51 protein-coding genes (2 of these 51 only partly in view) are annotated in these 55,361 nt (G+C 69.3%); 27 read left to right on the top strand and 24 right to left on the bottom strand.

Going from position 1 to position 55,361, the window contains the following annotated elements; genetic code table 11:
- From VPA02S_RS25600 to VPA02S_RS25555, 10 genes are all read left to right on the top strand, one after another.
- Positions 1-1,057, top strand: the 3' portion of a protein-coding gene (locus tag VPA02S_RS25600; protein ID WP_062366408.1) for an ABC transporter ATP-binding protein. It extends 62 nt beyond the left edge of the window; 1,057 of the gene's 1,119 nt are visible here — the last part of the coding sequence; its start codon lies beyond the left edge, outside the window; the stop codon is at positions 1,055-1,057.
- 88 nt (positions 1,058-1,145) lie between these two features.
- A complete protein-coding gene (locus VPA02S_RS25595; RefSeq protein ID WP_012748630.1) occupies positions 1,146-2,414 on the top strand; it encodes an ABC transporter substrate-binding protein in 1,269 nt (422 codons plus the stop codon).
- Between the two features lie 4 nt (positions 2,415-2,418).
- Positions 2,419-3,336 carry an ABC transporter permease gene (locus VPA02S_RS25590; protein WP_018906359.1) on the top strand — a complete coding sequence of 306 codons (918 nt, stop codon included), beginning with the start codon at positions 2,419-2,421 and terminating at the stop codon, positions 3,334-3,336.
- Positions 3,337-3,659: 323 nt separating this feature from the next.
- Positions 3,660-4,550, top strand: a complete 891-nt coding sequence (locus VPA02S_RS25585; RefSeq protein ID WP_062366406.1) for an ABC transporter permease — start codon at positions 3,660-3,662, stop codon at positions 4,548-4,550.
- A 111-nt stretch (positions 4,551-4,661) separates the two neighbouring features.
- A complete protein-coding gene (locus VPA02S_RS25580) occupies positions 4,662-5,792 on the top strand; it encodes a sterol desaturase family protein (RefSeq protein ID WP_012748633.1) in 1,131 nt (376 codons plus the stop codon).
- Positions 5,792-6,580, top strand: coding sequence for a YaeF family permuted papain-like enzyme (locus VPA02S_RS25575; protein ID WP_062366404.1), 789 nt, complete (start codon positions 5,792-5,794; stop codon positions 6,578-6,580). The genes VPA02S_RS25580 and VPA02S_RS25575 overlap by 1 nt, the downstream gene beginning before the upstream one ends.
- Positions 6,581-6,585: 5 nt before the next feature.
- Positions 6,586-7,818, top strand: a complete 1,233-nt coding sequence (locus VPA02S_RS25570) for a BaiN/RdsA family NAD(P)/FAD-dependent oxidoreductase (RefSeq protein ID WP_062366403.1) — start codon at positions 6,586-6,588, stop codon at positions 7,816-7,818.
- Between the two features lie 150 nt (positions 7,819-7,968).
- A complete protein-coding gene (gene rpsU, locus VPA02S_RS25565; protein WP_007833691.1) occupies positions 7,969-8,181 on the top strand; it encodes a 30S ribosomal protein S21 in 213 nt (70 codons plus the stop codon).
- 107 nt (positions 8,182-8,288) lie between these two features.
- Entirely contained in the window at positions 8,289-8,741 is a 453-nt protein-coding gene (locus VPA02S_RS25560) for a GatB/YqeY domain-containing protein (protein ID WP_018906356.1), read from the top strand.
- A complete protein-coding gene (locus VPA02S_RS25555) occupies positions 8,741-9,214 on the top strand; it encodes an NUDIX domain-containing protein (protein WP_062366401.1) in 474 nt (157 codons plus the stop codon). Before VPA02S_RS25560 ends, VPA02S_RS25555 begins: the two co-directional genes overlap by 1 nt.
- 24 nt (positions 9,215-9,238) lie before the next feature.
- Here the strand turns inward: VPA02S_RS25555 and VPA02S_RS25550 are convergent, their stop codons facing one another.
- Positions 9,239-10,006 carry a sulfite exporter TauE/SafE family protein gene (locus tag VPA02S_RS25550; RefSeq protein ID WP_174545095.1) on the bottom strand — a complete coding sequence of 256 codons (768 nt, stop codon included), beginning with the start codon at positions 10,004-10,006 and terminating at the stop codon, positions 9,239-9,241.
- A 102-nt stretch (positions 10,007-10,108) separates the two neighbouring features.
- Between VPA02S_RS25550 and VPA02S_RS25545 the strand changes: the two genes are divergently transcribed.
- Positions 10,109-11,014 carry a LysR family transcriptional regulator gene (locus tag VPA02S_RS25545; RefSeq protein WP_062366398.1) on the top strand — a complete coding sequence of 302 codons (906 nt, stop codon included), beginning with the start codon at positions 10,109-10,111 and terminating at the stop codon, positions 11,012-11,014.
- Positions 11,015-11,038: 24 nt separating this feature from the next.
- On the opposite strand, the gene VPA02S_RS25540 is transcribed toward VPA02S_RS25545, so the two are convergent.
- Positions 11,039-11,581, bottom strand: coding sequence for a nucleoside 2-deoxyribosyltransferase (locus VPA02S_RS25540; protein ID WP_062366424.1), 543 nt, complete (start codon positions 11,579-11,581; stop codon positions 11,039-11,041).
- Positions 11,582-11,651: 70 nt separating this feature from the next.
- Here VPA02S_RS25540 and VPA02S_RS25535 point away from each other — a divergent pair, with 70 nt between their 5' ends.
- Entirely contained in the window at positions 11,652-11,927 is a 276-nt protein-coding gene (locus tag VPA02S_RS25535; protein ID WP_012748641.1) for a DUF4242 domain-containing protein, read from the top strand.
- 3 nt (positions 11,928-11,930) lie between these two features.
- Here the strand turns inward: VPA02S_RS25535 and VPA02S_RS25530 are convergent, their stop codons facing one another.
- From VPA02S_RS25530 to VPA02S_RS25505, 6 genes are all read right to left on the bottom strand, one after another.
- A complete protein-coding gene (locus tag VPA02S_RS25530; RefSeq protein ID WP_018906353.1) occupies positions 11,931-12,401 on the bottom strand; it encodes a cupin domain-containing protein in 471 nt (156 codons plus the stop codon).
- 70 nt (positions 12,402-12,471) lie between these two features.
- Positions 12,472-12,831: a group I truncated hemoglobin gene (locus VPA02S_RS25525; RefSeq protein ID WP_062366395.1), complete on the bottom strand. Its 360-nt coding sequence runs from the start codon at positions 12,829-12,831 to the stop codon at positions 12,472-12,474.
- A 119-nt stretch (positions 12,832-12,950) separates the two neighbouring features.
- Positions 12,951-16,019 carry a helix-turn-helix transcriptional regulator gene (locus tag VPA02S_RS25520; protein ID WP_062366393.1) on the bottom strand — a complete coding sequence of 1,023 codons (3,069 nt, stop codon included), beginning with the start codon at positions 16,017-16,019 and terminating at the stop codon, positions 12,951-12,953.
- 78 nt (positions 16,020-16,097) lie between these two features.
- Positions 16,098-16,661, bottom strand: coding sequence for a GAF domain-containing protein (locus VPA02S_RS25515; protein ID WP_244883753.1), 564 nt, complete (start codon positions 16,659-16,661; stop codon positions 16,098-16,100).
- Positions 16,654-17,619: a Bug family tripartite tricarboxylate transporter substrate binding protein gene (locus VPA02S_RS25510; RefSeq protein ID WP_062366389.1), complete on the bottom strand. Its 966-nt coding sequence runs from the start codon at positions 17,617-17,619 to the stop codon at positions 16,654-16,656. Before VPA02S_RS25510 ends, VPA02S_RS25515 begins: the two co-directional genes overlap by 8 nt.
- 52 nt (positions 17,620-17,671) lie before the next feature.
- The gene (locus VPA02S_RS25505) at positions 17,672-19,507 is read right to left on the bottom strand and encodes a gamma-glutamyltransferase family protein (protein WP_062366387.1); all 1,836 of its coding nucleotides are present in this window, start codon (positions 19,505-19,507) and stop codon (positions 17,672-17,674) included.
- Between the two features lie 94 nt (positions 19,508-19,601).
- On the opposite strand from VPA02S_RS25505, the gene VPA02S_RS25500 reads away from it, so the two are divergent.
- The gene (locus VPA02S_RS25500) at positions 19,602-20,537 is read left to right on the top strand and encodes a LysR family transcriptional regulator (RefSeq protein WP_062366385.1); all 936 of its coding nucleotides are present in this window, start codon (positions 19,602-19,604) and stop codon (positions 20,535-20,537) included.
- Here VPA02S_RS25500 and VPA02S_RS25495 read toward each other — a convergent pair.
- On the bottom strand, positions 20,534-21,478 hold the full coding sequence (locus VPA02S_RS25495; RefSeq protein WP_374987742.1) for an AraC family transcriptional regulator: 945 nt from the start codon (positions 21,476-21,478) through the stop codon (positions 20,534-20,536). The two genes, VPA02S_RS25500 and VPA02S_RS25495, sit on opposite strands and share 4 nt — an antisense overlap.
- 174 nt (positions 21,479-21,652) lie before the next feature.
- On the opposite strand from VPA02S_RS25495, the gene VPA02S_RS25490 reads away from it, so the two are divergent.
- Positions 21,653-22,447 carry a fumarylacetoacetate hydrolase family protein gene (locus tag VPA02S_RS25490; RefSeq protein WP_062366381.1) on the top strand — a complete coding sequence of 265 codons (795 nt, stop codon included), beginning with the start codon at positions 21,653-21,655 and terminating at the stop codon, positions 22,445-22,447.
- A 16-nt stretch (positions 22,448-22,463) separates the two neighbouring features.
- Here the strand turns inward: VPA02S_RS25490 and pmbA are convergent, their stop codons facing one another.
- Entirely contained in the window at positions 22,464-23,834 is a 1,371-nt protein-coding gene (pmbA, locus tag VPA02S_RS25485; protein WP_062366379.1) for a metalloprotease PmbA, read from the bottom strand.
- Positions 23,835-23,939: 105 nt separating this feature from the next.
- On the opposite strand from pmbA, the gene yjgA reads away from it, so the two are divergent.
- The gene (yjgA, locus tag VPA02S_RS25480; protein ID WP_062366377.1) at positions 23,940-24,596 is read left to right on the top strand and encodes a ribosome biogenesis factor YjgA; all 657 of its coding nucleotides are present in this window, start codon (positions 23,940-23,942) and stop codon (positions 24,594-24,596) included.
- Between the two features lie 121 nt (positions 24,597-24,717).
- Entirely contained in the window at positions 24,718-25,302 is a 585-nt protein-coding gene (mog, locus tag VPA02S_RS25475) for a molybdopterin adenylyltransferase (protein WP_062366375.1), read from the top strand.
- Here mog and VPA02S_RS25470 read toward each other — a convergent pair.
- From VPA02S_RS25470 to czcI, 4 genes are all read right to left on the bottom strand, one after another.
- Positions 25,292-28,480 carry a CusA/CzcA family heavy metal efflux RND transporter gene (locus VPA02S_RS25470; RefSeq protein ID WP_062366372.1) on the bottom strand — a complete coding sequence of 1,063 codons (3,189 nt, stop codon included), beginning with the start codon at positions 28,478-28,480 and terminating at the stop codon, positions 25,292-25,294. The two genes, mog and VPA02S_RS25470, sit on opposite strands and share 11 nt — an antisense overlap.
- A gap of 9 nt (positions 28,481-28,489) precedes the next feature.
- A complete protein-coding gene (locus tag VPA02S_RS25465; protein WP_062366370.1) occupies positions 28,490-29,791 on the bottom strand; it encodes an efflux RND transporter periplasmic adaptor subunit in 1,302 nt (433 codons plus the stop codon).
- Between the two features lie 17 nt (positions 29,792-29,808).
- Positions 29,809-31,137 (bottom strand): TolC family protein, encoded by a 1,329-nt coding sequence (locus VPA02S_RS25460; RefSeq protein WP_062366368.1) that lies wholly within the window; start codon positions 31,135-31,137, stop codon positions 29,809-29,811.
- Positions 31,138-31,240: 103 nt separating this feature from the next.
- Complete coding sequence (czcI, locus tag VPA02S_RS25455) at positions 31,241-31,615, bottom strand: cation efflux protein, CzcI family (protein WP_018906339.1); 375 nt, start codon at positions 31,613-31,615, stop codon at positions 31,241-31,243.
- Positions 31,616-31,777: 162 nt separating this feature from the next.
- Here czcI and VPA02S_RS25450 point away from each other — a divergent pair, with 162 nt between their 5' ends.
- Together VPA02S_RS25450 and VPA02S_RS25445 are read left to right on the top strand one after the other, a co-directional pair.
- Positions 31,778-32,455, top strand: coding sequence for a heavy metal response regulator transcription factor (locus tag VPA02S_RS25450; protein ID WP_062366367.1), 678 nt, complete (start codon positions 31,778-31,780; stop codon positions 32,453-32,455).
- A complete protein-coding gene (locus VPA02S_RS25445; RefSeq protein ID WP_062366365.1) occupies positions 32,452-33,783 on the top strand; it encodes a heavy metal sensor histidine kinase in 1,332 nt (443 codons plus the stop codon). Before VPA02S_RS25450 ends, VPA02S_RS25445 begins: the two co-directional genes overlap by 4 nt.
- A gap of 7 nt (positions 33,784-33,790) precedes the next feature.
- Here the strand turns inward: VPA02S_RS25445 and VPA02S_RS25440 are convergent, their stop codons facing one another.
- Together VPA02S_RS25440 and VPA02S_RS25435 are read right to left on the bottom strand one after the other, a co-directional pair.
- The gene (locus VPA02S_RS25440) at positions 33,791-35,053 is read right to left on the bottom strand and encodes a cation:proton antiporter (RefSeq protein ID WP_062366363.1); all 1,263 of its coding nucleotides are present in this window, start codon (positions 35,051-35,053) and stop codon (positions 33,791-33,793) included.
- Positions 35,054-35,138: 85 nt separating this feature from the next.
- Entirely contained in the window at positions 35,139-37,418 is a 2,280-nt protein-coding gene (locus tag VPA02S_RS25435) for a heavy metal translocating P-type ATPase (RefSeq protein WP_062366361.1), read from the bottom strand.
- 73 nt (positions 37,419-37,491) lie between these two features.
- Here VPA02S_RS25435 and cadR point away from each other — a divergent pair, with 73 nt between their 5' ends.
- Positions 37,492-37,965, top strand: a complete 474-nt coding sequence (gene cadR / locus VPA02S_RS25430) for a Cd(II)/Pb(II)-responsive transcriptional regulator (RefSeq protein WP_062366360.1) — start codon at positions 37,492-37,494, stop codon at positions 37,963-37,965.
- 163 nt (positions 37,966-38,128) lie between these two features.
- Here cadR and cysE read toward each other — a convergent pair whose 3' ends face one another.
- Positions 38,129-38,899, bottom strand: a complete 771-nt coding sequence (gene cysE, locus VPA02S_RS25425) for a serine O-acetyltransferase (protein ID WP_062366358.1) — start codon at positions 38,897-38,899, stop codon at positions 38,129-38,131.
- 80 nt (positions 38,900-38,979) lie between these two features.
- Positions 38,980-39,711, bottom strand: a complete 732-nt coding sequence (locus VPA02S_RS25420; RefSeq protein ID WP_062366356.1) for an RNA methyltransferase — start codon at positions 39,709-39,711, stop codon at positions 38,980-38,982.
- 121 nt (positions 39,712-39,832) lie between these two features.
- Between VPA02S_RS25420 and VPA02S_RS25415 the strand changes: the two genes are divergently transcribed.
- The 3 genes from VPA02S_RS25415 to VPA02S_RS25405 are packed head-to-tail and all read left to right on the top strand — an operon-like array spanning position 39,833 to position 44,195.
- A complete protein-coding gene (locus VPA02S_RS25415) occupies positions 39,833-40,894 on the top strand; it encodes an inositol monophosphatase family protein (protein ID WP_062366354.1) in 1,062 nt (353 codons plus the stop codon).
- Positions 40,894-43,134 carry an FUSC family protein gene (locus VPA02S_RS25410; protein WP_062366352.1) on the top strand — a complete coding sequence of 747 codons (2,241 nt, stop codon included), beginning with the start codon at positions 40,894-40,896 and terminating at the stop codon, positions 43,132-43,134. The genes VPA02S_RS25415 and VPA02S_RS25410 overlap by 1 nt, the downstream gene beginning before the upstream one ends.
- On the top strand, positions 43,134-44,195 hold the full coding sequence (locus tag VPA02S_RS25405) for a mechanosensitive ion channel family protein (RefSeq protein ID WP_012748663.1): 1,062 nt from the start codon (positions 43,134-43,136) through the stop codon (positions 44,193-44,195). The genes VPA02S_RS25410 and VPA02S_RS25405 overlap by 1 nt, the downstream gene beginning before the upstream one ends.
- 19 nt (positions 44,196-44,214) lie before the next feature.
- On the opposite strand, the gene VPA02S_RS25400 is transcribed toward VPA02S_RS25405, so the two are convergent.
- Entirely contained in the window at positions 44,215-44,673 is a 459-nt protein-coding gene (locus VPA02S_RS25400; protein ID WP_062366350.1) for an Lrp/AsnC family transcriptional regulator, read from the bottom strand.
- Between the two features lie 107 nt (positions 44,674-44,780).
- Here VPA02S_RS25400 and VPA02S_RS25395 point away from each other — a divergent pair, with 107 nt between their 5' ends.
- Positions 44,781-45,404 carry a LysE/ArgO family amino acid transporter gene (locus VPA02S_RS25395; RefSeq protein WP_062366348.1) on the top strand — a complete coding sequence of 208 codons (624 nt, stop codon included), beginning with the start codon at positions 44,781-44,783 and terminating at the stop codon, positions 45,402-45,404.
- Here VPA02S_RS25395 and VPA02S_RS25390 read toward each other — a convergent pair.
- Both VPA02S_RS25390 and VPA02S_RS25385 read right to left on the bottom strand, forming a co-directional pair.
- On the bottom strand, positions 45,377-46,594 hold the full coding sequence (locus VPA02S_RS25390; protein ID WP_062366346.1) for a DUF418 domain-containing protein: 1,218 nt from the start codon (positions 46,592-46,594) through the stop codon (positions 45,377-45,379). The two genes, VPA02S_RS25395 and VPA02S_RS25390, sit on opposite strands and share 28 nt — an antisense overlap.
- A complete protein-coding gene (locus VPA02S_RS25385; RefSeq protein ID WP_062366345.1) occupies positions 46,591-47,559 on the bottom strand; it encodes a LysR substrate-binding domain-containing protein in 969 nt (322 codons plus the stop codon). The genes VPA02S_RS25390 and VPA02S_RS25385 overlap by 4 nt, the downstream gene beginning before the upstream one ends.
- Positions 47,560-47,685: 126 nt before the next feature.
- Between VPA02S_RS25385 and VPA02S_RS25380 the strand changes: the two genes are divergently transcribed.
- A complete protein-coding gene (locus tag VPA02S_RS25380) occupies positions 47,686-48,696 on the top strand; it encodes a Bug family tripartite tricarboxylate transporter substrate binding protein (RefSeq protein WP_062366343.1) in 1,011 nt (336 codons plus the stop codon).
- Here VPA02S_RS25380 and VPA02S_RS25375 read toward each other — a convergent pair.
- The gene (locus tag VPA02S_RS25375; RefSeq protein ID WP_062366341.1) at positions 48,668-49,192 is read right to left on the bottom strand and encodes a MarR family winged helix-turn-helix transcriptional regulator; all 525 of its coding nucleotides are present in this window, start codon (positions 49,190-49,192) and stop codon (positions 48,668-48,670) included. The two genes, VPA02S_RS25380 and VPA02S_RS25375, sit on opposite strands and share 29 nt — an antisense overlap.
- A 105-nt stretch (positions 49,193-49,297) precedes the next feature.
- Here VPA02S_RS25375 and VPA02S_RS25370 point away from each other — a divergent pair, with 105 nt between their 5' ends.
- From VPA02S_RS25370 to VPA02S_RS25360, 3 genes are read left to right on the top strand one after another with little or no spacing between them, the layout of a single operon-like run.
- Positions 49,298-50,302 carry a Bug family tripartite tricarboxylate transporter substrate binding protein gene (locus VPA02S_RS25370; RefSeq protein WP_062366339.1) on the top strand — a complete coding sequence of 335 codons (1,005 nt, stop codon included), beginning with the start codon at positions 49,298-49,300 and terminating at the stop codon, positions 50,300-50,302.
- Positions 50,303-50,338: 36 nt separating this feature from the next.
- A complete protein-coding gene (locus tag VPA02S_RS25365; RefSeq protein ID WP_062366337.1) occupies positions 50,339-51,331 on the top strand; it encodes a Bug family tripartite tricarboxylate transporter substrate binding protein in 993 nt (330 codons plus the stop codon).
- 14 nt (positions 51,332-51,345) lie between these two features.
- Complete coding sequence (locus VPA02S_RS25360) at positions 51,346-52,662, top strand: sulfatase family protein (RefSeq protein WP_062366335.1); 1,317 nt, start codon at positions 51,346-51,348, stop codon at positions 52,660-52,662.
- Between the two features lie 51 nt (positions 52,663-52,713).
- Here VPA02S_RS25360 and VPA02S_RS25355 read toward each other — a convergent pair whose 3' ends face one another.
- Both VPA02S_RS25355 and VPA02S_RS25350 read right to left on the bottom strand, forming a co-directional pair.
- Positions 52,714-53,343 carry a glycine-rich domain-containing protein gene (locus tag VPA02S_RS25355; protein WP_062366333.1) on the bottom strand — a complete coding sequence of 210 codons (630 nt, stop codon included), beginning with the start codon at positions 53,341-53,343 and terminating at the stop codon, positions 52,714-52,716.
- A gap of 72 nt (positions 53,344-53,415) precedes the next feature.
- On the bottom strand, positions 53,416-55,361 hold the 3' portion of the coding sequence (locus VPA02S_RS25350; protein ID WP_244883760.1) for a bifunctional diguanylate cyclase/phosphodiesterase. Its footprint extends 1,339 nt past the window's final position; the window shows 1,946 of its 3,285 coding nt (coding positions 1,340-3,285); the start codon falls outside the window, past its right edge; the stop codon is at positions 53,416-53,418.

The following is a 55,361-nucleotide window of genomic DNA, read 5'->3' as shown; positions in this document are numbered from 1 at the left end:
CTATGCCGCGGGCACGCCCGCCGCCGTCGACCAGATCGACCTGCGCATCGCGAGCGGCAGCTACTGCTGCCTGCTGGGCCCGTCGGGCTGCGGCAAGAGCACCACGCTGCGCATGATCGCGGGCCACGAGTCGGTCACGAGCGGCGACATCCTGCTGGACAACCGCAACATCACCAACCTGCCCGCGGCCGCGCGCGGCACCGCGATGATGTTCCAGAGCTTCGCGCTGTTCCCGCATCTTTCGGCGCTGGACAACGTGGCCTTCAGCCTCAAGATGAAAGGCGTCGGCAAGGCCGAGCGCCAGAAGCGCGCGCGCGAGCTGCTCGAGCGCGTGGCGATGGGGCACTTGGCCGAGCGCAAGCCCGGCGAGCTCTCCGGTGGCCAGCAGCAGCGCGTGGCGCTCGCGCGCGCGCTCATCACCGAGCCACGCGTGCTGCTGCTCGACGAGCCGCTGTCGGCGCTCGATCCGTTTTTGCGCATCCAGATGCGCGCCGAGCTGCGGCGCTGGCAGAAGGAACTGGGGCTGACCTTCGTGCACGTCACGCACTCGCAGGAAGAAGCGATGGCGCTGGCCGACACCATGGTGGTCATGAACCACGGCGTGATCGAGCAGGTCGGCTCGCCGCACCAGGTCTACGACCATCCGGCGAGCGAGTTCGTGGCGCGCTTCATGGGCGGCCACAACGTGTTCGACACGCCCGCCGGCCCGGTCGCCGTGCGCAACGACCACATGCGGATCGCCCGCGGCGATGCAGCCGGCGGCCTGCCCGCCACGGTCACCGACGTCGAATACCAGGGCACCTACGTGCTGCTCGGCCTCGCGCTGCAGGACGCCGCGCCCGGCCGCGGCAGCGTCTCGGTGCTGCTGGGCGAGGCCGCCTTTCTTGCAAGCCCCCATGCGCCGGGCGATGCGGTGCACCTGTCCTGGGCCGAGGCCGATGCGCGCGTGCTCGGCCCCGGCGCCAAGCCGCCTGCCGAGCACGCGCCGGCACCGGCCGCGAGCGGCAGCCGCCCCGCGCGCGACGACCTGGCCGCGCTCGCGAGCATGCCGCTGTGAGCGCGCGGCCGTTCTTGCATTGCCTGCATTTCCGTTCGTTTTTTTCCACGTTCCCTCCCCTGCTTTTTTCTTCCACGGAGACTCTTCCATGACCGACCCCATCGACTCGTCCGCCGGCCTCCAGCGTCGCACCCTGCTGCAAGGCACCGCCGGCATCCTGGCCACGGGCATCGCGCCCTTCGTGCATGCGCAGGAAAAGATCGTGCTGCGCTACCTGGGCACGGCGGTGAACCAGGACAAGGCCATCGCCGAGAAGTTCAAGGCCGACACCGGCATCGAGATCCAGTACGTGGCCGTGACCACCGACGACGTGACCAAACGCGCCGTCACCGCGCCCAACAGCTTCGACCTGATCGACACCGAGTTCTTCTCGCTCAAGAAGATCGTGCCCACCGGCAACCTGAAGGGCATCGACACCAAGCGCGTGAAGAACGCCGGCAAGATCACCTCGCTCTTCACCAAGGGCGAAGTGGGCGGCAAGAAGGTCGGCGACCAGGGCACGGCACCCATCAAGGTGATCTATCTCGAAGGCGAGAAGAGCAAGGCCTTTGCCAAGTCGCCCACGCAGTTCATGTCGCTGATCCCGACCACCTACAACGCCGACACGCTGGGCATCCGCCCCGACCTCATCAAGCGCCCCATCGGCTCCTGGGCCGAGCTGCTCAATCCGGAATTCAAGGGCAAGGCCGCGATCCTGAACATTCCGTCGATCGGCATCATGGACGCCGCGATGGTGGTGGAGGCCAAGGGCATCCACAAGTACGCCGACAAGGGCAACATGACCAAGGCCGAGATCGACCTCACGATCAAGACCCTGATCGAAGCCAAGAAGGCCGGCCAGTTCCGCGCGCTGTGGAAGGACTTCAACGAGTCGGTGAACCTGATGGCCTCGGGCGAGGTGGTGATCCAGTCGATGTGGTCGCCCGCGGTCACGGCCGTGCGCGGCAAGGGCATCGACTGCACGTTCCAGCCGCTCAAGGAAGGCTATCGCGCCTGGGCCTCGGGCTTCGGGCTGCCGGCCACGCTCTCGGGCAAGAAGCTCGACGGCGCCTATGAGTTCATCAACTGGTTCCTCGACGGCTGGGCCGGCGCCTACCTCAACCGCCAGGGCTACTACAGCGCCGTGCTCGACACCGCCAAGACCAAGATGGAAGCCTACGAGTGGGCCTACTGGATGGAAGGCAAGCCCGCGGCGCAGGACATCAAGAGCCCGCAGGGCGACGTGATCGCCAAGGCCGGCGCGGTGCGCGACGGCGGCAGCTACGAGCAGCGCATGGGCGGCATCGCCTGCTGGAACGCGGTGATGGACGAGAACGAATACATGGTCCGCAAGTGGAACGAGTTCGTCGCAGCCTGACCCCGTGAGCGCCCCCACCGCCAGCGCGCATGCGCCCAGCCCGTCCGTCCACGCCGTCAAGGCATGGTGGCAGGCGGCGCCGTTCGCGCTGGTGTTCCTGCTGTTCTTCCTGGTTCCGCTGGCGCTGGTCGCGATGGTCAGCCTGTGGAACTTCAACGAGTACGAGCTGATCCCCGCGGTCACGCTGCGCAACTACCTGAGCCTGTTCGAGGGCTGTTCGCATCTCACCGACAACGGCGACCTGTGCGTCACGCTCAACACCTACCTGAGCACCTTCAAGTTCTGCCTGCTGGTGTGGGGCATCACGCTGGTGGTCGGGTTTTCGGTGGCCTACTTCCTTGCGTTCCACGTGCGCTCGCCGGGCATGCAGACGGCGCTGTTCGTGCTGTGCACCGTGCCGTTCTGGACTTCCAACGTGATCCGCATGATCTCGTGGGTGCCGCTGCTGGGCCGCAACGGGCTGGTGAACCAGGCACTGATGGGCCTGGGCGTGGTCAACCAGCCGGTCGAGTGGCTGCTGTTCTCCAATTTCTCGGTGGTGCTCGCCTTCGTGCACCTCTACACGATGTTCATGATCGTGCCGATCTTCAACAGCATGATGCGCATCGACCGCTCGCTGCTCGAAGCCGCGAGCGATGCGGGCGCCTCGGGCTGGCAGACGCTCTGGAACGTGGTGGTGCCGCTGTCGCGCACCGGCATTCTGATCGGCTCGATCTTCGTCATCACGATCGTGATGGGCGACTTCGTCACCATCGGCGTGATGGGCGGGCAGCAGATCGCATCGATCGGCAAGATCATCCAGGTGCAGACCTCGTACCTGCAGTTTCCGCTGGCCGCGGCCAACGCGGTGATCCTGCTGGCGGTGGTGCTGATGATCATCTGGGGGTTGACGCGGCTGGTCGACATTCGCAAGGAGCTTTAGGGTGAACTTATTCGGGCTTCGTTGTTCAGGGCGCGCTCCCGCCGACGGGGTACCTTGCTCCGCGAATGTCCCCCGCGCTTCGCGCTCCTCCTTTATTTCGCTGCGCAAGGCACCCCATCGACGGGAGCGTTGGAAAGAGCCGTCGTTGATCAGCGGTAACCGGCGGCGTGCCCAAGTGCACAGAGCATCGGGTGCTCCCCGCAGCGAAATAAAGGAGGAGGCCGCAGGCCGGGGGACATTCGCGGAGGGGAGTACCCGGTGATCTGTGCACGCGCCCTGAACGACAGCGCCCTGAACAACAGCCCCCCGAAAGAAAAACACAGATGAGCCAACGCATCGGAGAACAACGCGCCCCCGGCTTCTGGCCCTTAGCGATCGTGTTCGCCCTCTTCGTGCTGTTCCTCTACGGCCCGATGATCACGATCTTCATCCTGAGCTTCCAGGGCCCCGAAGGCGGGCTGACCTTCCCTTTGCGCGGCGTCTCGCTGCACTGGTTCCACAAGCTGGCCGAGGGCCTGGGCACCGTCGACATCGGCGCGGCTTTCCGGCGCTCGCTGGCGCTGGGCGCCGTGGTCATGGGCTTCACCGTGGTGCTGTCGGTGCTCGCCGGGCTCGCGTTCCGCAAGAAGCTCGCGGGCAGCAACGCCCTCTTCTTCGTGACCGTGGCGAGCCTCATCATGCCGTCGATCATCATCTCGCTCGGCATCGGCCTGCAGTTCCGGCTGCTCGACACCGGCATCAAGAGCCTGCTCACGGCAATGGACGCCACCACGCTGCTCGAAGGCTACGGCACCGCGCTCGGCCTCTTCAGCTCCGCGCTCGGTGCTCACCTGACCTGGACCCTGCCCTTCGGCCTGCTCATCATGTTCGCGGTGTTCAACCGCTTCAACCCGACCTACGAGGAAGCCGCGCGCGACCTCGGCGCCACGCCGTGGCAGGCCTTCCGCTTCGTGGTGCTGCCGCTGATCGGGCCGTCGATCGTCGGCATCGGCATGTTCGGCTTCACGCTGTCGTGGGACGAGATCGCCCGCACCTCGCAAGCCATCGGCGACGTCAACACGCTGCCGCTCGAGCTGCAGGGCCTGACTTCGACCGTCACGACGCCTTCCATTTATGCGCTGGGCACGGTGACCACCGTCGTTTCGCTGCTGGTCATGGCCGTGGCGCTGGGCACGGCCGCGCTGCTGCGCCGGCGCGCGGTCCGGCCGCGCTGATACCGGAGACCGGCGGCCGCGTCTAGACCTTTTGGTCGACGTGAGCGTTTTCCTACAGCCGCCTAAAATCGCGCTCCAACAAAAGCGCAAGCAAAAGAGAGAGAGGCGGGCATGCTGGACATCGACAAACTCAACGAATTCACACAGAACCATGGCGAGCTGCAGCGCGGCCGCGGCCTCGTCACCGGAACCATCGCCCTGAGCCTGGGCATCCTGTGCTTCCTTGGCGTGCTGGCCTTCCACTTTCCGCAGTACCTCACGACGCCCGAGCTGCGCAAGAGCTACAACGTCGACGTGATGCGCTTCATCCTGCTGGCGGCCATGGTGGTCTCGGGCGGGCTGGCGCTGGTGAACATCATCTTCAACCGCTCGCGCTGGCTGTCCTCGGCCGCCTTCCTGCTGGTGGCTGCGGCCGCGCTGCTGGGCGGACACAAGGTGCCGGTGAACGACTTTGCCGACAACACGCCCTACATCGGCCTGGACTGGTTCATCCTCGACCTGCTGGGCTCCTCGCTGATCTTCATCTTCATCGAGAAGCTGTTTGCGCTGCGCAAGGACCAGCCGGTGTTCCGCGCCGAATGGCAGACCGACTTCCACCATTTCGTGGTCAACCACATGATCGTGGGCTTCGTGCTGCTGGCCACCAACCTGATGGTGCACAAGTTCTTCGGCTGGGCCGCCAACGACGGCGTGCGCGGCTGGGTGGGCAACCTGCCGTTCTGGGCCGGACTGCTGCTGATCGTCCTGGTGGCCGACCTCGTGCAGTACTGGACCCACCGCGCCTACCACGAGGTGCCGGTGCTGTGGCGCCTGCACGCGGTGCACCACAGCGTGAAGAGCATGGACTGGATGGCCGGCTCGCGCCAGCACATCCTCGAGCTGCTGATCACGCGCACGCTGGTGCTGGCGCCGATCTACGTGCTGGGCTTTTCCAAGGAAGTGATCGACGCGTACATCGTGGTGGTGGGCTTCCAGGCGGTGTTCAACCACTGCAACGTGAGCGTGCGGCTCGGGCCGCTGCGCTACATCATCGTCACGCCCAACTTCCACCACTGGCACCACAGCCAGGACGTGGAGGCGCTCGACAAGAACTATTCGGCGCACTACGCCTTTCTCGACTATCTCTTCGGCACCGCGGTGAAGAGCACCAAGCTCTGGCCCGAGAAATACGGCGTGCTCGGCGACTACGTGCCCAACGGCTTCTTCAAGCAGCTGAAGTTTCCTTTCGTCTGGAAGGGATGATGGCGCGGCGCCATCTCCGCGCGGCGGCGCTTGCCGCTTGCGCATCGCTGCTGCTGCTGTCGGCCTGCGCCACCCGCGTCGACCTGCCGTCCAAGGATGCGGGGCTGCGCCTGCGCGTGCAGAGCTCGGTCATCGCGCCCGGCAACGGCGGCGAGCTCATTGCCGCCGATGCGCTGCAGCCCGGCGACATCCTGCTGACCTCCATCGCCACGGTCAACTCTTTCGGCATCCGGCTGGGCACCTTCTCGCCCGTGAGCCATGCCGTGCTCTACCTGGGCGACGGCCTGATCGCCGAGGCGGTAGGCAGCGGCGTGCGCGCGCGCCCGCTGGCCGACGTGGTGGACGAGGAGCAGATGGTCGTGGCCTTCCGCGTGCCCGGGCTCGATGACTCGGGAGCCCGGAAACTGCGCACCTGGGCCAACTCGCAGGTGGGCATCCGCTACAACACCACCGGCGTGCTGCTGAATGCGCCCTTCGTGCTGAACCGGCGCCTGTGCGAGCTGCCGCTCATTCCCTCCGCCGTGAGCCACTACTGCATCAGCGGCATGGCCATGGTGCAGCTGGGCGCGAGCCGCGACGACCAGTTCTTCTGCTCGCAGTTCGTGCTCGAGGCCTACCGCCAGGCCGGCCTGCCGATCACCGACGCCGACCCGCGCTGGGTCAGCCCGGCCGACCTGCTGCACATGCGCGAGGGCGACGTGCCCTCGATTGCCGCCACGCAGCCGCTGCGCTACGTGGGCCACCTCAAGTACAACGCGCCGCCGCTGCTGGCGGCCGATGGACCCTGACCGGCTTGAGCGCTCCTTCTCATTTCGACGTGGTGGTGGTTGGCGCGGGCGCGGCCGGGCTGTTCTGCGCGGGCCTGGCCGGCCAGCGCGGGCTCAAGGTGCTGCTGGTCGACCACAGCGAAAAGATCGCGGAAAAAATCCGCATCTCGGGCGGCGGCCGCGCCAACTTCACCAACCGCGACCTCGACGTGCGCGCGCCGCAGCGCCACTTCATCGGCGGCAACCCGAATTTCTGCCGCTCGGCGCTGTCGCGCTATGCGCCGCAGCAGTTCATCGACCTGGTGCACAAGCACGGCATTGCGTATCACGAAAAGCACAAGGGCCAGCTGTTCTGCGACGGCTCCTCGCAGCAGATCATCGACATGCTGCTGGCGGAGTGCGAGGCCGGCGGCGTCACGCGCTGGCAGCCGTGCAAGCTCGGAAAGATCGTGTTCTCGGCCGCCGGCGACGGCACATCGGGCGCGGGCAGCTACCGGATCGATAGCACCAGGGGTCCCATCGAAACGCCCAGGCTGGTGGTCGCCACCGGCGGCCTGTCGATTCCGCAGATCGGCGCCAGCGACTTCGGCTACCGCCTGGCCGAGCAGTTCGGCCTGCGCGTCGTCACGCCGCGCCCGGCGCTGGTGCCGCTGACCTTCGGCGGCGACGCCTGGGCGCCGTATGCCGAACTGGCCGGGCTGGCGCTGCCGGTGCGCATCGAGACCGGCGCCAGGAAGGAAAAGATGGCCTTCCTCGAGGACCTGCTGTTCACCCACCGCGGCCTGTCAGGCCCGGCCGTGCTGCAGATTTCGAGCTACTGGAAGCCCGGCAGCCCGCTCACGCTCGACTTCGCACCCGGCGTGGACGTGGCCGAGGCCCTGGCCGAAGCCAAGCTGCGCTCGAAGAAACGCATCGCCAACGAGCTGGCCGCGCTCGTGCCCTCCCGGCTGGCCGATGCCTGGGTCGGGCAGGACCCGGCCCTGCAGCGGCCCATCAACGAGGCGGCCGACAAGGCCTTGGCCGCCCTGGCGGAGCGCATTGCCCGCTGGCAGATCATCCCCAGCGGCACCGAGGGCTACAAGAAGGCCGAAGTCACGGCCGGCGGCGTCGACACCCGCGACCTGTCCTCCCAGACCATGGAATCGAAGCAGCCGGGCCTGTATTTCATCGGCGAAGTGGTCGATGTGACGGGCTGGCTGGGCGGATACAACTTCCAGTGGGCCTGGGCCAGCGCGCACGCCTGCGCCACCTCCTTCTGAAAAGGCCGCGAGGCGCGCGAGGCCTCGCGGAGTGCTATACTCGCGGGCTAACTTCTGGCCTTCCCTCAACGGCCGCAAAAATTTTCAGTTGAGGAACCCCGGCTTGGGGCCTCGATCTCCCCAGGCCAAATTCAGTTCAACGATTCATCAATGACCACCATCCGCGTTAAAGAAAACGAGCCTTTCGACGTCGCCCTGCGCCGCTTCAAGCGCACCATCGAAAAGCTCGGCCTGCTGACCGACCTGCGTGCCCGCGAGTTCTACGAAAAGCCGACCGCCGAGCGCAAGCGCAAGAAGGCAGCCGCCGTCAAGCGCCACTACAAGCGCGTGCGCAGCATGCAGCTGCCCAAGAAGCTGTACTAAGCAACACCCGGGCCCGGCCGCCGACGAAAGTCGCCGCCAGCCCCGTTGCCCCAGCCGCGCCAGGGAAACCTGCCGCGGCTTTTGTTTTTTCCGAAAGGTTGTGCCGAATGACACTCAAAGAACAGATCACCGAAGACATGAAGACCGCCATGCGCGCCAAGGACTCGGAGCGCCTGGGCACCATCCGCCTGCTGCTGGCCGCGCTGAAGCAGAAGGAAGTCGACGAGCGCGTGGAGCTCGACGATGCCATGGTCGTTGCCATCGTCGACAAGATGGTCAAGCAGCGCAAGGACTCGATCGCCGCGTTCACCACCGGCGGCCGCGCCGACCTGGCCGACAAGGAATCGGCCGAGATCAAGGTGCTCGAGGTCTACCTGCCGCAGCGCATGGGCGCCGACGAAGTGGCCGCCGAAGTGAAGGCCATCGTGGCCGAACTGGGCGCCAAGGGCCCCGGCGACATGGGCAAGGTGATGGGCGCGGTCAAGACCCGCCTCGCGGGCAAGGCCGACATGGGCCAGGTGAGCGCTGCGGTCAAGGCCGCCCTCGCGAACAACGCCTGATGAACGACAGCAGCAGCGGCCGCACCAGCCCGATCCTGAAGGCCTGCGCCTGCCTGGTCGACGCCAGGGGCCGGCTGCTGGTGTTCCGCCACCCCGGCGACGGCAACATGCAGCTGCCCAAGGGCACCGTCGAGCCCGGCGAATCGCCCGAGGTGGCGGTGCGGCGCGAGCTGCTGGAGGAATCGGGCATCGACCACGTCGGCGAGCTGCAGCCGCTCGGCACCCTGCAGCGCGACTGCGAAGCCGGCACCGAGGGCAATACGCTGCGCCACCCCCAGCTGTGGCACCTGTTCCTGATGCGCGCCGACGGCCCGCTGCCCGAAACCTTCGACCACGTGGCCATGGGCAGCCCCGAGGAAGACGGCCTGGTGTTCCCGTTCAGCTGGCTGGCGGCCGGCGACGACATCAGCAGCTTCACCCTGCCCTACCGGCAGGCCATCGAGCGCGTTCGCGCGGCCCTGCTCGCAGCGTAGGGCTCGTCGCCAGGTGCTTCGGGTTCACGCCAGCGCGCGAACCACCATGTAGAGCCCCAGCAGCGCCAGCCCGGCCAGGAAACAGCGCCTGAACACCGCCACCGGCAGCCGCTTGCGCAGCCAGGTGCCGATCGCCATGCCGCCGAGGGCCGGCACCAGCATCGCGAGCGATCCCCCCACCGCCGCCATCGGATAGCCGCCGTTGCCCGCGAGCCCGATGGCGAGCACCACGGTCGAGGTGGTGAACGAGATGCCCATCGCCTGGATCAGCGCATCGCGCTGGAAGCCCAGGGCCTGCAGGTAAGGCACGGCCGGCACCACGAACACCCCGGTCACCGCCGTCACCAACCCGGTGGCGGCGCCCACCACCGGCCCGAGCCAGCGCTCATGCGCCGCGGGCACCTGCAGCTGCCGTCCCGTGAGGCCCCAGAGCGCGTAAGCCACCAGCGCCACGCCCAGCGCCACCGAGGCCCCTTCGCCCGCTGGCACGCCGAGCCACAGTGCGCCGCCCAGGGTGCCCGCCACGATGCCCGCCTGCATGCCGCCGATGCGGCGCAGCACCGGCCAGAAGCTCGCGCGCGGCCCGGTCTGCCAGAGGTTGGTGACGAGCGACGGCGCGATCAGCAGCGCCGCCGCGCGCACCGGCGGCATCCAGAGCGCAAGCAGCGCCATCGACACCGTCGGCAGCCCGAGCCCGATCACGCCCTTGACCACGCCGGCCAGCAGAAACACCAGGGTGGCCGCCGCCCAGTGGCCCGTTGCCAGTTCTGCAAGATCATTCGAAATCGTCATGGCGGCGCAGTCTGCCGGCCACGGCCGCGCCTGGAAATGCGGCATTCGCGCAGCCGGCCTCAGGCACAGGCTGAGGCTCCCGTGCTACCTTGCGGCCTCACCATGCGATTCGATCTCACCGACCTGCGGCTTTTCCTCCATGTGGTCGAGGCCGGCAGCCTCACGGCCGGCGCGGCACGCTCGCACATGACGCTCGCCTCGGCCAGCCAGCGCGTGCGCGGCATGGAAGACGCCCTCGGCAGCCCGCTGCTCACGCGCCATGCGCAGGGCGTGCGCCCGACCGAGGCCGGCCGCACGCTGCTGCACCATGCGCGCGTCGTGCTGCAGCAGATGGAGCGCCTGCGCGGCGAGCTCGGCGAGTACGGCCAGGGCCTCAAGGGCCATGTGCGGCTCATGTGCGGCACCTCGGCGCTGACCGAGCACCTGCCCGAGGTGCTGAGCCGTTTTCTCATGCAGCATCCGCGCATCTCGGTCGACCTCGAGGAGCGCCCCAGCCCCGACACCGTCGATGCGCTGCGCGGCGGCCGCTGCGACATCGGCATCGTCTCGGACGCCATCGACACCGAGGGCCTCGAATGCCATCCGTTCCGCCGCGATGACCTGGTGCTGGTGATGCCGCGCGGCCATGCGCTGGCCGGGCGCCGGCGCGTGATGCTGGCCGAGGTGATTGACAGCGAATTCGTCGGCCTGCCCGCCGACAGCGCGCTGCAGCTGCTGCTCACGCAGCACGCCCGCGCGCTCGGCAAGCACCTGGCGTACCGGGTGCGCGTGGGCAACTTCGAGGCCGTGTGCCGCATGGTGGTGCATGGCATCGGCGTGGGCATCGTGCCGCAGACGGCGGCCGAACGCTGCGCCCGCTCGATGAAGATCGCGCGCGCCGCGCTCGGCGACGCCTGGGCCGAGCGCACGCTGATGGCGTGCGTGCGCTCGTCGCAGGAACTGCCGCTCAATGCGCGGCGCATGCTCGAGCACCTGGTGGCACCGGTGGAACAGGTGGCGGCGAAGTAGCCGCGGCGCCCTTCCCCGGGCGGCTCAGCGCGCAGGCGCGGCGAGCAGTTCCGCCATCTTCTGCAGCGCCGCTTCCGGCGTCGGCGCGATGTGGATCGAGCAGGCCAGCATGAGGTTCAGCGGCTGCCCGAAGTCCTCCACCGCGATGCCGCTGCCGCTCTCGCGCAGCACCCCGGCCGCATCGGGCGCGCATTGCAGCGCCTCCCTGGCGCGGTCGGCATAGCTGCCCGCGGGCACGCCGTAGGCCACGACCGGGATCTGCAGCGCCACCGCGGCGCCCACCTCGAACACGGTGCCCGAATCAGGCTCCAGGCCGCGGAAGCACGCGAGGTTGGCCACCACGCCATCGGCGCCGCGAAGGCGCTGCATGTTGGCCTGGTAGATCTGCATTTCCGGCGCCTGTGCAGCCGGCTCCTCGTTGCCGTCGGCCGGCAGCAGGGCCGCCAGCCCGAGCGCGTCGCAGGCCGCCGCGAGCCGCACGAAGTGCTCCCTGGCGTCCGGGCGAAAGACGTCGGGGCCGGCAAGGTAGATCCGCGGGCGCGCCGGGTTGTCAGGGGATGTGTCCATGAAGGGCACATCTTAGGTTTTTGCGGCCCGCCGTACTACGATGGCACTTCCTCACGACGAAGGAGCCGCCATGCCTCTCTATCTGATCGAGCGCAATTTTGCGGATCAACTCGAGGTCTCGCCCGAGGCCGCGGCCGGCATCATCCGCGTCAACGACGACGTCGGCGTGCGCTGGCTGTATTCGTTCCTCAGCGCCGACAAGAAGAAGACGTACTGCCTGTACGAAGCCCCCGGCATCGAGCCGATCCGCGAGGCGGCACGGCGCAACGGACTGCCGGCCGATGTGGTGGTCGAGGTCGGCGAGCTGCGCCCGCCGCCGCTGCCGGCCGACCTCCTGTCGGCCTGAAGTTCATTTTGCCCGCGGGTCGTCCGCCGGATTGACGTAGGTCACGCCCCAGGGGCCGGTGCCGTGCAGCTGCACCACCGTTTCCTCGCTGGTCCAGGCGAAGTGCGGCGTCTTGGGCTGCAGGATCATCATGCCGCCCGCAACCACCGGCATCGACTTCTGCATGTCGAGCTTGTCGCCCAGGCCCATGTGGAAGGTGCCCGAGAGCACGGTCACCCGCTCGACGGCCGGATGCCAGTGCGACGGAATCCGGTAATTGGCCGGCACCTTGAGGCGCACCGTGAAAGGCACGGCCTCGCTCATCGGGCCTTCGATCACCGCGAGCTTCGCGCCGGGCGGCAGCGAGGGAACATCGGCCCATTTGAGGTCGGCGGGCGAGATCATCCGGTGATCGCCGGACTGGGCCCAGCTGGTGGCGATGCCCGCGATCAGGGCGGCGCCGATCGCCCAGGCGGCAAATGGCTGGCGTGTCATGGTGAGCTTCCTTTCCTTCCGTGTCACCGGCGAAGCGCCGCCGGAGCGCGAGCGAGAGCTGCGGCTGCGTCTACAGCCGCACCACGTCGCCCTTGAGCGAATAGAGGATCGCGACCACCTCGTTCTTCTCGGCCTGGTCGTAGCCGTTCTTGGTCATGGCCGCGACGATGTCGTCCATTGCGGCGACCAGCTCCTGCTCGCTGATGTTCATGCCCTTGTGGGCCGACACCAGGTCCTTGCCGGTGTAGCACTGCGGGCCGCCGCTGCCGGAGCAGAGGAACTCGACCACATGGCGCTCGACCTCGGCGCGGTTGCTGTTCGCAAAGCGCGAACGGATGAGCGGGTTGGTGTAGTGGTTCTCGACGACGTCGGTGACGAGCCGCTGGATGCGCTCCTCTCCACCAAGTCGTTCGTACAGGGTTGCAGGCATGGGGCGCACTCCTTCGGGTTGAGGGCCCGGCGGCGCCGAGCCCGAGACCCGAAGTTAGGCCTGGGCGCGCGGCCGCGCATCGCCCGAATTGACCATTTCGCGCCGGGCCACCCCGGCAATCAGGATGGCTCCAGGCCCTCGGCGACGCGGTGGCGGTGCGCCCAGGCCGCGGCTTCGGTGCGGCTGCGGCAGTCGGTCTTGGAGAGGATGTGGCGCACGTGGTGCGCCACCGTGTGCGGGCTGATGAACAGGCGCTCGGCGATCGCCTGGTTGCTGCAGCCGGCGCAGAGCAGCCGCAGCACGGCAAGCTCGCGCCGGCTCAGGCCCTCGGGGGACGCGGACGGCATCGCGCCGGCGCCTGCCAGTTCGCGCTGCAGCGCCTCGCAGCGCCGCGCCAGGCTGGCCATGCCCAGTTCGCGGCCGAGCGCGAGTGCCGCATCGAGCTGCGTGCCCGCGGCCGCTGCATCGCCGCGCGCGGCCAGCCAGCGCGCCCATTCGAAGCGGCTGTACGCCAGCCAGGGGCGGCCGCCGCAGCGCTCGTCCAGCGCGACCGCGGCCTCCAGATGCGCCGCGGCTTTTGCATCGTCGCCGGCCAGCGCGGCCAGCATGCCGCGGTAGCGGTCCACGGCGCCGAAGCAGGCGATGTTGGTGCCGGTCACCACGTTGCGGCCGGCGTAAGGCGCGAGCAGCCGGTACAGCAGCGCCGCGCCCGGCCGGTCGCCGAGGCGGGCGCAGACCTCGGCCGCAAAGACGGTGTTGGTCAGCCACATGCCGTCGCGCGCAATGCCGGCAAAGCCGTCGGCCGCGAGTGCCTCGTAGGCCTCGCGGGCCGGCTCGTGCAGGTCGAGCTCGGTACAGATCAGTGCGAGGCCGGGCTGCCAGAGGCTGTCGCGCGGCACGCTGCCGACCAGGCCGCGCAGCACCGGCAGCACCTCGCCAAGGCGGCCCTGGTGCCGCCGCAGCACGAAGATCTGCAGGCTGTAGGCGCCCTGTGCGTTGCCGGGCAGGAAGCGCTGCCCGATCGTGAAGGTCTCGCCGGCCAGCCGCTCGGCATCCGCGAAGCGGCCCTCGTAGGCTGCGAGCAGCGTGAGGCTGGCCAGCCCCATGGCCTGCATGAAGGGCTGGCGGATGGCATCCGCCACCCGCGCATGGACCTGCGCCAGCGGGCGCGCCGCGGCGAGTTCGCCCTTCTCGACCAGGTCGCCGAAGTACCAGCCGGTCAGCGCGTCGACCCACTCCATGTGGCCGGCACGCTCGGCCACTTCGAGTGCCTCGCGCGCGCAGCGCAGGCGCTCGTCGAGCTGGGTGGGATCGGCGCGCGCCGGCAGGATTGCCGCCAGCGCCTTGAACAGCGGGTGCGGCATCGCCAGTTCGCGCGCCAGCGCAACGGCCTGGTGCTGCGCCGCGTTGGCCTGCGGCTGGCGGCCGCAGAAGATGCAGGCGCGGCACAGCGCGGCCAGCAGGTCGACCCGCAGCGCGGCGTCGAAACCGTCTGACGGTGCCAGCGCCTCTTCGAGCAGCGCCGCCGCCTGCTCGCCCGGGCGGCTGATGCGCCAGCCGTTGTTCTCGAAGCCGAGCGCCGCCTGCGCGAAGAGGTCCGCGTCGCCGAGCGTGCGCGCCAGCGTGGCCGCTTCCAGGAAGGTGGCGGCACTGGCATCGTTCTCGCCGGCATGCATCTGCACCGCACCGAGCGCCAGCAACAGCGCGCCATGTCGCGCGCGCTCGGCCGGCAGCCAGCGCTCCTGCAACTGCAGCGCGAGGCGATAGCAGCGCAGGGCTTCTTCGTGCGCCATCAGCGCCACGGCGCGCGCGGCGGCCTGCTGCGCGATGTCCAGCGCGCGCGCCGCGTTGCCCGCGGGCAGGGCCGCGGCCGCATGGTAGGCGAGCTGCGCCAGCACCGCGTCGAGCCGCCCGGCGTGGCGCGCCTCGAGCGACTCGGCGATGCGCCCGTGCAGCGCGACGCGGCGCGCCGCGGGCAGCTCGTCATAGAGCACCTCGCGGATCAGCACGTGGCTGAACTGGTACTGCGGCCCGGGCGGCACGGCCTCGATGACGCGCTGCGCCAGCGCCTCGTCGAGCCTGCCCAGCAACGCGGCCTCGCTGCCGGCGCCAGCCAGCTCGGCCAGCAGCGGCAAGTCGAAGTCGCGGCCGATGCATGCGGCGATCGCGAGCAGTTCGCAGCACGGCGCCGAGAGCTGGTTGAGCCGCTGGCCGATCACCGCGCGGATGCCGCTCGGCACGGTCTCGGCCCGCGCCGCGGCGGCGTGCGGGTCGTTGCCGCAGGGGCCCTGCTGCAGGAAGCGCAGCGTCTCGACCAGGTACAGCGGATTGCCCTCGGTGCGGCGATGCATGGTCGCGATCACGGCGGGCGGCGGCGTCACGGCGCTGGCCGCGGCCACCATCCGCTCGGTTTCCTCGAGGCTCAGCCCTTGCAGCGGCAGGCGGCAGAACTGCCGGGTGTTCAGCAGCTCGGCCAGGGTGGCGGCCAGCGGATGCTGGCGCGACAGGCCGGCCTCGCGGTAGGAGCCGAGCAGCAGGATGCGGGATTCGCCGACGTCCTGGGCGATGAAGGCCAGCAGCCGCAGCGACGAGGCGTCGGCCCAGTGCAGGTTGTCCAGGATCAGCAGCAGCGGACGCAGCGTCGCCACCTGGCGCCAGAAATGCGTGATCGAGGCAAACAGCCGGAAGCGTGCCTGGTCGCCCTCGCCGATCGCCGGCAGCGCGATGCCGGGGGGCAGCCGCCCGGCGAGCTCGGGCGCGATCTCGACCGCCGCGGCGGCCTCGCGCCCGAGCAGCGCGGGCAGGCGCTCGTCGCGGCAGGCCCGCAGGCAGGCCTGCATCGCGCGGCTCCACGGCAGGAAAGGCGGCGCGCCGGGTTCCTCGAGGCAGCGGCCCCACAGGGTCAGCATGCCGCGCCGCAGGGCCAGCGTCGCCACCTCCTGGGCGAGCCGCGTCTTGCCGATGCCGGCCTCGCCGCTCAGCATGACGACGCGGCCGCGCCCGGCCAGCGCCCCGCCGAGCGCATCGTGCGCCAGCTGCAATTCGCCGCGGCGCCCGACGAAGGGCTCGCTCGCGCCCGCCACCGCCGCTCCCGCGGCAGGCGCCGCACCGCAGGCCGGACATGGCGCATCGGCATGCAGGCGAACGCGCCCGCAGCGATGACAGCCGATCCGGTCCAGTGCAGCCATGCCGCTCCTTGTGCTTTGCCGGCCACGGGACCGGCAAGCGCAAGTCTGCGCGCGGCGAATGCCTATAGGACTTAGGACTTACGCGACGGTGAAGGGAGGCCGAGAGCCCGGCAGCTCCGATGCCCGCACATCGCGGCGCGCGCGCAGCACCCACGGCGTGGCCAGCAGGGCCAGCAGCCGCACCAGCGCAATCTCCTGCGGCGTCCAGCGCGCGCGTGTGCCGAGCACGTTGAAGGTGGCCGCGCATCGGCCGTCTTCCAGCAGCGGCACGTTCACCACCGCGCGCAGGCCCAGCGCGGCAATGAGGGCGTGGTCGTCGAACACCTCGGCCAGCGCCGCCTCCCCTTCACCGACGAAGACCTCGGCGCGCAGCAGCAGCTGCTGCGTCCATGGCGTGAGCGTCTTGCGCTTGCGGCCGGCCACCGGGTAGGCCTGCGGGTCGGATGACCAGAGGCGCTGCAGCTGCACTTCGTCCGGCGGATCGCCCGGGGCCGTCGCGTTCAGGTTCACCGTGAGCAGCCCCGGCCCGAGCAGCGCGCGGCGCGCCGACTCGATGTGCCCCAGCGCGGCATCGACCGTGGCGGCCCGCGGCAAAGCGTCGCACAGCCGCTCGCACACTTCGGTGGACAGCCCCTCAGTCAAGCTTGATCCCGAGGTCCTTGATGACCTTGCCGTAGCGCTCGGTGTCCCTGCGCAACGCGGCGGCCAGCTGCTCGGGCGTGCTCTTCACCAGCTCGACGCCGATCGCATCCATGCGGGCGCGCACCTCGGGCACCGCCAGGGCCTTGTTGATTTCGGCATTGAGCCGCGCGACCAGCTCGGCGGGCATGCCCGCCGGTCCGAATGCGGCGTACCAAACGCTCATCTCATAACCGGGCAGCGTCTCGGCGACGGTGGGCGTGTCGGGCAGCAGCGCGGAGCGCCTGGGCTCCGTCACGGCCAGGAGGCGCAGCTTGCCCGCCTTGACGTGCGGCAGCGTCTGCGTGCCGGCGGAGAACAGCACCTGGGTCTGGTTGGCCACGGTGTCGAGCACCGCCGGCGCGCCGCCCTTGTAGGGCACGTGCAACATGTCGATGCCGGCCGCCTTCTTGAACATCTCGGCGCTCAGGTGGTTGGTGGAACCGCCGCCGGCCGAGGCGTACGCCAGCTTGCCGGGGTTGGCCTTGGCGTAGGCGATGAACTCGCGCAGGTCCTTGGCCGGCACCGAGGGGTTGACCACCATCGTGTTGATCACGTTGGCCACCAGCGCAATGGGCGTGAAGTCATCCGCGCCCTTGAAGGGCATGCCGGGCATCAGCGCGGGATTCATCGCGTGCGTGCTCATCGAGCCGATCAGGAGCGTGTAGCCGTCGGGCCTGGCCTTGGCGACGAAGTTGGAGCCGATGTTGCCGGAAGCGCCGACGCGGTTGTCGACCACCACCGGCTGGCCCATCGACTTGCCGAGCTGCTCGGCAATGGCGCGCGCCAGGATGTCGGTCGAGCCGCCGGCGGCCCAGGGGACGACCAGCGTGATCGGCTTCTCGGGGTAGGTGGCCGGCGCGGCCTGCGCGGCGCATGAGAGGGCCAGCAGAAGCAGGCCCCGCAAGGCACGTTGGAGCATGGTGATGTCCTTGGAACGAAGGTGAGGAAGTTGAAGCAAGACGAGATGGAAATCAGCGGCCCACGGCATAGCCCTGCATGCCGCGCGGGTTGGCGCCGGCACGCAGCACCAGCCGGCCCTGCGCGTCGTGTTCGCGGCTGCAGGCGGACATGCGGCTTTCGGACCAAGCATCGCCAACCTGCACCTGGTGGCCCATTGCGCGCAGCTGTTCGAGCGTCTCGGGGTCGAAGCGCGATTCCAGCGTGAGCGTGTTGAGCGTGGTCTGGCGCGGCCAGAAGGAGCCGGGCGCGTGCTTGACGTGCCAGGCCGGCGCGTCGATGGCCTGCTGCAGGTTGAGGCCGTGCACCGCATGGCGCAGGAAGAAGCCGACCGACCACTGGTCCTGCTGGTCTCCGCCGGGCGTTCCGAACGCCATGCAGGGCTCGCCGTCGCGCAGCGCCATCGACGGCGACAGCGTGGTGCAGGGCGCGACACGCGGCTCGAGCGAGCTGGGCAGCCCCTCGTCGAGCCAGCTCATCTGCAACCGCGTGTTCAGCGCGAAGCCCAGCGCCGGAATCGCGGGGCTCGAGGACAGCCAGCCGCCCGAAGGCGTGGCCGCGACCATGTTGCCGTGCCGGTCGATCACGTCGATGTGGCAGGTGTCGCCCACGAAGATCTCGCGCTCCGCCCATTCGGCGACCGGCGGCAGCGCGGCGAAGGTGGGTTCGCCGACGCCGAAGCGCGTGTCGGCCGTGCGCAGGGTTCGCGCACTCACGTCCAGATCGGGCAGGCGCGGCGCCAGGCCGAGCGGCTCACCGGGCCGCAGCACCTCGGACGCGCGCCCTGGATCGACCATGGCCCAGCGTTCGCGCAGGTAGGCATCCGACAGCAGCGCCTGCTGCGCATCGGCGCGCGCGCCGGACGCCGCGCCATACCATGCCAGCCGGTCGGCCAGGGCCAGCTTGGCGGCTTCGGTGATGCGGTGCACGAAGCCCGCCGTGCCAGGCGCATGCTGCTCGAGCCCCGCATGGCGCAGCATGCCGATCTGCTGCAGGAACGCCGGCCCCTGGCTCCAGAAGCCGCACTTCGCGACCGTGTAGCGGCCGAACTGCGCCGTGAGCGGCGCCTCGGTGGCAACGCGCCATGCGGCCATGTCCTCGTAGCGCAGCAGGCCGGCATGCGCCTCGCCGCTGCTGTCGCGCACGGCCGTGCCGCGGCAGTAGCTGTCGATCTCGCGCGCCACGAAGCCCTGCTGCCAGGTGCGGATCGCCGCATCGATCACGCCGGTGCGGCCGCTGCCTTCGCGCTCGGCGATCTCGACGATGCGGCTGTAGGTGGCGGCCAGCGCCGGCAGCCGGAACAGCGACCCCGGCTGGGGCAGCTTGCCGCCGGGCAGCCACACCTCGGCCGACGAATGCCAGTGTTCGAGGAACAGGCCGCGCACGGCAAGAATTGCCTCGGCGACGCGCGGCACCAGCGGAAAGCCGTCGCGCGCATAGCCGATCGCCGGTGCCAGCACCCCCGCGAGCGACCAGGTGCCGTGCTCGCGCAGCATGGTGAGCCAGGCAGGGAACGCACCCGGCACCGTGGCCGCCAGGAGGCCGATGCCCGGCACCTGCTCGAAGCCGAGCGCGCGAAACGCCGCGGCGCTGGCCTCGGCCGGTGCGCAGCCCTGTCCGCGGACGGCATGCATGCGCCGCTCGCGTTCGCTCCACAGCAGGATCGGCACCTCGCCACCGGGGCCGTTGAGATGCGGCTCCACCACCTGCAGCACGAAGCCGGCGGCCACGGCGGCGTCGAAGGCGTTGCCGCCGCGCTCGAGCACGCCCATCGCGGTCTGCGAGGCCAGCCAGTGGGTCGAAGAGGCGACGCCGAAGGTGCCGGCGATTTCAGGACGGGTCGTGAACATCCGGCCGAGTGTAGAAACAACGAATAGCTGCTTCTGCATATTTTCTGATGAATCCATGCATTGGCTGCTATGGCTCTCGCATAGGATCGGCGGCATGCCGGCGCCGACACTGCAACACCTCACGCCGCGGCTCAAGCTGCGCCACTTCGCCCTTCTCGCGGAACTCGAGCGCCAGCGCTCGGTCAGCCGCGCGGCGCAGCACCTCGGCCTGAGCCAGCCCACCGTCACGCGCGCGCTGGGCGAGATCGAGAACATCTTCATGGCGCCGCTGTTCACGCGCGGCCGGCGCGGCCTGGAGCCCACGGCCGCGGGCCTGCTGGTGCTGGCGCGGGCGCGGGTTGCGCTGGCCGATGCGCAATCGCTGGGCGAGGACCTGGCCGCGCTCGGCACCGGGCTGCAGGGGCGGCTGCGCATCGGCGTCATCCCCTTTCTTTCGCGCGTCACGCAGGACGCCGTCTGGCAGCACCTGCTGGCGGTGCGGCCGCGCCTGGGCTTCGTGGTCGAAGAGGCCACGACCCATGCGCTCGTGCAGGCCGTGCGGGCGCGCACGCTGGACTGCGCGATCTGCCGCTTCACGCCGGCCAGCGCCGAAGCCGGGCTGGCGCAGCAGTTCCTCTACGAGCAGGAACCGCGCCTCGTGGTGTCGCGCGCGGCCGCCCAGCGGCTGCTGCGGCGCGGGCTCGACTGGGAGGCCTTCGTGTCCTTGCACTGGATCTTCCCGCCGGCGGACACGCCGATCCGCCAGATGATCCATTCGATCTTCGCCTCGGCCGGGCAGCCGGTGCCGGTGCCCCTGCTGGAGGCCTACGCGCACAAGACGCTGGTGTCGGTGCTGCGGCACATGCCCGACGCGATCACCATCCTGCCCGACGACATTGCGCAGGAGGTGGCCGACGCGAGCGGCGCCCGCGTGATGCCCCAGCGCCTGCAGTGGAACCTGCCGCCCGTGGGCGTGGTACGGCTGCAGGATGCGGCCAACGCGACCATCGTGGATGCGATGGCCGAGGCGCTTCGCAGCGCGCGGCCCTAGCGGCTCGAAAGCGCCTGGGTGGCAGTGGCCAGCCCGGCATCCGCCTGGCTGCGGAACTGCCGCGGCGTCACGCCGCTCTGCAGCCTGAAGCGGCGGCTGAAGTACACGGCGTCGCCGAAGCCGCACTGCCGCGCGATGTCGCCGATGCGGGCATTCGAGGTCACCAGCAGTTCCTTCGCGCGCTCCAGGCGGCGCTCGGTCACGAGTTCGGTGAAGGTGCGCTGGGTCTGCTTCTTGAGCAGGTGCGCGAGGTAGTTGGGCGAGAGCATGGCGGCCGCCGCGGCGTCGTTGAGCGACATCTCCTCGGCCAGGTGCTCGCGCACGTAGCGCATCACGCGCTGCAGCGCATCGTGGCCCGCGCTGCGGCCGCTCTGCAGCGCCGCCTGCGCGAGCAGCGGCGCCTCGTGCCGGCGGCAGGCCAGCGCCATCAGCTGCAGCAGGATGCCGCGGATCGCGCCCACGGCACCGAAGCGCCGCCCGCGGTTCAGCGCGGCAAGCTCATCGAGCCATCCGAGGATGCGCGCGAAATCGGCATCGCCGAAGTGGAAGTCCATGTATTCCTGGAACAGGAAGAGTGCGAGCTCCGGCTGGCGCGCGGCCGGCACCTCCTCCAGGTCGAGCGCCTCGACCGCGAGTTCGGGCCAGAGAAAGCCCTGGTCGAAGTTCACGATGGCATAGCGCGCGCCGGGCGGGTGCGGCACCACGTGCACGCGGTAAGGCAGCACGAAGCTCAGGTGCCCCGCGGTGAACGGCCGCACCGCGCCGCCAATCACCTGTTGCGAGCCGCCGTGGATGCTGACCTGGATCTGGAAGTACTCGTGCCGGTGCGGGCGCGCGAGCACGTCGCGCGCGCCTTCGAAGCGGATGTCGAAGTCGAGGTGGTTCGCGCGCTCCTGCATGCCATAGAGGCGCAGGCTGCTGGATGGAAGAGCCGACGACATGGCGCGATGGTAAGCCCCTCGCCCAGGGCCGCCCCGACAGGCGGGACGGTGTTGCTTTCGTCCTGTTTTTGCGTAGATGCGTGCGCAAGCGCCGCCGCGGCGCGCTCCAGAATGGCCCGGCCGGCTGCGGCCGGCCTTCATCGCTTTTCATCAAAGATCCAGGAGACAAAGACCATGTCCAATTCACGACGCGGCCTGCTGGCCGGTTCCGCCGCCGTGGCCGCCAGCGCCATGGCCGGCTGCGCGCTGCCGGCCGGCGGCGCATCGCGCCCGGCGCCCACGCCCTTCACGGTCGCACAGGCCACGGTGCCGATCGTCGGCAGCGAGCAGGCGTTTCCGGTGCGCCGCATCTACTGCATCGGCCGCAACTATGCGGCCCATGCGCGCGAGATGGGTTCCGACCCGAGCCGCGAACCGCCCTTCTTCTTCCAGAAACCGGCGGACGCGATCCAGGTCGTCACGCCCGGCACCGTGGCCGACCATCCGTACCCCTCGCTCACCAAGAACTACCACTACGAGGTGGAACTGGTGGTCGCGCTCGGCAAGGGCGGGCGCAACATCGCGGCGGCGGATGCGCTGGACCTGGTCTATGGCTATTCGCTCGGGCTGGACATGACCCGGCGCGACCTGCAGCGCGAGATGGGCGACCAGAAAAAGCCCTGGGAGATCGGCAAGAGCTTCGACCGCTCGGCGCCGATCGGGCCGATCCATCCGGTGGCCAAGGTCGGCCACTACACCGACGGCGCGATCTGGCTCAAGGTGAACGGCCAGACCAGGCAGAACGCCACGCTCAAGCACATGATCTGGTCGGTGGCGGAGCAGATCAGCCGCCTGTCGCAGGCCTTCGAGCTGATGCCCGGCGACATCATCTATTCGGGCACGCCCGAGAACGTGGGACCGGTGGTGCGCGGCGATGTGATCGAGATCCACATCGACGGCCTGCCGAACCTGTCGGTGCGCATCGTCTGATGGATGCGCCGGCCGGCTAGCTGCCGGCCACCTTCATGCGGTTGACCAGCACCGAGCCCGTGGTCTTGGCGCCGAAGGTGTAGGCGTCGGCGCCGATGGCCTCGATGCCCATCAGCATGTCCTTGAGGTTGCCGGCAATGGTGATCTCATGCACCGGGAAGGCGATCTTGCCCTTCTCGACCCAGAAGCCGCTCGCGCCGCGCGAGTAGTCGCCGGTCACGTAGTTCACGCCCTGCCCCATCAGCTCGATCACGAAGAGGCCGGTGCCGAGCTTGGCGAGCATGGCGTCGAGGTCGTCGCCCGGCTGGGTGAGGCGCGAGCTCAGCGTCAGGTTGTGCGAGCCGCCGGCGTTGCCGGTGGTCTTCATGCCCAGCTTGCGCGCGGAATAGGTCGACAAAAAGTAGCCTTCGAGCCGGCCGGCGTCCACCACCTTGCGTGCACGGGTCACCACGCCTTCGTCGTCGAAGGGCGAGCTGCCCTTGCCGCGCAGGATGTGCGGGTCTTCGGCCACGTCGACGTGCTTGGGCAGCACCGGCTTGCCGAGCGAATCGAGCAGGAAAGTGCTCTTGCGGTACAGCGCCCCGCCGCTCACGGCCTGCACCAGCCCGCCCAGCAGGCCCACGGCCAGCGGCGACTCGAACAGCACCGGGCATTCGGTGGTCTTGATCTTGCGCGACTTGAGCCGGCTCAGCGCCCGTTCGGCGGCATAGCGGCCCACCGCCTGCGGGCTGGCCAGCTCGCCGGCCGAGCGCATGGAGCTGTACCAGGAGTCGCGCTGCATGTCGTCGCCCTTGCCGGCGATCGGCGCGACCGAGATCGAATGCCGCGAGCTGGCGTAGCCGCCGCGGAAGCCGTGCGTGTGGGCGCTGAAGAAGTGGCTCTGCTGGGCCGAGACGCCCGCACCTTCGCTGTTGGTGATGCGCTTGTCGGTCGAGAGCGCCGCCTCTTCGCATTCGAGCGCGAGCCGGGCGGCTTCTTCGCTGGTCACGCTCCAGGGATGGAACAGGTCGAGCTCGGGGTGCTCCTTGGCGATGTCTTCCTCGTCGGGAAGGCCGCTGACCGGGTCTTCGGCGGTGAAGCGGGCGATGTCGTAGGCCGCCTGCACGGTCTGGGCGATGGCGGCCTCGGAGAAGTCGGAGGTGCTGGCGTTGCCGCGGCGGTGGCCCACGTAGACCGTGATGCCGAGCGACTTGTCGCGGTTGCGCTCCACGTTCTCGAGTTCGCCCTTGCGGACCGAGACGCTGAGGCCGCAGCCCTCGGAGGCCTCGGCGCCGGCGTCGGTGGCACCGAGCTTCTTGGCGTGGGCCAGGGCCGTGTCGACCAGGTTTTCGAAGAAGGAGCGGCTGTAGGCGAAGCCGGAATCGGCGCGCGAGGAGGATGTCGTCATGTGGTGGCTATGATACTTGCGCCCCCCATATCCCGTTTTGTCCCGGCTTTCCGTTGCGCATTGCACGCGTTGCAACGCCGCACGGTGCGGCCCAGAATCCACCCCATGTCCCGCAAACCCAAAAAAGGCTATTTCGTCCGTGGCCAGTTCGTTGCCGAAGGCAGCGAGCTCGACCTGGAGCTCAAGCGCGAGCTCAAGGGCACCGACGAAGCCAGCCGCACCGACCTCAAGCGCGAAAGCGATGAACTGCAAAAGCTCGGCACCGAACTGCTCGGCCTGCGCGCCGGCCTGTTCGATGCGCTGCCGCTGGGCGAAAAACTGGTCGACGCCATCGCCGAGGCCAAGCGCATCACCAACTTTGAGGGCAAGCGGCGGCAGATGCAGTTCATCGGCAAGCTGATGCGCAAGCTCGAACCCGAAGTACTCGAAGCCGTGAAGCTCGCCCTGACCGAGCAGAACAGCGTGCCCGCGGCCGAAACCGCCGCGCTGCACGAGGCCGAGCGCTGGCGCGACCGGCTGATTGCCGACGACGACGCGCTGGGCGGCTGGATCGAAACCCACCCCGCCACCGATTCCCAGCAGCTGCGCGCCCTGGTGCGCCAGGCCCGCAAGGACCTGAAGGCCGGGCCCGCCGGCGAGGCGCCGCGCCAGGGCAAGGCCTACCGCGAGATCTTCCAGCTGGTGCGCGCGCAGCTTGCGGTGCACGGTGGTGCGGACCATGCGGCGGCGGCAGCCGCGCAGGACCGGGAGGAAGACGCGTGAGTCGTCTGTCTTCCTCCCTCCCCTCCCGGGGGAGGGCCGGGGTGGGGGTACGCAGCGTATCCATCGGGCGCCCCGGCCGCCCCCATCCCAACCTTCCCCCGGAAGGGGAAGGAGCAACACCATGACCACACCCGACCCCGTCCGCATCGGCATCGTCTCCATCAGCGACCGCGCCTCCAGCGGCACCTACGAGGACAAGGGCCTGCCCTCGCTGAAGGAATGGCTGGCCCGCGCGCTCAAGAATCCGATCGATTTCGAGGCCCGGCTGATTCCCGACGAAGCGGCCCTCATCAGCGCCACGCTGATCGAGCTGGTGAACGCCGGCTGCTCGCTGGTGCTGACCACCGGCGGCACCGGCCCGGCCGTGCGCGACGTGACGCCCGAGGCCACGCTGGCCGTGGCCCACAAGGAAATGCCCGGCTTCGGCGAGCAGATGCGCCAGATCAGCCTGCGCTTCGTGCCCACCGCGATCCTGTCGCGCCAGGTGGCGGTGATCCGCGACCAAAGCCTGATCATCAACCTGCCGGGGCAGCCCAAGTCGATCGCGGAAACGCTCGAAGGGCTCAAGGACACCGAAGGCGTGCAGGTGGTGCCCGGCATCTTCGCGGCGGTGCCCTACTGCATCGACCTGATCGGCGGCCCGTACCTCGAAACGGACGACACGGTCTGCAAGGCGTTCCGACCGAAGTCGGCCATCAGGCGCTGAGCGGGCCGGCCTCGTCCTCATCCGCATCGCGCCGGTGCGCGATGCGGTAGAGCAGCGGCAGCACCAGCAGCGTCAGCACGGTCGATGACAGGATGCCGCCGATCACCACCGTGGCCAGCGGCCGCTGCACCTCGGCGCCGGTGCCCGTGGCGATGGCCATCGGCACGAAGCCCAGCGATGCGACCAGCGCGGTCATCAGCACCGGCCGCAGCCGTGTGAGCGCGCCTTCGCGGATTGCCGCGTCGAGCGGCAGCCCGCCTTCGCGCAGCTTGCGGATGAACGAGATCATCACCAGCCCGTTGAGCACCGCCACGCCCGACAACGCAATGAAGCCCACCGCCGCCGAGATCGACAGCGGAATGCCGCGCAGCCACAGCGCGACGATGCCGCCCGTGAGCGCGAACGGAATGCCGGTGAACACCAGCAGCCCGTCCTTCAGGTTGCCGAACATCGCGAACAGCAGCGTGAACACCAAGAGCAGCGACACCGGCACCACCACCTGCAGCCGCTCGGCGGCCGACGCCAGGTTCTCGTACTGGCCGCCCCAGGCCGTCCAGTAGCCCGGCGGAATGCGCACCTTGCGCATCGCTTCCTCGGCCTCCGCCACGAAGGAGCCGAGGTCGCGCCCGCGCACATTGGCGCTCACCACGATGCGCCGCTTGCCGTCCTCGCGGCTCACCTGGTTCGGGCCCGGCGCAAGCTCCAGCGTGGCGACTTCGCCGAGCGGGATGAAGCTCGCGCGCTGCGGGGCCTGCGCGCCCGCGCCCACGGGCAGCGCCAGCGGCAGGCGCTTGATCGCCTCCAGGTCGGTGCGCAGGTTCTCGGGCAGCCGCACGATGATGCCGAAGCGCCGGTCGCCGTCGAACAGCGTGCCCGCCTCGCGGCCGCCCACCGCGATGGAGACCGCGTCCTGCACGTCGCCCACGTTGAGGCCGTAGCGCGCGGTCTTGGCGCGATCGATGTTCACCGTGAGCATCGGCAACCCCGTGGTCCGCTCGACCTTCACCTCGGCCGCGCCGGGAATCTTGCCCAAGGTTTCCGACACCTCGGCCGCGGTCTTGTTCAGCACCTCCATGTCGTCGCCGAAGATCTTCACGGCCACGTCGCTGCGCACGCCCGAGATCAGCTCGTTGAAGCGCAGCTGGATCGGCTGCGAGAACTCGTAGCTGTTGCCCGGCAGCTTCTCGACTTCTTCACGCACGGCGGACAGCAGCTCGTCGCGCGTGCGGCGCGATGTACCTTGGAATACGGGCCACTCGCCTTCCGGCTTGAGCATGATGTAGCCGTCGGAAATGTTCGGCGGCATCGGGTCCGACGCGATCTCGGCCGTGCCGGTGCGCGCGAACACGCGCTCGATCTCCGGAAACTTCGCCTTCAGCGTGCGTTCGATCTGCTTTTGCATCTCGACCGACTGCGTGAGGCTGGTGCCCGGAATGCGCAGCGCCTGCAGGGCGAAATCGCCTTCGCCGAGGCTCGGCACGAACTCCGTGCCCAGCCGCGTGGCCAGCAGGCCCGAGAGCAGCACCGCCACCACCGCCGTGGTGATGACCAGCGGCCTGGCCGCCATCGCGCGCGCCAGCAGCGGCTCGTAGCCGCGCCGGGCCCAGTGCATCAGGCGGTTCTCCTTCTCGCTCACCTTGTGGCCGATGAAGAGCGCCACGGCCGCGGGAATGAAGGTGATCGACAGGATCATCGCGCCCAGCAGCGCAATCACCACGGTGAAGGCCATTGGGTGGAACAGCTTGCCCTCCACGCCCGCGAGCGCAAAGATCGGCAGGTACACGACCATGATGATCAGCTGGCCGAACAGCAGCGGCCGCCGCGCCTCCTGCGAGGCCGCGAACACCTCGTGGAAGCGCTCGCTGCGCGTCAGTGCCCGCCCGTGCCTGGCCTGCGCATGGGCGAGGCGCCGCACGCAGTTCTCCACGATCACCACCGCGCCGTCGATGATGATGCCGAAGTCCAGCGCGCCCAGGCTCATGAGGTTGGCGCTGACCTTCTGGTTCACCATGCCGGTGAAGGTGAAGAGCATCGACAGCGGAATCACCAGCGCGGTGATCAGCGCCGCGCGCATGTTGCCGAGGAACAGGAACAGCACCGCAATCACCAGCACCGCGCCCTCGAACAGGTTCTTCTTCACCGTGGCAATGGCCTTGTCGACCAGCACCGTGCGGTCGTACACGGTGACGGCCTTCACGCCCGCGGGCAGCGTGCGGTTGATCTGCTGCATCTTCCTGTCGACCGCCTGCGAGACGGTGCGGCTGTTCTCCCCGATCAGCATGAACACCGTGCCCAGCACCACCTCGCGGCCGTTGTCGGTGGCCGCGCCGGTGCGCAGCTCCTCGCCGATGCCGACCTCGGCCACGTCGCGCACGCGCAGCGGCACGCCGCCCGCGCTCGCGCCGGAATTCGCGAGGATCACGTTGCCGATGTCCTCCAGCGACTTGACCTGGCCCGGCGCGCGGATCAGGTACTGCTCGCCGCGCTTCTCGATGTAGCCTGCGCCCACGTTGGCGTTGTTGCGCTCCAGCGCGCTGACCAGGTCGGCCATCGAGAGGCCGTGCGCCAGCAGCTTGGCGGGGTCGGGCGCGATCTGGAACTCCTTGGCATGGCCGCCGATGGAATTGATCTCGGTCACGCCCTTCACGTCGCGCAGCTGCGGCTTGATGATCCAGTCCTGGATCTCGCGCAGGTCGGTGGGCGTGTAGGGCTTGCCGTCGGCCTTCTTCGCGCCCTCCTCGGCCTCCACGGTCCAGAGATAGATCTCGCCGAGCCCGGTCGATATCGGCCCGATCACCGGCGAGATGCCGGCGGGCATGCGCTCGCGCGCCGACTGGATGCGCTCGTTCACGAGCTGCCGCGCAAAGTAGATGTCGGTGCCGTCCTCGAAGATCACCGTCACCTGCGACAGGCCGTAGCGCGACAGCGACCGGGTCTGCTGCAGCCCCGGCAGGCCGGCCATCACCGTCTCGATGGGATAGGTCACGCGCTGCTCGGCCTCGAGCGGCGAGTAGCCGGGCGCGGCGGTGTTGATCTGCACCTGCACGTTGGTGATGTCTGGCACCGCGTCGATCGGCAGCTTCTGGTAGCTGAAGACGCCGAGCGCGGCCATGCCCAGCACGGCCAGCAGCACCAGCCAGCGCTGCTCGATGGAAAACCGGATGACTCGTTCGAACATGCGGCGTCCTCAGTGGGTGTGGGTGGCAGAGCTCTTGCCCTGCTGCGACTTCACGACGAAGCTGCCGCTGGCGGCGTGGGCCGCGCCGGGCTTCAGGCCGCTCAACACTTCGATGCGCCGGCCGTCGCTGCGGCCGGTCTGCACCTGCTGCGGCATGAAGCCGCCCGGCACCTTGAGGAAGACGGTGGGCTTGTCTTCCACCGCCTGCACCGCGTCGGCCGAAACCGTCACCGCGGCCTCGGCCTCCGACGAGACGAGCTCCACATTCACGAACAGCCCGGGCCGCCAGATGCGCTGCGGGTTCGTCACCGTGACGCGTGCCGTGGCGGTGCGCGTCTGCGCGCCGATCAGCGAGCCCACGTAGGACACCGTGCCGCTGGCCGCCTGCTCGAATGCGCTGGAGCGGATGTTCACCGGCTCGCCGATGCGCACCAGGTTCAGGTTGCTGGCGGCCACGCTGATCTCGGCCCACACGGTCGAGAGATCGGAAATGGTGAAGACGCTGGCGTCTTCCTTCACCGATTCGCCAAGCGAGATGTGCTTCTCGACCACCATGCCGTCGAAGGGCGCGCGCAGCTCGTAGCGGCCCAGGGCCGAAGAAGCGGGCGCGGCGCCCAGCGCCAGCAGCTTCTGGTTCGCATTGGCCACGGCGATCTGCGCCTCCTGCATGGCCTGCTGCGCCTGCAGGTAGTCCTGCTGGGCCGAGATCTTTTCTTCCCAGAGCTTCTTCTCGCGCTGGTAGGTGGTGCGGGCGAGCTCGAGCCGGCGCTGTGCCGACCGAAGCTCGCTGCGCTGCTCCGACAGCGTCGGGCTCGAGAGCACCGCCAGCACCTGTCCGCGCTTGACCTCCTGCCCGAGGTTGGCGGGCACGCTCTCGACCACGCCCGCCACGCGCGGCACCACGTGGGCCGTGCGGTCTTCGTTGACCTTGATCTCGCCGGGCAGCTGCAGCGTGGTCTTGATGCGCGCCGGGCCGGCACTTTCGATGGCCACGCCGGCGGCCTGGATCTGCGCGTCGGTGAAGGCGATCTTCTTCTCTTCTTCCTCGTTGTGCTCCTCGGCGGCATGGCCCTTGGCTTCGCCGTGGCCGTGGCCGTGCTCGTCCTTGCCCTCGGCCTTGCCTTCCTCATGGTGCTCGCCATCGGCATGCCCCTCGGCTTCCGAATGCCCCGCCGCTTCGGGCGCGGGCGGCGCAGTGCGCAGGATCATCGCGCCGGCGCCGAGGCCTAGCGCCAGCACGACCGCGATGGCGATCCACTGCTTCCTGCCGACGCGCTCGGCGAAAGACTTGCGTTCTTCTTCGGTGTTCATGATTGGTGCATTCCTTGTCAGCGCACGGCGGGTGCCGCATCAGGGGTTTCTTCATCGGCGCCGATGCCGAGCAGCCGGTCGAGCTCGGCGGCCGCGCGGTGCGCATCGGCCACGGCCAGCAGGTGCTGGTTGCGCACCTGGAACAGCGTGCGCTGCGCATCGAGCGCCTCGAGAAAGCTGAACTTGCCGAGCTCGAAGCCTCTGGCGGCGGCCTTGTAGGCGGCTTCGGCGCCGGGCAGTGCATCGCGCTGCAGCGTCAGGGCGGTGGCGCGCGCCGAGCGCAGGCGCTCGGTGGCGCGCGCCACGTCGGCGCCCAGTTGCAGCTCGGCCGCGGCGAGCTCGTCGCGCGCCTTCTCTTCGCGGCTCAGCGCCTCGGCCACATTGCCGCGGTTGGTGTCGAAGATCGGCAGCGGCACCGACAGGCCCACCACGACCTGGTTGCGGCTGCTGCCGCTGCCCATGCCCTCATCGGCCGGCACGCGCTTGGCGCCCAGCGACACCGTGACGTCGGGCACGCGCCGGGCCTGCTCCAGGTCCGACAGCGCCTGGCGCCGCTCCACCTCGAGCCGCGCCTGCCGCAACACCGGCGCCGCGGAGAGCCGGCCCTCCACATCCGCCGCAGCAGCATCGGCCGGCAGCCGGTCGAGCGCGCCGTCCGCCTGCGTGAATCGCGGGTTCGGGTTGCCCCAGAGCGCGGCCAATTGCTGGCGCGCCGAACGCAGCGCGCCTTCGGCCTGCAGCAGCTCGACGCGGATGCCGGCCTCGGCCACGCGCGCGCGGCTTTCTTCCAGCGGCGAGACCTTGCCGGCCGCCACGCGGTTGGCGGCAGTGCGGGTGGCCGTCTCCGCAAGCCCGACCGAATCCTGCGCCAGGCGCAGGCGCTCCTGCGCGGCCAGCAGCTCGAAGAACATCGTGATCACCGATGCGCGCAATTCGGAGCGCCGCGCGAGCAGCGCCGACGCGGCCTGGTCGCGCGCGCGCTCGGCCGCCGTCACGCGGGCCGCGCGCTTGCCACCCAGCTCGATGGGCTGGCTCAGCTGCAGCGTGGTGGTGCGGTTGCCGCGGCGCAGGTCTTCCACCTGCGCCTCGAACACCGGATTGGGCCAGGCACCGGCCTGCAGCACGGCCGCATCGCCGGCCTCGCGCTCGCGCGAGGCGGACGAGAGCCCGGGATTGAAGCGCAGCGCAAGCGCGAGCGCGCTGCGCAGGTCCAGCGGGCCGGCGGGCTCCGCCGTTGCCGCGGCCGTGTGCCGGATCGGCGAAGGGTTGGAACCGGCAGCGGGTTGTGAAAATGCCGGGGGCACCGCCAAGGCCATGACGGCCAGCGGCACGAAGAGCGTGCGCATCGAATTCTCCTGGGTTGCAAAACAACGGGCGGACGAATTCGGCGAGAGGGCTCAGCGGCTGATGTCGGGTATCAGGGGTGGGGGTGCTTGTTCTCTCGCCGAATCAAAGGGCGAGAGGCCACGCAGGAGGCACGGGCACTTCGGAGATGTGCGAGATGAAATGCTCGGCGGGCATGGCGCGCAGCGCCTGCGCGATGGGCAAGGGCGCATGCGCGCGATCGGCTGCCGGCGGCAGGTGTTGCGCCTGCCCCAGGTGGCAGGCGGCGCAATCGCCGAGCACGGCATTGGGCTGGGTGCCGGGGCTCTTCTGCGCATCGTCGGTGCGCGAACCGTCCGCGCTGCGGTCCGGTGCGTGCTCGTGATGGCCCCAGTGGCCTGGCTGCGCATCGCGCTCGTGCTGGCAATAGGCGGCCGAGGCCGCCCAGCTGAACTGGAACGGGAGCACAAGCAGCAGAAAGATCAGGAGCCAGCGGCGCATGGAGCAAAAAGTATATCGGCGGCATATGGCATGCTGGCCTGCAATGCCCCTGCGGTTTGCAGGTTGCGGCGCAATGTACGACAGGCGTGCGGGCTTTTGCCCGTCGCTCTCATTACGAATTCGTAACCTCCTGCGCTCCTGCCCCATCGTTAACATCCGTCGATGCGAATTCTGGTCATTGAAGACGAGCCCAAGCTGGGCGACTACCTGAAGAAGGGCCTGGAAGAGAACGGCTACGTGGTCGACATCGCGCGCGACGGCATCGAAGGCCGCTACCTCGCCACCGAGGGCGACTACGCGCTGATCCTGCTCGACGTGATGCTCCCCGGCATCGACGGCTTCGCGGTGCTGCAGGCGATCCGGCGCACCAGCAACGTGCCCGTGCTGGTGCTCACCGCGCGCGACAAGGTCGAGGACCGGGTCAACGGCCTGCAGCAAGGCGCCGACGACTACCTCGTCAAGCCCTTTTCCTTTTCCGAGCTGCTGGCGCGCATCCAGGCGCTGCTGCGCCGCGGCAAGCCGCAGGAGTCCACCGTGCTGCGGCTGGCCGACCTGGAACTCGACCTGGCCAGCCGCAAGTGCTTTCGCAACCGCACGCGGCTGGACCTCACGGCCAAGGAGTTCACGCTGCTGGTGGTGCTGCTGCGCCGCCGCGGGCAGATACTTTCGCGCAGCACGCTCGCCGAGCAGGTGTGGGAGATGAACTTCGACAGCGACACCAACGTGGTCGAGGTGGCCATCCGCCGCCTGCGCAGCAAGATCGACGACCCGTTCGACGTCAAGCTGCTGCACACGGTGCGCGGCATGGGCTACGTGCTCGAGGATCGTTCCTGGTCGTGAGCCCGGCGCGGCCGCACTCGATCCGCAACCGGCTCACCTCCTGGTTTGCCGCGCAGGCCTTCTTCTGCCTGAGCGTGGCCTGCCTCGCGGTCTACCTGGTGACGGCGTGGAGCTTCGGCGAAAAGCAGGATGGCGAGCTCGAGCACAAGGCGCAGCTGGTGCGGCACCTGCTCGAGGAAGGCGAGAAGGACGGCGACCTTTCCTTCCTGCGCCACAAGCTCGAGGACTTCTTCTCGCTGCAGGACGACGTGCGCCTGTCGATTGCGCGGCAGTCCGACGGCAGCGTGTTCTTCCGCTCCGAGCCGCCCGCAGGCGGACGCTGGCTCCAGCGCGACTTCGTGCACACGTGGGGCCGATCAGCCGGCGGCACACCGCTTTCGATCCGCATCGGCATCGACGTGGCACGGGACGTGGTGCTGCTGCGCCGCCTTGCATGGACGCTGCTGGCGGCCGCCGTGCTGGGCACGCTGCTGGTCTCTCTGACCGGCGCGCAGCTGGTGCGGCGCGGCCTGCGGCCGCTGGAAGCGCTGGCCGGGCGCACCGCCGCGTTGACGCCGGACCACATCAACCAGCCCATCGACGCCTCGGCGTTCGCGCGCGAACTGCACCCGTGGATCACGCAGTTCAATGCCCTGCTGCTGCGCGTGCAGAAGGCCTATGTGCAGCTCGAATCGTTCAATGCCGACGTCGCGCACGAGCTGCGCACACCGCTCGCCAACCTGATCGGCACCACCGAGCTCGCGCTGTCGCGCCCGCGGCCGAACGACGAGCTGCAGGCCGTCCTGGCCTCCAATCTCGAGGAGGTCGGCAGGCTCTCGGGCATCGTCACCGACATGCTCTTTCTCTCGCAGGCGGAGCGCGGCGCGCCGCTGCGCGTGAAGGCCGGCACGAGCCTGGCCGCGCAGGCGCGCGACGTGATCGACTTCCACGAAGCCATGCTCGAGGAGGCCGGACTCGCGGCCACGGTCACCGGCGAAGCCGTGGCCGACGTCGATGCCTCCCTGGTGCGGCGTGCGCTTTCCAACCTGCTGGGCAATGCGATCCGCTTCGCGGCGCCGGCGTCCTGCATCGGCATCGAGATCGGCACGGAACCGAACGAGGCCACGCTCACCGTCGTGAATCGCGGCGAACCGATTGCGGCCGAGACGCTGCCGCGCCTGTTCGAGCGCTTCTACCGCGCCGATCCCGCACGGGACCGGTCGGCGCGCCACCACGGCCTGGGGCTCTCGATCGTGGAGGCCATTGCGCGCATGCATGGCGGCCGCGTGTTCGCCTCCAGCGCGAACGGCGAAACCCGCATCGGCTTCGCGGTGCCGCTCGCGCGCTGACGGCGCATCAGGGCTTGGCGCGCGCCTCGGCCTCTTCGGCCCCGGCGGGAGCCTTGGCGCGCCCCATCACCAGGTTGATCAGCGGCCCGGTCATCGCGGTGGTGACCAGCGCCATCACCAGCAGCATGGTGAAGAGCTCGGGACCGATCAGGCCGGCATCCAGCCCGATCTTCATCACGATGAGTTCCATCAGCCCGCGCGCATTCATCAGCGAACCGGTGGCCAGGCTGTCGCGCCATCCGTAGCCCGCCATGCGCGCGCCGATGGCGCCGCCGGCCAGCTTGCCGATGGTGGCCACCGCGACGATCAGCAGCATGGCGCCGATGCTCGCGCCCGAGAAGGCATGGGTGGTGGTGCCGAGCCCGGCAAGCGCAAAGAACAGCGGCATCAGCACGACGATGGAGATCGGCTCGATGCGCTCGGTGAGCGAACTCAGCAGGCGGTCGTCGCGCGGCAGGCAGGCGCCGAACAGGAAGGCGCCGAACACGGCATGCAGGTGCAGCCATTCGGTCACCATCGCGCAGCCCAGGAGGCCGATCATGAGCGAGGCCATGACCGTGGTCGACGGTTCGCCGTCGGGTGCGCGCGTGCGCAGGATCCATGCGAAGGCCGGCTTCAGGCCGAAGAACAGCACGGCCAGCAGCACGGCCACGCCGGCCGTGGTCTTCAAAAGGCCCGCGTAGCCCTCTCCCGCCCCCGCGAGCGCCACCACCAGCGCCAGCAGGATCCAGGCGAACACGTCGACCACGGCCGCGGCGCCGAGCGACAGCTGGCCGAAGGGCGTGCGCGTGAGGCCGCGGTCCTTCAGGATGCGCGCCATCACCGGAAAGGCCGTGATCGACAGCGCCGCGGCCATGAACAGCGCGAACGGCCAGAAGCCCACGCCCGCGGGCGCCAGCGCCGGATGCAGCGCCGGCGAGATCGCCAGGCCCAGCACCATCGGCACGATGACGCTGAGCGCGCCCACATAGCCCGCCGCCTTCAGCTGCGCGCGCACGCCCTGCGTGGTCCGCAGCTCCAGGCCCACCACGAACATGAAGAGCACCAGGCCCACCGTCGAGAGCGAAGACAGGCCTTCGAGATGGCTCTTCGAAAAAAGCTGCGCATGCAGCGAGGGGAACAGTGCCCCCATGACCACCGGCCCCAGCATGAGCCCCGCCGCCATTTCACCGACCACACCGGGCTGGCCCACGTGGCGCAGCACCCAGCCGCAGATGCGCGCGGTGCTCAGGATGACGATGAGTTGCAGCAGGAGCGAAGTGGCGGACATGGAAGCGGTGGCCTGGGGTGAGCGAAGCACCCGATGTTAGTTTTGTTCGGGCACCTCGTCCGCAACGCCGCGCGGGCGCCGTTCCTCAGCCGCCCTTCGGTGCGCGCATCAGCCGCAATCCGTTGGCCACCACCAGCAGGCTGGCGCCCATGTCGGCAAACACCGCCATCCACATGGTGGCGCTGCCGAACACCGCGAGCACGAAGAACACGGCCTTGATGCCGAGCGCGAGCGTGATGTTCTGCCACAGCACCGCATGCGCATGGCGCGAGAGGCGGATGGTTTCGGGCAGGCGCCGCAGGTCGTCGTTCATGATGACCACGTCGGCCGCTTCCATGGCGGTGTCGGTGCCGGCGCCGCCCATCGCAAAGCCGATGTCGGCCTGCGCGAGCGCGGGCGCATCGTTGATGCCGTCGCCCGCCATGCCGGCCATGCCGTGGCGCTGCTGCAGCGCCTTGATGGCATCGAGCTTCTCCTCGGGCAGCAGGTTGCCGCGCACGTCGTCGATGCCCGCGTGCAGGCCGATCGCCCTGGCCGTGGCGGCGTTGTCGCCGGTCAGCATCACGGGCGTGACGCCCAGCGCGCGCAGCTCGGCCATGGCGGCCTTCGAAGAGGGCTTGATGGTGTCGGCCACCGCGAACAGCGCCAGCACGGCCTGGCCGGAGGCCAGCAGCGTGACGGTGCGCCCCGCTTCCTCATGCTGCTTCAGCTCGGCTTCGAGCGCGGGGCTGCACAGCCCCTGCTCTTCGATCAGGCGGTGGTTGCCAAGCACATAGCTGCGGCCTTCGTGCACGGCCTGCACGCCGCGTCCGGGCAAGGCCGTGAAGCCGCCGACCGGCTGGTGCTCGCGGTTCAGCCCGTCGGCAATGGCCTTCGACACCGGATGGTCGGAGCGGCCCGCGATGCTCGCGGCAATGGCAAAGATCGCGGCTTCATCCGCCGCGGGGTCGAGCAGGCGCGATGCGACCAGCTTCGGCTTGCCTTCGGTGATGGTGCCGGTCTTGTCGAGTGCCACGGCCTTGAGCCTGCGCGCCTCTTCGAGGTAGGTGCCGCCCTTGATCAGGATGCCGCGCCGCGCGGCCGAGGCCAGCGCGCTCACCACCGTGACGGGCGTCGAGATGACCAGCGCGCACGGGCACGCAATGACCAGCAGCACCAGCGCCTTGTAGATGGCCTCGGTCCAGCTCCAGTCCATGAGCCAGGGCGTGAGCAGCGCCACCGCAATGGCCAGCACGAAGACCGCGGGCGTGTAGACGGCCGCGAACCGGTCGACGAAGCGCTGCGTGGGCGCGCGCGTGCCCTGCGCCTCTTCGACCGCATGGATGATGCGCGCGAGCGTGGTGTTGGCCGCCACCGCGGTGACGCGGAATTCGAGCGCGGCCGTCTGGTTGATGGTGCCCGCGAACACCGCGTCTCCCACCGCCTTGTCGACCGGGATGCTCTCGCCCGTGACCGGCGCCTGGTCGATGGCGCTCGCCCCTTCGGTCACCACGCCGTCCAGCGGCACGCGTTCGCCGGGCCGGATGCGCACCACGGCATCGAGCGCCACCGTCTCGGCCTTCTCCGTCTTCCAGCGGCCGTCGGGCTGCCTGACCTCGGCCAGGTCGGGCGCCAGCGCCAAGAGGCCCTGGATGGCGTTGCGCGCGCGATCGACGGCGCGCGCCTCGATCAGCTCGGCAATGGCATAGAGCGCCATCACCATCGCGGCCTCGGGCCATTGCCCGATCAGGAAGGCGCCCGTGACCGCCACGGCCATCAGCGCGTTGATGTTCAGGCGCCCGCGCAGCAGCGCGGCAAACCCCTTCTTGTAGGTGTCGAGGCCGGCCAGTGCGATGGCCGCGAGCGCGAGCCCCATCTCCGCCGCCATGGACCCGGCGCCCTCCGGTGCGAGAAAGGCAACGGCCTCGGCCGCGATGGCGAGCACCAGCGCGGCAACGAGGCGCACGAGGCCGCTGCTCATGCCCGCGATGCCTGCAGAGGCTGCCGCCGGCTGCGCACCGTCGGCCGGCCTGCCTGCCGCGTCGTTCAACGGCTCGGGCTTGAAGCCTGCCTTGCGGATGGCGTCGAGCGCACCGGGCAAGGCGCCTTCGTCGGCCGTGATGGCCATGGTGCGTTCGCCGAGCCGAAAGCGCAGCCCGCGCACACCCGCGACCGGTTCGAGCGCGCGCCGGATCTCGGACTCTTCGACCGCGCAGTCCATCGTGGGAATGCGAAAGAGCAAGGCGCCCTTCGGAATGTCGGCAGCGGGCATGGCGACGGCCGGCGAGCCGCAGGCCGGGTTGCCGCAGCAGGCCGTTTCGGGAGCGGCCTGCGCATGGGAGTGGGCATGCGGTGCCATCGGTTTCAGGGCATTCTGGTTCGTCATGAATCCGATTGGAAACCCTGAAGCAGGTGTAGAGTCAAACGACGATTCCTCCACTCATTCATCTTGCCGCATCATGAAAATCGGAGATCTGGCCAAGGCCGCGAACACGCCGGTCGAAACCATCCGGTACTACGAGCGCGAGCAGCTGCTGCCCGCGCCCGCGCGCACCGAAGGCAACTACCGCATCTACGACGACGAGCATGCGCAGCGCCTGGGCTTCATCCGCCGCTGCCGTTCGCTGGACATGACGCTCGACGAGATCCGCAGCCTGCTCAGGTTCCGCGATGCGCCGGGCGAAGACTGCGGCGAGGTCAACCAGCTGCTCGACGACCACATCGGCCACGTGGCCGCGCGCATCCGCGAGCTCAAGACGCTGGAAAAGCAGCTGAAGGCGCTGCGCCAGCAGTGCTGCGGCGCCGAATCGGCACGCAACTGCGGCATCCTGCAGGAGCTGGACACCGCCGCGCCCGCGGCCGAGCCTTTCGGGCAGCACGCGGGACATGTGCATGGGTCGCTGCACAGCGCATCCGCGAAGCGTTCGGCTTGAGGGTGATGTAGTTCAGCGATGCACAACGAGCGTGCCCTCGTGCACAGGGCATCGGGTGCTCCCCGCAGCGAAATCAAGGAGGAGGCCGAAGGCCGGGGGACATTCGCGGAGGGGAGTACCCGGTGGCCTGTGCACGCGCCCTGGACAACGGGATCCCGAAACTCTACTTGCCGATCAGCTGCGTCAGCTTCTCCGCCTCGAAGCTCTCATCACGCGCCGCGTCGCAGGGCACGCAGTCCTTGGTGCCGGGATGCGCAGACAGCTTCTCGATGGCCTGCCACAGCAGCGCGATCTGGTGTTCCTGGCCCGCGGCGTTGTCGATCAGCCCGCGCATCGCCTGGCTCAGCGGGTCGTCCTCCTGCGTGATGCCGTAGGCGGAGAACTTCTGCGGCGCCGCCACGTCGGCGCTCTCGCCGGCCTTCGACGGAATGATGCGCGCAGGAATGCCCACCGCCGTCGCTCCCGCCGGCACCGGCTTGATGACCACCGCGTTGCTGCCGATCTTGGCGCCGTCGCCGACGACGAAACCGCCCAGCACCTTGGCGCCCGCGCTCACGACCACGTTCTTGCCCAGCGTCGGATGCCGCTTGGTGCCCTTGTAGAGCGAGGTGCCGCCCAGCGTCACGCCCTGGTAGATGGTGCAGCCGTCGCCGATCTCGGCGGTTTCGCCCACCACCACGCCCATTGCGTGGTCGAAGAACACCCGCTCGCCGATCTTCGCCGCCGGATGGATCTCGATGCCCGTGAGCCCGCGCGCCACGTGCGCGATGAAGCGGGCCGGCCACTTGAAGCCGTGCGTCCAACAGGCGTGCGCCCAGCGGTGCAGCACCACGGCATGGAAGCCGGGATAGACCGTGATCACTTCCCAGGCGCTGCGCGCGGCCGGGTCGCGTTCGAGGATGCACCGGATGTCGGCGCGCAATCGAGAGAACATCGCAGCCTTTGTTGTCGTTATATCGATAGGGCCGCGAAGTCTAAGGCCGGCCGTCTTCGCGTATCGCCGATGGGGTTTTGTCAGCCATTGCGCGGCCCGCGCGCCGCGTCGGCCATGGCCTTGGCGATGCCGCGCAGGATGTGGATCTCCTCCGGCGTGGGCTGGGCGCGGTTGAACAGCTGCTGCAGCCGCGGCATCAGCTTCTTGGGCGCCGCCGGGTCCAGAAATCCGATCTCCACCAGCGAACGCTCCCAGTGCTCGAGCATGCCGGCCACCGCCTTGGCATCGGCCGCCTCGATGGGCGCGGTGGCATCGCGCACCCCGTAGCCGCCCAGCGCAAGCCGCCATTCGTAGGCCACCACCTGGATCGCGGCCCCAAGGTTGAGCGAGCCGAACTTCGGATCGGTGGGGATGCTGAGCGCCACGTTGCAGCGGTAGACGTCTTCGTTGCGCATGCCGAAGCGCTCGGAGCCGAACAGGAAGGCCACGTGCTGCTCGCCCTGCTTGGCGAGCGGCTCCAGGTGCTCGCGCGGCGTGCGCGTGGGCGGGCCGAAGTCGCGCGGGATCATGGCGGTGGCGCACAGGTGGGTGACGCCGTCGAGCGCCTCGTCGAGCGTTTCGACGATGCGGGCATTGGTCAGCACGTCGAGCGCGCCGCTTGCGCGCTGGATGGTTTCCTCGCGCCGCAGCACGTTGGCCCACCTTGGCGCGACCAGCACCAGGTCGTCGAAACCCATGGTTTTCATGGCGCGGGCGGCGGCGCCCACATTGCCGGCGTGGCTGGTCTGGATCAGGATGAAACGGGTGCGCATGGCGGGGTTGGGAGACACGAGGCGGCGGAGCCGGTAAAATGCCCGATTCTCGCCGCCCGCATCGCCGGACCGCAGGGTCGCCTCCAGGGGACCTATCCCACCGTTCTTCCCACAATCCAGAATGTCGTCCCCCAACCTGCATCCCATGCTCAATGTGGCCGTCAAGGCCGCACGCGCCGCCGGCGCCATCATCAACCGCGCCGCCCTCGACGTCGAGGCCGTGCGCATCTCGCAAAAGCAGGTCAACGACTTCGTCACCGAAGTCGACCACGCCAGCGAGCAGGTCATCATCGAAACGCTGCTTGGCGCGTATCCGGGGCACGGCATCCTGGCCGAGGAATCGGGCACCGAGCATGGCGCCAAGGATTCCGACTACGTCTGGATCATCGATCCGCTCGACGGCACCACCAACTTCATCCACGGCTTCCCGGTCTACTGCGTTTCCATCGCGCTGTCGGTGCGCGGCAAGATCGAGCAGGCGGTCATCTACGACCCGAGCCGCAACGACCTGTTCACCGCCACCAAGGGCCGCGGCGCCTACATGAACGAGCGCCGCATCCGCGTGTCCAAGCGCACCCGGCTCAGCGAATGCCTGGTGTCCACGGGCTTTCCGTTCCGCAGCGGCGACAACTTCAAGCAGTACCTGGCCATCATGGCCGACATGATGCCGCGCATGGCGGGCCTGCGCCGCCCCGGCGCCGCGGCGCTCGACCTGGCCTACGTGGCGGCCGGCTTCACCGACGGCTTCTTCGAGACGGGCCTCAATCCCTGGGACGTGGCGGCAGGCTCGCTGCTGGTCACCGAGGCCGGCGGCCTGATCGGCAACTTCACGGGCGAGCCCGACTTCCTGGAGCAGCGCGAATGCCTGGCCGGCGCACCGCGCATCTACGGCCAATTGGTGCCGCTGCTCGCCAAGTACTCCAGGTTCGCGGGCATCGACGACAAGATGCGCGCCAGCGACCGCGTGCGCGCCGTGTCGGCCGCCGCGCGGCCCGGTGCCGACGAATCGGTCGACCTGTACGCCCGCAGCACCGTGACCGACCTGACGGCCGCGCCGCTCGACGGCGAGGCGCCCGCTCCCGCCGCCGCACCGGCCGCGCCCGTGCCGCGCAAGCTCACGCGCGTGCGCCGCGACGCGCCGGCCGGCGGCGGCTCCTCCGAAGGCGACGCTTCCGCCAAGTGATGCAGGGGCCAGGCGCCGCCCTCCGCTTCCGTGCGGCGCTGCGCATTGCGCTGAGCCAGTACGTCGCCAGCGGCCTCACGGTCGCGCTCGGCCTGCTCGTGATCTCGGCCGGCGCGCACCTGTGGCTCGGCGCCGTCGCGGCCTCGGCCGCCGCGGTGGGCGTGATCGTCACGGCCCCGCCCGACCTGCCCGGCCCGCGCCGCGGCAAGTTCTTCCAGATGCTGCCGGCCCCGCTGATCGGGCTGCCGCTGTTCTTCCTGGTGCAGCTGCTGCACGCCGCGCCCATTCGCCTGGGCCTGGTGCTGGTGCCCGCCACCTTCGTCGCCTTCCTGGCGATGGCATGGGGCAAGCGCGGCATCCCCATCGCCATCGCGGTGATGTTCTCGATGATCTTCTCGATGGCCACGCCCGCACCCAGCGGCATGGCCGAGGCGCTCGAGCGCACCTGGCACTTCGGCATCGGCGCCGGGCTCTACGTGATCTGGGCCACGCTGGCCAACCATGCGCTGAATTCGCGCTTTCGCGTGCAGTCGGTCTCGGACGTGCTGTATTCGCTGGCCGCGCTGATGCGCACCGAGGCCAGCCAGTTCACGCCGCGCGACGACACCAGCGACATCCGCGAAACCCCCGCGCCTTTGCTGGGCCGGCTGCTGCGCGAACAGGCCGCGCTGGCCGACCAGCTGCAGGCCACGCGCGACATCGTGCTCGAATCGCCGCGCACGCCGCGCCGGCAGCGGCTGGCCGCCATGCTGGTGATCGTGCTCGAGATGCGCGACCAGCTGCTCGCGAGCGAGCTCGACCTGGACGCGCTCAAGAGCCATCCCGCGCACGCCGAGGCGCTCATCGAGATGCGCCGCGTGCTCGAGGAGCTGGCCGACGACACCACCGCGCTCGGCGACGCGCTGCTGATGGGCCGCCAGCCCGAGCCGGTGGCCGACCGGCGCCCGCGGCTCGCGTCGATCCATCTTTCGGGCGAAGACCATATCGCCAGCCACGGCCTGCCGGGCCCGAACGCCGCCATGCTCGCGCGCGGCCTGGCCAGCCGCATCGGCCACATCAACGACGAGGTGCTGCGCCTGTCGGCCATGGCGCGCGGCGATGCCGAGCCCAATCTTGCGGTGGTGCGCGCCAACTGGCAGATGTTCGTGAGCCCGACCGACTGGTCGCTGCGGCCCTTTCTCGCGCTGTGGCGCTGGGACGCGCCGCCGCTGCGCCACGCGATTCGCGCGGCCCTGGCCATTGCGGCCGGCTACACGATTGCGGTGTCGCTGCCCTGGGGTTCGCACGACTACTGGATCCTGCTGACCATCGTGGTGGTGCTGCGCGGCAGCCTTTCGCAGACGCTGGAACGGCGCAACAGCCGCGTCGCCGGCACGCTGCTGGGCAGCGTGCTCGCGGTGGGCCTGCTCTCGGCGCATCCGTCGCCGCTCGCGCTGCTGGTCATCCTCACGGTGGCGCAGGCCATTGCCCACAGCTTTGCGGTGCGGCGCTACCTGATCACGGCGGTGGCGGCCACGGTGCTGGGCCTGGTGCAGGCGCACATGCTCAACGTGGGCGCCGCGCCCATCTTCGCGCTGTTCGAGCGCATTGCCGACACGCTGATCGGCGCCGCGCTGGCCTGGGGCTTCTGCTATGTGCTGCCCTCGTGGGAGCGCGGGCAGATTCCGGCGCTGGTGGCGCGCACGCTCACCGCGCAGGCGCGCCATGCACGGCTGGCGCTCGGCCTCGGCCAGCTGCAGGCCGTCGATAGCAGCCCCGAGCTCGAATGGCGGCTCGCGCGCCGCGAGGCCTACGACAGCCTCTCGGCGCTGGTGCAGGCCACGCAGCGTTCGCTGTCGGAGCCGCGCGCGGTGCAGCCGCCGCTGGAGCCGCTCGAACACCTGCAGGCGCACAGCTATCAGCTGCTCGCGCAGCTCAGCGCCGTCAAGTCGATGCTGGTGCTCAGGCGCGACCGGCTCACGGCCGCCGAGATCGAAGGCCCGCTCGCGCGCACCGCGCAGCGCATCGAGGCCGCCATCGGCAGCGCGCCGACCACCGGCCCCTCGCTCCCTGAAAGCACCGGCTCCACCACCGTGGGCGGCCCGATTCCCCTGCCCGACCCGTTCGACAACGACATCAGCCCCTGGCTGCTGCGCCGGCTCGACCTGGCCACGGCACTCTCGACGCAGCTGCGCGACGACGCGGCGCGCATCCTTCAACACCTGGACGAGACAACAGAAGCAGCCACGACCCCCGCCTGATGACCCAAGAGATACTTGCCCACCCCTGGTTCGGCACCTGGATTGCCGTTCTCGTCGCCGTCCCGCTCGCTCTCCTGGTCCACCGCATCGGCGGCCTTGTGCTGAAACGCATCACCCGCCCCGCGCCCGCGGTGCACGCGATGGTGGTCAACTGCAACGCACCGGCGCGGCTGGTGCTGCCGCTGGTGGCGCTGCTGCTCATCTTCCAGGCCGCGCCCGAGGACCTGCGCTTCCTTGGCAGCGTGCGGCATTTCAACGGCCTGCTGCTGATCGCCGCGACCACCTGGCTCGCGGTGCGGGCCATCAGCGGCTTTGCCGACGGCGTACTCGCGCAGCATCCCTCCGACGTTGCCGACAACCTGCAGGCGCGCCGCGTGCTCACGCAGACGCGCGTGCTCGCGCGCACGGCCATGTCGGTGGTGCTGGTGGCCGGCGGCGCGATGATGCTCATGACCTTTCCGGGCGCGCGCCAGGTGGGTGCGAGCCTGCTGGCCTCCGCGGGGGTGATCGGCATCGTGGCGGGCCTCGCGGCCAAGCCGGTGTTCAGCAACCTGATCGCCGGGCTGCAGATCGCGCTGGCCCAGCCGATCCGCATCGACGACGTGCTGGTGGTCGAGGGCGAATGGGGCCGCGTCGAGGAGATCACGGGCACCTTCGTGGTGCTCAAGATCTGGGACGACCGGCGCCTGATCCTGCCGCTCAGCTACTTCATCGAGAAGCCGTTCCAGAACTGGACGCGCCATTCCTCGCAGCTGCTGGGCTCCGTCTTCGTCTACGTCGACTACGGCATGCCGCTCGCGCCGCTGCGCGAAGAGGTCGAGCGCATCGTGAAGGCGGCGCCCGAATGGGACGGCCGCTTCTTCAACATGCGCGTGACCGACGCCACCGAGCGCAGCATGCAGGTTCGCGTGCTGTGCACCGCCGCCACATCGGGCCTGGCCTTCGACCTGCGCTGCACCGTGCGCGAAGGGCTCCTCGACTTCATGCAGCGCGAGTACCCGCAGTTCCTGCCGAAGATGCGCATCGAGGCCGATCCGCTCCAGGGCGCGGCGGCGGCCTGACGCAGCGCGCCGCAGCGCCTCAGCCGGGCACGGCGCCCGCCGGCACCGCCACCGCGCGCGCCGGGATCGGCACCGACATGACGATCGATGTGCGCGTCTCGCCCAGGTGGTTGATGCTGCTCACGAAGGCCTCGAGATGCTCGATGTCCCGGGCCACCACCTTCAGCACATAGGAGTCCTGGCCCGTGACGTGAAAGCACTCGAGCACCTCGCGCCGGCCGTCGAGCAGCTTCAGCAGCCGGGCCTTGTCGGGCTGCGCGGTCGTGATGCCGATCAGCGCCGCCACCGTGTAGCCCGCCTTGCGCGGCGGAACCACCGCGCGGTAGCCCTCGATCACGCCGGCCTCCTCGAGCCGCTTCACGCGCTCCGAGGTCGAGGGCACGGACAAGCCCACCTGCCGCGCCAGCGCCGTCAGCGAGGTGCGCGCGTCCTGCTGGAGCGCGTCGAGGATTTGCCAGTTCTTGGAGTCGATTTCCATGAATCTAAGGTGCAGTTGGGAATTTCACTTCCGATTTCAGGCCAGGCACGCTGCGCGCCTTAATTCCGTCATTCTCGCCATGAAGGTGGCGCCGAACAATCGAAGGCATGGACTTTTCTCTTTTCCTCAAGGCCCTGGTCATCGGGCTGTCGATCGCCGCACCCGTGGGCCCCATCGGGCTGCTCTGCATCCAGCGCACGCTTGCGCACGGCCGTGCCATCGGTTTTTTCAGCGGCCTCGGCGCCGCGCTGGCGGATGCGTGCTACGGCGCCATCGGCGCGTTCGGCGTGTCGGCGGTGATCTCGTCCATGGTGGCGGCGCGCGTGCCGCTGGCGCTCGGCGGCGCGGCCTTCCTGGCATGGATGGGCGTGCAGCTGCTGCGCGCGCCGGCCGCCACCCAGGCCCGCGCCGCGCAGGACGCCGCCACGCCGCTCAAAGCCGTACTGTCGGTGTTCATGCTCACGCTCGCGAATCCGATGACGATCCTTTCCTTCGTCGCGGTGTTCGCATCGATCGGCACCGGACATGCGAGCAGCGGCAGCGGCGCTGCCGTGACGATGGTGGCGGGCGTTTTCCTCGGGTCGGCGATATGGTGGCTGGGCCTGTCGACCGTGGTGTCGATGGTGCGGCACAGGCTCGGTGCGCGGGTGCTCCAGTCCATCAACCGGCTGTCGGGCGCACTGCTGCTGGGCTTTGCGGTGTTTCAGCTCTCGGCGCTGCTGTCGCGCTGATCCGCATGACGGCGCCGGCGCAGCGGCGGGCGCTCGAGGTAGGTGAACGCCCGCAGCAGCCACTCCGCCGGGCCGTAGGCGAAGCGCTGCATCCACCAGTGGCTCAGCGCCAGGTTGCCCGCGAAGATCGCGAAGGCAATTGCGAACGTGGCCAGCGGCCCGACCGTTCCGATCCAGCGCAGCCCGTAGGCGAGAAAGATCCACGCACAGGCCGCCGATTGCAGCAGGTAGTTCGACAGCGCCATGCGGCCCGCGGGCGCCAGCAGCTGCGCCAGCCACCGGCCGTGCCGGCGCTGGAACACCAGCAGCAGGCCGGCCGCATACGCAGCCGACAGGAACGGCGCCGTCAGCAGCGTGAGCGCGAGGCCCTGGATGTCGCGCACCGGGTCGTTCAGCCGCAGGGTCGGCCAGGCGTAGGCCAGCGCACCCGGCAGGCCGAGGGCAAGCCCCCACCAGAACACGCGCCACCACAGCGTGCGATGCGCTTCGGCCTGCGCGAGGAGCCCGCGCTTGCCGGCGATGAAGCCCGCAAGGAACATGGCCAGCGCCTCGGGCGCCTGCACCAGCGCCGTGATCCACCAGGTCTGCGAGAGATCGCGCAAGTGCTGCACCACCACCATGGCGGGCGTGGCGCGGTAGGCGGCCAGCGCCGCGGCGGCTTCGCCGTAGGCCGCCTGCGCCGCCATCAGCATGTCCGCATGCGTGTACATCTGGCCGACGGCGGCCCACAGCAATGAAGTGAGCAGCACCAGCGCGATGGCCGCGCACGCGAGGAACACATCGCTGCGCCGCCGCAGCATGAGCAGCAAGGCACCCAGCACGGCGTACGCAGTGAGGATGTCGCCGTAGTAGAGCAGCACGGCATGCGCCACGCCGAGGACCCACAACCCGAAGTGCCGCCGCACCATGCGCGGCACGAAAGGCTTGCCGTCGCGCTCGGCCGCGCGCATCTGCAGCGTGAAGCTGTAGCCGAACAGGAACGAGAACAGCAGGTAGAACTTGCTCTCGAACACAAGGGCCCGCACGAACGAGGCGCCGCGGTCGGCCGGCGAGATGGCCATCGGATCGGGAATGCCCAGGCCGTAGTAGGTGGATGCAAAGCTCGCGATGTTGACCACCAGGATGCCCAGCAGCGCAAAGCCGCGCAGCGCATCGACCATCTGCTGGCGTTCGCCCGGAGCGGTGTTCATGCGGGTTTCCCGATGCCGGCATTGGCCAGGTTGCCGCGCGCCGCGGCCGCGACGATGCCGCGGATCGCCTCGACCAGCAGCCGCGCGCCCTCGCCCGCTTCGCCGCCGCGCCGCACCGTGAAGCCCACCGGCCCTTCGGTGCCCGAGGTGTCGATGGCCACGCGCTTCAACGCGCCCTGCGCAATCAAGCCCTCGACGGCACCCTGCGGCGCAAACCACACCGCATCGCAGCGCTGCAGCAGCCCGACCACGAAGCTGGTGTCCGTCGCCTCCACCAGCCGGCTGGGCAGCGCCATGCCCTGTGCGATCAGGAAGGCATCGGCCGTGTGCCGGATCAGCGTGCCCGAGACCGGCAGCACCAGCGGATGGGCGGTCAATGCATCGAGCGTGGGCCTGCGCCGCGCGGCGAGGGGATGGCCGGGTCGCACCACCAGCAGCAGCGGTTCGCTGTAGAGCTGTTCGAACGCCAGGTCGGCCATGGCCGAGGCTTGCGCGAGGCGGCCGAGCACCAGGTCGATCTCACCCTGGCGCAGCTGCGTCATCAGCTGCGCGTTGGTGCCGCTCACCACGCGCACGCGCAGCGCCGGGTGCGAGGCATACAGCCGCGCGACGGCCTCTGGCAGCAGGTTGGCCGCCATGTTGGGCAGGGCGCCCACGGCCACGCGCAGCTGGTCGGCTTCGGGCTGGTCCATGGCCAGGCCCATGCCTTCGCGCAGTCCGCGCAGCGCGGAGACGGCATGGCGCACCAGCACCTCGGCCGCCGGCGTGAGCTCGACGCCGCGGCGGCGGCGCAGCAGCAACTGGCGCCCGACGATCTCTTCGAGCTCGGCGATGGTCTTGGACACCGCGGGCTGCGTGAGCGCCAGGGCCTTGCCCGCGCGCACGAGGTTGCGCTCCTGCGCCACCATCACCAGGCACTGCAGGTGGCGCAGCTTGAGGCGCGCAAAATTGTTCATGGCTGACATGGGGTTTCTTCCCTGTGGAGCGGCCATCCAAATATAACCAGAAGGAATAGCTGGCAGAAGAGCTTTCAGTTGTGCGGGCCGCTTCCGCCTTCTAGAGTGGCCCCCGATACGGAGACAAGCAAAGACATGACCACCGGTTTCTCGAAGAAGAACGCCCCGGGCGCATCGCGCCGCCTGGCCCTTGCCGCCGCCGCCTGTGCTGCGCTTTGCCTCGCGCTCGGCAGCCCGGCCGCGCATGCCGACGCGGCCTACCCCGCCAAGCCGGTGAAGTTCATCACCAACTTCCCGGCCGGCGGTCCGCTCGACATCCTCGGCCGCGCGCTGGGCGACGTGCTGCAGAAGGAGCTCAGGCAGCCCTTCGTGGTCGACAACCGGCCGGGCGCCGGCGGCAACATCGGCGCCGACCTCGTCGCCAAGAGCCCGCCCGACGGCTACACGGTGCTGCTGAGCATCGACAGCACCTTCACCATCAATCCGCACCTGTACGCGTCGATGCCCTTCGCGGCCAGGGACCTGAAGCCGCTGATGATCTTCAGCTCGTCGGGCCTGGGCTTCGGCGTCGGGCCCGCCGTCAAGGCGAAGACGCTGCCGGAATTCATCGCGCAGGCCAAGGCCGAGCCCGCCACCTTCAGCTCGGCCGGCAACGGCAGCCCGGGGCATCTTGCGGCCGGCATCTTCTCGACCGCGACCGGCGCCAAGGTCACGCACGTGCCCTACAAGGGCAACGCACCGGCCGTGATGGCATTGCTGGGCGGCGAGGTGCAGGCCGGCATCCTCGCCACGCCGGGCCTGCTGCCGCAGGTGCAGGCCGGCAAGCTGCGCGCGCTGGCCGTGACCGGCCGCCAGCGCTCGCCGCTGCTGCCCGAGGTGCCCACGGTGGGCGAACTCGGCCTGAAGGACCTGGAATTCGAGGTGCTCTACCTCGCAATGGTGCCGGCCGCCACGCCCGAGCCTGTGGTGCAGGTCCTGCGCCAGTCGCTGCAGAAGGCGCTGGCGCTGCCCGAGGTCAAGGCGCGCCTGGCTTCGCTCGACATGGTGGCGCTCGGCGAGACCGGCGCACCTGCGGCCGAGCGCCTGGCAGCCAACCAGGCGCGCTACGGCCGCATCGTCAAGGCGACCGGGATGAAGGTGGACTGATGCCGCCCGCGCCGCGGCGCCCGCGGTCGGCCTTGGGCAGCACGGCCTTTTGCACCATGCGCTCGGCCTGCGCCTGCAGGCGGTCCAGGAATGCGTCCAGGCGCGCCGCGTCTTCCTTGTCGAGCGCTTCCATCAGCTCGGCGTTGATCTGGGTGACCAGCGGAAAAAGCTCCTCGTACAGCGCCTGCCCGCTCTCGGTCAGGCCCAGCAGCACCTGCCGCCGGTCGCCCGCGCGGGCCACGCGCGAGACCAGCCGCTTGTCGACCAGCGAGCCGATCGTCTTGGAGGTGCGGGCGCGGTCGAGCTGGGCGTGCTCGGCCAGCTGCGAGGAGCCCAGTTCGCCGCGGCTCGCGAGCACCGCGATCAGCCGCCACTCGCGCCGCGTGATGCCGAAGCGGCCCTCGCACAACCGGATCACCATGCTGCCCGCAACCCCGATCAGCCGCGCGAGCCGGTACAGCAGCAGGTCGTCGGGCGAACGGCGCGGCACGGTCATTCGGGGTTAGTCCGGGGGATGGTTGATTAGATCAATCGAATGTAGCGTCTCTAAAGTCCTTCGGGATCCAACGCCAACCCTATAAGACCCCGGAGACACCGCCCCATGCCCAGCACGCCTCTTTCCTTGAGCTTCGACCGCCGCCGCGCACTTGCCGCGCTGGGCGGACTCGCCCTGGCGCCGCTCGCGCTCGACGCGCAGGCCCAGGCCTTCAGGCCCGGCCAGCCGATCAAGGTGCTGATCGGCGTGCCCGCCGGCGGCACGCAGGACGTGCTGACGCGTGCCATCGCGCAGCAGGTGCGCGATGCGCTGGGCCCGCTCATCATCGACAACCGCGCGGGTGCGGCGGGCCGCATCGCGGCCGAAACCGTCAAGACGGCCGCGCCCGACGGCCACACGCTGCTGCTGGGAACGGCCAGCATGATGACCATGTTCCCGAGCGCATACCGCAGCCTCTCGTACGACCCCATCAAGGATTTCGTGCCCATCATCAACGCGGCGCGCTTCGAGCTGGCCCTCACCGTGCACAAGGACGTGCCCGCCAACACGCTGGCCGAATTCATCGCCTGGGCCAAGGCGCAGGGCGACAAGCTGAGCTTCGGCTCCTACGGCGCGGGCACGCCCTCGCACTTCCTCGGCGAGATGCTCAACCGTGCGGCCGGGCTCAAGATGGTGCACGTGCCCTACCGCGGCTCCTCGCCCGCGCGGCAGGACCTGATGGGCGGCACCGTGCCCGTGTACTTCGACACCGTCGGCGGCGCGCAGCAGATGCTGCCGACGGGCCGCGCGAAGGTGCTGGCCACCAGCGGCGAGAAGCGCTCGCCGCTCATGCCCAACCTGCCCTGCTTCGTCGAGGCCGGCTACAAGGACGTGGTGGCCACCGCCTGGTTTGCCTACTATGCGCCGCTCAAGACGCCGCAGCCCGTCGTCGACAAGCTGCGCGCCGAATTCACCCGCGCCGTCAATGCCCGCGAGGTGCGCCAGCTGCTGCTGCAAAACGGCATGTACCCGATCGCCGACGGCAGCGAGGCGCTGCTCAAGACCATGCGCGAGGACACCGCGCGCTGGGCGGGCATCATGAAGGCCGTGAATTTCCAGGCTACCGACTGAACAACCGAACGAACGAACCGAGGAGGAACCCCCCACATGCCCAAGACCGCCCCCATCACCCGCCGCCTTGCCGCGCTGCTTGCCGCAGCCGGCTTCATGGCGTCCATCGCCGCCGTGCCCGCCAGCGCGGGCGCACAGGCGCTCGACAGCCCGCTGCACATCGTCGTCGGCTACGCGCCCGGCGGCGCCACCGACCGCGTCGCGCGCATCGTGGGCGACAAGCTCGGCGCGAGGCTGGGCGTGCCGGTCGTCGTCGACAACAAGCCCGGCGCCGGCGGCCGCCTGGCCGCGCAGCAGGCCAGGAACACGCCCGCCAGCCAGAACGTGCTGATGCTCGCCAACCCGGCCGTGATGGTGGTGGCGCCGCTCGTCTTCAAGGACAACAACTACGACCCCGAGCGCGACTTCGTGCCCGTGTCGCACGTCAACAGCTACAACTTCGCGCTGTCGGTGTCGCCCACGCTGCCGGTGCGCGAACTCAACCACCTGCTGGCGTGGATGCGCGCCAACCCCAACCAGGCCAACGTGGGCGTGCCGGCCACCGGCAGCCTGCCGCACTTCTTCGGACTCATGGTGGGCGAGAAGGCCAAGGTGCAGACGCAGGTGATCGGCTACCGCGGCTCGGCCCCGCTGCTGAACGACCTGATCGGCGGCCAGGTGCCCATCTCGGTCGACACCGAGGACGTGGTGCTGCCGCTGCACGACACCAGCAAGCTGCGCATCCTGGCGATCTCGGGCGACAAGCGCTCGCCCTTCGCGCCGAACATCCCGACCTTCAAGGAAGCCGGCCTCGACCTGGCCGCCACCGGCTGGAACACCTTCTTTGCGCCGGCGAGCATGCCCAAGGCCAAGGTCGAGCGCCTGGCCGCCACCATCCGCGAAGTCATGCAGGATGCGGACACGCAGCGCAAGTTCAAGGACGCCGGCATGACGCCGGTGGTGAGCACGCAGGCGCAGACCGCCGCGATGCTCAAGGCCTACAAGGCGCAATGGGCACCCGTGGTCCAGAAGTCCGGCTACCAGCCCTGAGCTTTCCAAAAGACATGACCAGACCCAACATCATCTTCATCGTGGCCGACGACCTCGGCTATGCCGACCTCGGCTGCTACGGCGGCCGCGATGCCGCCTTCGGCCCCGTGTCGCCCGTGCTCGACGGCCTGGCGGCCAACGGCCTGAAGCTCACGCAGGGCTACTCGAACTCGCCCGTGTGCTCGCCCACGCGCTTTGCGATGATCACCGCGCGCTACCAGTACCGGCTGCGCGGCGCGGCCGAGGAACCCATCAACAGCAAGAGCCGCGGCAGCACCACGCTCGGCCTGCCGACCGACCATCCCACGCTGCCTTCGCTGCTGAAGGCCGGCGGCTACCAGACCGCGCTCATCGGCAAGTGGCACCTGGGCTATCCGCCCACTTTCGGGCCGCTGCGCTCGGGCTACGACGAGTTCTTCGGGCCGATGTCGGGTGGCGTCGACTACTTCACGCATTGCGACTCCACCGGCCGCCACGACCTGTGGTTCGGCGAGGAAGACAAGCAGGAAGAGGGCTACCTCACCGACATCCTTTCGAAGCGCGCCGTCGACTACGTGGAGCGCATGGCAAAGCAGGACGCGCCCTTCTTCCTGAGCCTGCACTACACCGCGCCGCACTGGCCCTGGGAAACGCGGGACGACGCCGACAAGGCGCCGCTCGTGAAGGACAACCTGTTCGACCTGGCCGGCGGCAACATCCACGTGTACCGCCGCATGATCCATCACATGGACGAAGGCATCGGCTGGATCATGGCCGCGCTGCGCAAGCACGGCATGGCCGACAACACGCTGGTGGTGTTCACCAGCGACAACGGCGGCGAGCGCTTCTCCGACAACTGGCCGCTGGTGGGCGGCAAGATGGACCTGACCGAAGGCGGCATCCGCGTGCCATGGATCGCGCACTGGCCCGCGGTGATTGCCAAGGGCGGCGAGAGCCGGCAGCTGTGCATGACCATGGACTGGTCCGCCACCATGCTCGATGCGGCCGGCGTCAAGGCCGATGCGGACTACCCGCTGGACGGCGTGTCGCTGATGCCCGTGCTGAAGGACGCCAGGCACAGCTTCCGCCGTCCGCTGCACTGGCGCATGAACCACCGCGGCCAGCAGGCCATGCGCGACGGCGACTGGAAGTACCTGAAGGTCGACGGCAACGAGTACCTCTTCAACATTCCGGCCGACGAGCGCGAGCGCGCGAACCTGGGCAAGAAGGAGCCGCAGCGGCTCGCGGCCATGCGGGAAGACTGGCTGGCCTGGAACGCAACCATGCCTTCAATTCCGGAGGATGCGACGGTGAGCCTGGGCTACTCGGTCAAGGACATGCCGCAGCGCTGAACCCAGGCGAGGGAACGGGCGGACCCGCCGCCGCGTCCCTTCGCCGATCCTTCACCTGTTCACGCCAAGCGAGGCCCTGCGAGCAGAAGCGGCCAGTTCAGACGCGGAGGCAGCGCCCGCCTCCAGCGAACACCATGCGGCTGCGGGCTTGCCCGCCTCCAGCGAACACCATGCCGCTGTGGGCTTGCCCGCCTCGAGCGAACACCATGCGGCTGCAGGCTTGCCCGCCTCGAGCGAGCACCATGCGGGCGCATCCTTGCCCGGCGCGTATCGGGCTGCGGCCGCCGGCTCGCCGAATTCCTCGGCGGTCAGGCGCTGCATCTCCAGGAAGGCCGCCTGCAGCGCCTTGGCGTCTTCCTCGCCGCGCAGGCCGAGGTACGGAAAGTGGTGCAGGAAGTAGCCGAAAGTGGTTTCGCAATCGGCTGCGTACTTTCTCGTGTCGAGGATGTGCATGTGCCAGAAGCGGTCGACGTCCTGCTCGGGAGCGAGCGTCAGCTCGGGGTGCTTGGCGTGCAGTATCAGGTAGCGTTTGTAGGCCACCTCCATCTGGTCCGCGTAGCCGGCCGACCAGCCGTAGCCGTCCTCTTTGCGGCAGGCCTTGAACTTGATCGGCGTGAGGTCGATCGCCTCGATGGCGGCGATCGTCTGCTCCAGTGTCTTGCGCTGGGTGGAATGGATCATGAATGCTCCTGTGAAGTTGCGGGAAGGTCCGAGCGAACGTGCCCGGTGACGATTGCTTCAGGAGCTCGGCCGTCAGGCCGCCTCCGATGGAGCAAACTGGTTGCGCAGGTGACGCGCCATGAAATTGCGCACCTCGTCGGCAGGCACGGGCTTGCACAGCCAATAGCCCTGGGCCTCGTCGCAACCGTGGCTGCGCAGGTAATCGAGCTGGGCCGTGGTCTCGATGCCCTCGGCGACCACCTTCATCCGCAGCCCGTGGGCCAGGGTGATGATGCCGTCGATGAGCGCCCGCGCGTCGGCGTCCTGCGACAGGTCGTTGATGAAGGAGCGGTCGATCTTGACCGTCGACAGCGGGAAGTGCTTGAGGTAGGAGAGCGAGGAATAGCCCGTTCCGAAGTCGTCGATCGCGAGGCCGACGCCCATGTCCCGGATCGCCCTGAGCAACTTCGCCGCATGCTCGGGGTTCGCCATCACCGCGCCTTCGGTGATCTCCAGCTCCAGCAGCGACGGCTCCAGGCCCGAGGCTTCCAGGACAGCCTGGATGTCGGCGATGAGCGTGCGGCTTTCGAATTGGCGCGGCGATAGATTGACGCTCATCAACACCTTCGGCAAACCGAATTTCTGCCACGAACGCGAATCGGCGCAAGCCCTCTCCAGCGCCCATTTGCCCAAGGACACGATCAGGCCGAGCTCTTCGGCGATTGGAATGAACTGCACCGGCGGGATCATGCCCAGGATCGGATGGTGCCAGCGCATCAGCGCCTCGACACCGACGATGCGCTGGGTCTGCAGATCCATCTTCGGCTGGTAGTGCATTTCGAGCTCGCCACGCTCCAAGGCATGGCGCAGCGCGCTTTCGAGCATCAGCTGTTCGGTATTCTGCGCATTCATCTTCGCGGCGTAGAACCGGAAGGTGTTGCGGCCTCTTTCCTTGGCCCGGTACATCGCCGTATCGGCGTTCTTCAAGAGCGCTTCGGCGTCTGCGCCGTTGTCCGGATAGATGCTCACGCCGACGCTGGCGCTGACGTGCAGTTCGCGCCCCGCGAGGAAGAAAGGCTCGGCGCAGCAGGCCAGCACTTTTTCGGCGAGCCCCGCGGCATCGTTTGCGCTGGACAGGTTCTCCAGGAGCAGCACGAACTCATCGCCACCGAAACGCGCCACGACATCCGCCTCGCGCAGCAGCGCCGTGAGGCGCTCGCCGCAGATCTTGATCATCTCGTCGCCCACGCCGTGGCCCAGCGTGTCGTTGATGTGCTTGAAGCGATCCAGGTCGACGAATATCACCGCGAACTGCTTTTGATGCCGGTTGCTGCGCTTGATGGCGCGAGCAAGCTCGTGTTGCAGCGCAGCGCGGTTGAACAGCCCGGTCAGTCCGTCGTGGCTGGCCATGAAACGAAGGCTTCTCTCCGCCTGCTTGCGCTGCTTGTACTGGGCGATCTGCAAGGCGATCACACGCAGCGACTCCTGCGTCTGGGCGTCGACGGCGTACGGATTGGAGCCAAGGAGCTCCAGCGCCGTGATCGAATCGGTCACGGCCATCGGCACGACGATGCCGACGGCCAGCCCGGCCTCGCGGGCCATCGCATCGCGCGCGAAATGGCCCGGAGCCGCCAGCACGTCGATCTGCACGATGCCGCCGGTTTTCCAGGCGCGGCCCAGCGAGCCTTCGTCGGCCCGGTATTCGAACGACCGGCTGTCGGAGGCGAATTGCCGCACCGCCGGGGGAATGTGGTCGGCATGCCAGGCGGCGGCACAGCGAACCACGCCGTCCTCGCCAACGCTCCACAACGCGCCGCAGTCCCAGCGCAGGTCGGTGCACAGGGCTTCCAGCGCTTGGGTGATCACCGTCTCGGCCCTGCCATCGCCGGCAAGCAGCCGGGCAATCCTGTATTCGAGCCCCTGGCGCAACGCATCCTTGCGCGGCCGCGTGGCGTCGCGCACGGTGCCGCGCACCATCGTCTTTCCGTCTTCTTCGGCCGACTGCGCGATGACGTGGAGCCAGCGCTCGGTGCCATCGG

The organism is Variovorax paradoxus NBRC 15149 (genome assembly GCF_001591365.1).
GTDB classification, from domain to species: Bacteria; Pseudomonadota; Gammaproteobacteria; order Burkholderiales; family Burkholderiaceae_C; genus Variovorax; species Variovorax paradoxus.
This window is presented reverse-complemented; position numbering and strand designations above follow the sequence as displayed.

Excerpts from the sequence above, each read along its gene's own strand:
- rpsU (WP_007833691.1), top strand. The coding sequence starts at position 7,969 with ATGACCACCATCCGCGTTAAAGAAAACGAGCCTTTCGACGTCGCCCTG.
- VPA02S_RS25400 (WP_062366350.1), bottom strand. The coding sequence starts at position 44,673 with ATGGAAATCGACTCCAAGAACTGGCAAATCCTCGACGCGCTCCAGCAG.
- VPA02S_RS25545 (WP_062366398.1), top strand. The coding sequence starts at position 10,109 with ATGCGATTCGATCTCACCGACCTGCGGCTTTTCCTCCATGTGGTCGAG.
- VPA02S_RS25390 (WP_062366346.1), bottom strand. The coding sequence starts at position 46,594 with ATGAACACCGCTCCGGGCGAACGCCAGCAGATGGTCGATGCGCTGCGC.
- VPA02S_RS25355 (WP_062366333.1), bottom strand. The coding sequence starts at position 53,343 with ATGATCCATTCCACCCAGCGCAAGACACTGGAGCAGACGATCGCCGCC.
- VPA02S_RS25490 (WP_062366381.1), top strand. The coding sequence starts at position 21,653 with ATGTCCAATTCACGACGCGGCCTGCTGGCCGGTTCCGCCGCCGTGGCC.
- VPA02S_RS25465 (WP_062366370.1), bottom strand. The coding sequence starts at position 29,791 with ATGAACACCGAAGAAGAACGCAAGTCTTTCGCCGAGCGCGTCGGCAGG.
- VPA02S_RS25505 (WP_062366387.1), bottom strand. The coding sequence starts at position 19,507 with ATGTTCACGACCCGTCCTGAAATCGCCGGCACCTTCGGCGTCGCCTCT.
- VPA02S_RS25385 (WP_062366345.1), bottom strand. The coding sequence starts at position 47,559 with ATGTCAGCCATGAACAATTTTGCGCGCCTCAAGCTGCGCCACCTGCAG.
- pmbA (WP_062366379.1), bottom strand. The coding sequence starts at position 23,834 with ATGACGACATCCTCCTCGCGCGCCGATTCCGGCTTCGCCTACAGCCGC.
- VPA02S_RS25405 (WP_012748663.1), top strand. The coding sequence starts at position 43,134 with ATGACCCAAGAGATACTTGCCCACCCCTGGTTCGGCACCTGGATTGCC.
- VPA02S_RS25435 (WP_062366361.1), bottom strand. The coding sequence starts at position 37,418 with ATGACGAACCAGAATGCCCTGAAACCGATGGCACCGCATGCCCACTCC.
- VPA02S_RS25410 (WP_062366352.1), top strand. The coding sequence starts at position 40,894 with ATGCAGGGGCCAGGCGCCGCCCTCCGCTTCCGTGCGGCGCTGCGCATT.
- VPA02S_RS25585 (WP_062366406.1), top strand. The coding sequence starts at position 3,660 with ATGAGCCAACGCATCGGAGAACAACGCGCCCCCGGCTTCTGGCCCTTA.
- VPA02S_RS25580 (WP_012748633.1), top strand. The coding sequence starts at position 4,662 with ATGCTGGACATCGACAAACTCAACGAATTCACACAGAACCATGGCGAG.
- VPA02S_RS25530 (WP_018906353.1), bottom strand. The coding sequence starts at position 12,401 with ATGACACGCCAGCCATTTGCCGCCTGGGCGATCGGCGCCGCCCTGATC.
- VPA02S_RS25470 (WP_062366372.1), bottom strand. The coding sequence starts at position 28,480 with ATGTTCGAACGAGTCATCCGGTTTTCCATCGAGCAGCGCTGGCTGGTG.
- VPA02S_RS25595 (WP_012748630.1), top strand. The coding sequence starts at position 1,146 with ATGACCGACCCCATCGACTCGTCCGCCGGCCTCCAGCGTCGCACCCTG.
- yjgA (WP_062366377.1), top strand. The coding sequence starts at position 23,940 with ATGTCCCGCAAACCCAAAAAAGGCTATTTCGTCCGTGGCCAGTTCGTT.
- mog (WP_062366375.1), top strand. The coding sequence starts at position 24,718 with ATGACCACACCCGACCCCGTCCGCATCGGCATCGTCTCCATCAGCGAC.
- cysE (WP_062366358.1), bottom strand. The coding sequence starts at position 38,899 with ATGTTCTCTCGATTGCGCGCCGACATCCGGTGCATCCTCGAACGCGAC.
- VPA02S_RS25560 (WP_018906356.1), top strand. The coding sequence starts at position 8,289 with ATGACACTCAAAGAACAGATCACCGAAGACATGAAGACCGCCATGCGC.
- VPA02S_RS25535 (WP_012748641.1), top strand. The coding sequence starts at position 11,652 with ATGCCTCTCTATCTGATCGAGCGCAATTTTGCGGATCAACTCGAGGTC.
- VPA02S_RS25460 (WP_062366368.1), bottom strand. The coding sequence starts at position 31,137 with ATGCGCACGCTCTTCGTGCCGCTGGCCGTCATGGCCTTGGCGGTGCCC.
- VPA02S_RS25395 (WP_062366348.1), top strand. The coding sequence starts at position 44,781 with ATGGACTTTTCTCTTTTCCTCAAGGCCCTGGTCATCGGGCTGTCGATC.
- VPA02S_RS25500 (WP_062366385.1), top strand. The coding sequence starts at position 19,602 with ATGCCGGCGCCGACACTGCAACACCTCACGCCGCGGCTCAAGCTGCGC.
- VPA02S_RS25415 (WP_062366354.1), top strand. The coding sequence starts at position 39,833 with ATGTCGTCCCCCAACCTGCATCCCATGCTCAATGTGGCCGTCAAGGCC.
- VPA02S_RS25525 (WP_062366395.1), bottom strand. The coding sequence starts at position 12,831 with ATGCCTGCAACCCTGTACGAACGACTTGGTGGAGAGGAGCGCATCCAG.
- VPA02S_RS25450 (WP_062366367.1), top strand. The coding sequence starts at position 31,778 with ATGCGAATTCTGGTCATTGAAGACGAGCCCAAGCTGGGCGACTACCTG.
- VPA02S_RS25510 (WP_062366389.1), bottom strand. The coding sequence starts at position 17,619 with ATGCTCCAACGTGCCTTGCGGGGCCTGCTTCTGCTGGCCCTCTCATGC.
- VPA02S_RS25550 (WP_174545095.1), bottom strand. The coding sequence starts at position 10,006 with ATGACGATTTCGAATGATCTTGCAGAACTGGCAACGGGCCACTGGGCG.
- VPA02S_RS25370 (WP_062366339.1), top strand. The coding sequence starts at position 49,298 with ATGCCCAGCACGCCTCTTTCCTTGAGCTTCGACCGCCGCCGCGCACTT.
- VPA02S_RS25495 (WP_374987742.1), bottom strand. The coding sequence starts at position 21,478 with ATGTCGTCGGCTCTTCCATCCAGCAGCCTGCGCCTCTATGGCATGCAG.
- VPA02S_RS25360 (WP_062366335.1), top strand. The coding sequence starts at position 51,346 with ATGACCAGACCCAACATCATCTTCATCGTGGCCGACGACCTCGGCTAT.
- cadR (WP_062366360.1), top strand. The coding sequence starts at position 37,492 with ATGAAAATCGGAGATCTGGCCAAGGCCGCGAACACGCCGGTCGAAACC.
- VPA02S_RS25420 (WP_062366356.1), bottom strand. The coding sequence starts at position 39,711 with ATGCGCACCCGTTTCATCCTGATCCAGACCAGCCACGCCGGCAATGTG.
- czcI (WP_018906339.1), bottom strand. The coding sequence starts at position 31,615 with ATGCGCCGCTGGCTCCTGATCTTTCTGCTGCTTGTGCTCCCGTTCCAG.
- VPA02S_RS25575 (WP_062366404.1), top strand. The coding sequence starts at position 5,792 with ATGGCGCGGCGCCATCTCCGCGCGGCGGCGCTTGCCGCTTGCGCATCG.
- VPA02S_RS25540 (WP_062366424.1), bottom strand. The coding sequence starts at position 11,581 with ATGGACACATCCCCTGACAACCCGGCGCGCCCGCGGATCTACCTTGCC.
- VPA02S_RS25380 (WP_062366343.1), top strand. The coding sequence starts at position 47,686 with ATGACCACCGGTTTCTCGAAGAAGAACGCCCCGGGCGCATCGCGCCGC.
- VPA02S_RS25520 (WP_062366393.1), bottom strand. The coding sequence starts at position 16,019 with ATGGCTGCACTGGACCGGATCGGCTGTCATCGCTGCGGGCGCGTTCGC.
- VPA02S_RS25440 (WP_062366363.1), bottom strand. The coding sequence starts at position 35,053 with ATGTCCGCCACTTCGCTCCTGCTGCAACTCATCGTCATCCTGAGCACC.
- VPA02S_RS25365 (WP_062366337.1), top strand. The coding sequence starts at position 50,339 with ATGCCCAAGACCGCCCCCATCACCCGCCGCCTTGCCGCGCTGCTTGCC.
- VPA02S_RS25555 (WP_062366401.1), top strand. The coding sequence starts at position 8,741 with ATGAACGACAGCAGCAGCGGCCGCACCAGCCCGATCCTGAAGGCCTGC.
- VPA02S_RS25375 (WP_062366341.1), bottom strand. The coding sequence starts at position 49,192 with ATGACCGTGCCGCGCCGTTCGCCCGACGACCTGCTGCTGTACCGGCTC.